Below are 55,622 nucleotides of genomic sequence, written 5' to 3'. Positions count from 1 at the left end.
TCGCGGTTGCAAGCCGACAGGTCGAAGAGGCTGAAGCCGTCAGGGCAGGGGTCTCCGGCGTTGGCGGTGAAGGTGCAGGAGGCGAAGGGGCCCGTGTCCGGCCACGTGTCGCCGTTCTCCTCGAGCGGGACGTAATGGCCATCCCACTCGTCGCCCGTGCTGGCATCGGGTGTGGACGCATCCGGAGTGGAGCCCGACGGCGAGGAGGTGCAGCCGATGAGGGTGAGGGCGCTGGCGAGCAGCCAGGTCCAGGGGGGACGATTCCAGGTCATGAACGAGCGACTCCCGTGGAAAGGAGCGCGCATCCTCGAAAGGGAATGTTCCCAGTCAAACCACGGACTTCATCCGGCAAGTGTCAACTCGCGAGGGCGAGAAGCCGGAGGCGAAACCTTTCGTCCGGCTTCACCGGGCTGCGTCGGGACGGAAGCGCCGCTCGATGCGCGAGCGCAGCAGCTCGAGGACTTCCTTGTCGGACGTGCCGGCCTCGGGGTCCAGCACCAGCTTGATGGCGCCCCTGCCGATGAGCACTTCGGGCTCGAGCGTCTTGCCGGCCTGGACGAGCCGCAGGTGCGCGGGGTTCAGCTCCACGCCGTAGGGCTGGAGGTACAGGTCCACGAAGCGCTGGAGGAGCTGGGCGGCGGTGAGGGCCTCGCGCTCCTCGGGGAGGAACTGGAAGCCCACGGTGGTGCCCGCGAGCCGCAGGCCCTGCTCGACCACGGTGCGCAGCCGCAGCGCGTGGGGCAGCAGGGCCTCCTGGCCCTCGGAGCGGCTGTAGAGCCAGTAGCTCTTCTGCACGTGGGCGCACAGCGGGCACAGCATCCCGTTGAGCTCGTCGAGCCCGCGGGTGCGCAGCAGGTGCTGGAGCAGCACCTCCTCGCCGCAGCGCTTGCACTGCTCCTGGGGGCCAATGACGGCGAGCACGGAGCGGCCCCGCTCGGCCACGTCCTCACGTTGGAGCGCCAGCGGCACGGCGGCGAGCAGCTCGGCGTCGCGCAGTTGGAGGCCGAAGCGGACCTCCTTCTTCATGACGCGCATGCCGAGCTCCAGGTGGCGCGGCAGCCGGGTGAGGGCCTGATCGAAGGAGGGCGCCTCCGGCATGTCGAGCTCGCGCAGCAGCTCGTAGCGCTCGGCCCAGGCCTCGCTGGAGTCGAGCCCCGGAGGTGGGCGGCCGGCGGCCTCGGCGAAGAAGGCCATGAGGGTGAGGGCGACCTGCCAGGGCTCCTGGGTGACGGTGTCCTCGAGGCGGCGGGCGAGCTCGCGCGCGGCGGGCGTGGCGCGTTGGCGCTCGAGGCGGAGCACGCCCTGGCGCACCAGGGGGCTCTCCAGCACGGGATCGAAGGCGCGGAGTTTGCGGCCCTTGCCGCTCTCGGCGAGCGTGGACATGCGCTTGTTCCTCAGAGAAGTGAGAGTGCGCGCGGCGCGCTCGAGCTGGCGCATGCGGGCGCGCGCGTCCTGGGCGAGTCCGTGCAGCTCCTCCTCCATCTCCGCGCGCGTCTCGGCGAGGTAGTCACGGCCCTCGGCCTCGCGGCGGCGGGCCTCCTCGTAGAGGCGGGCGGTGGCGGTGGAGCGCAGGCTCTCGCGTTGCTGGCGCAGGGAGTTCGCGGCGGTGGTGAGGATGCGGATGCGGCGCTCGAGGTGTGCGAGGCGCTCGTCATCCGTGAGCGAGTCCGCGGCGGTGTCGCCCGCGCCCACCTTGGCGGCGATGAGCTCCAGCGTGGTGCGATCGCCCGCCTCGTAGGCCACGTTGACGCGGGCCATGAGGGCATCGAGCCGCGTGCGCTCCTCGTCCGACTGCGCGAGGTCCGGGTGGAGCAGGCGCGCCAGCCGACGGTGGAGCCGCTTGAGGGCCACGGCCTCGTCCTCGCGCTCGGCGAGGAGTTCCTCTTCGGAGGGCTCCTCATCCTCGGAGGGCTCGTCGTCCGCGAAGTCGTCCGCGTCCTCGTCGTCGAAGGGGTCCTCCCTGTCCTCGGTGGCGTGGGCCCGGCGCTCGGAGATGGGAGGCTGCGAGGTGCGCTCGGACTTCTGCGGCGAGGTGGGATCGGACGACGGAGGGAGGACGGGCTGCTCGAGGCGGCGGGTGAGGGCGGAGGCGGCGTCCTGGAGGTTGCGGAGCCGGCGCAGGAGCCGCTCGGAGCGGCTCACCTCCTCGGAAGGGGCGGCGAGGGCGTCCTCATAGGCGCGGGCGAAGCGCTCCAGCGCGAGGCTGAGCGAGTCGAGCTCCGTGTCGAGCGCGTCGATCTCCGCGAGGAGCTGCTTGAGGCGCAGCTCGGCGCGACGCAGCGGAGACTCCTCGGGAGGAGGCGCGACGCGGAGCAGGGCCGACTCGGGAGCGAGCGGAGCTGTCGACGAGGAGGACATGCGAGGTGGCGGGGGTTCCCCCAGCAGGGTACCCGATGCCGGGGTGATCGCTCGTAAATCTCCCGAGCGCAAGTGTGTGCCCGCCTGCCTCGCGGACGAGCTTTTCCTCCAAACCCGAGAGCGGTTCCGCCGCGCTCAAGCCCCCGTCATTCCCGGCAGTCCGTGGACGAGTGTGGAGATCAGCGTGGTGGTGAGCGGCTCCGCGGGCGTGCCCTGGAACCCCGAGCATGCGAGCTTCAAGCTCACGATGCCGTGCACCCCGGCCCATACCACTTCGGAGAGCTGTCTTGAGTCGGCGTCCTTCGCGAGCTTGCCTCGGGCCTTGAGCTCCTCGAACGGGCGCACCAGTTGCTCGAAGGCCCGCATGCCCAGGTCTTCATGGCCCTCGCCGAACAGCGCGCTGTTGAGCTTCGGGTCCTCCATGAAGACGAGCCGGTACGTCTCCGGGTGCTCCAGGCCGAAGCGCACATAGGCCTGGGCGAGCGCGTTCAACCGCTCCAGCGGCTCCTCGATGCGGGCCGTGGGCGCGAAGTACTCGAGCAGCTGCTGGAACCCTCGCACGCTCAGCTCCCGCGCGATGTCCTCTCGGCTCTCGAAGTGCAGGTAGAGCGTCGCCGGCGCGTACTCGATGGCGTCCGCGATCTTCCTCATGGACAGCGCGCCGAAGCCCTCGCGCACCACGATGTCTCGCGCCGCGCTCAGGATCTTCTCGCGCAGCTCCGCCCGCTGCCGCTCCTTCCTCTCAGCACTCCCCATACGCGCAGAGTAGGTCTTGACACGCAGAGCGGCAATCATTAAATGAACGGCGTTCACTGAACGGTGTTCATAAAGTTCCCGGTGTTCGGGACGAGGAGCGGAAGATGAGCGAGCAAGGCAAGGTGGCGTTGTTTGGCGCGTCGGGTGTCATCGGTCAGAGCGTGGTGCAGGCGCTGAGGGCCCAGGGGCGGGAGTACCGGGTGGTGGGCCGCTCGATGTCGTCGCTGAAGAGGGAGTTCGGCTCGGACCCCAAGGCGGAGCTGGTGACGTGGAACCCGGAGGATCCGGCCTCCGTGCGCGCGGCGGCGCGGGGCGTCCACACCCTCATCTACCTGGTGGGCCTGCCCTACACGGAGTTCCGCATGCACCCCGTGCTGACGCGCCGCACGCTGGAGGGGGCCATCGCGGAGGGCGTGAAGCGTCTGGTGCAGATTGGAACGCTGTACTCATTCGGCCGCCCGCAGGCGGAGCGGGTGACGGAGGACCATCCGCGCGAGCCCCACACCTTCAAGGGGAAGATGCGCAAGCAGCAGGAGGACCTGTTGCTCGAGGCGGGTGCGTCGGGCGCCATCCAGACCACCATCCTCCGGCTGCCGGACTTCTACGGGCCGAACGTGGAGCGCAGCTTCCTCCACGGCGCCTTCCGCGCGGCGCTCGATGGCAAGCGCGCCCAGCTCATCGGGCCCATCGACAGGCCCCACGAGTTCGTCTTCGTGCCGGACGTGGGGCCGGTGGTGACGGCGCTCATGGACGAGCCTCGAGCCTACGGGCGGACCTGGAACCTTGGCGGCGCGGGCGTCACCACGCAGCGGGAGATGGCCGAGCGCATCTTCGCCGAGGTCGGCCGGCGTCCGAAGCTGATGGTGGCCAACCGCCCCATGCTGCGCATGCTGGGCCTGTTCGACTCCTTCCTGCGCGAGCTGTTCGAGATGCACTACCTGCTCACCGAGCCGTTGATCGTGGATGACTCGGCGCTGCGGAACCTCTTGGGTGAGGTGAAGAAGACGCCCTACGCGGAGGGCATCCGGCTCTCCCTGGCGGCGATGCGCGAGCAGGATGCGGCCGCGCGTCGGAGCCCCGCCCCGGCGTCTCCCGCGCACACTCCGGCCTGATGTCTGACCAGGGTCACGTGCATGCCCGTGTCGCTCGGCCTATGCTCTCCCTCCACCCGGCATCCGGAGGAGTCCCATGGCAGGGAGAGACCCCAACCGTCGCATCTACGGCACGCAACCCCTGCGCCGCGTGGGCAGTGGCCAGGACCAGCTCGACAAGGAGGCCCTCGAAGGCCCTCTGGAGTCCCCCACCTCCTCCGTGCGCGAGCAGCGCCAGTTGAACGCGCCGCTCAACCCCGAGCGCAAGAGCTTCGCCGCTGCTCTCGAGCGGCTCGCGACTCCGAAGAAGAAGTAGCGCCTCAGGTCCCATCTGGCCGCTTGTCGGGGTAGGCCGCCCAATAGCTCTCCGGGAGCGGATTGGTGCCGAGGTCGCTGCGCACGCCGTCGCCATCGGGAATCGCTCCGACGCCGCCGTAGGCGACTTCCTCCTGGGCATCGTGCTCGCAGTGCTTGTGGAACGCGTCGCACTGTTTGCGGAACGCCTCGTCGTTCTCGTCGTCGGGACGCTGATGCGAGCCCTGCTGCTCGCGCGTGGGCTGGCCCTCGGGTTCTTCCTTTTCGTGCCTCACATCCGTGGGGCGTCCGAACATGTCCTCGGCGGGCTGCGGTGGGGGACGTGTGTCCTTGTTCGCCATGATGGAATACCTCCGAGCAATAACGGTCATGGCGCGACCGCTCGGCGGCAACCTAGGTCCGATGTCAGGCTGGAGAGCAGGCAGTCAAGGAGACGCCTGGGTGGTCGGCGTGGGCCGCGGGCTGGGCCAGAAGCGCGTCTTGAGCGCTTTGTCGGCCGAAGCCAGGCGCTTGCGCTGCTTCAAATCGTAGACGCGCGCGGACTCATCGCTGGAGACGAGCAGGACCTCATCGCGCAGGTAGAGCTGGAAGCAGGCGTCGGCGGACAACGCGAGGCGCTCGGGCTCAGCGAGCTTCGTGCCCTCGTACCAGCGCAGGGGCATGCAGGAGGTGGGCACCTCGGCGTACATCTTCCAGGAGAAGAGCGGGCCGCTCGCGGTGGGCGTGACACCCCACTCGCCGTTGTCGCCGGAGCGCTTAGTGGGGACGGCGTTGCCGAGCGCGGCCAGGTCCACGCTGCCGCGCTCCACCTCGCGTGTCACGGGCAGGGCGTCCGGGCCCAGGAGCGTGGTGATGGGGCCGAGCGTCCGAGTCGCGTCGAGCGCGTGACTGCCGGCGCCCTCGCCCTCGTAGGCCGTCTCCTTGGACTCGAGGAGCCGCCAGCCTTCGCCATCATGGAGGAAGGCGCGGGCCACGGCGGGCTGCGTGGGCTCCTGGGGCATGCCGGGGGACACGAGGGCGATGGGGTGGCCCTCGGCGTTGAAGCCCAGGTCCGTGGTGTTCCCAGGGCGGGGCAGCGCGAGCTCGATGCCCTGACCGGAGGCGAAGTCCACGACCCACGCGCGCTCGGGCGCCTCGGCGTGGGGCGAGAGCAGGACGGCGCCCTTGCCTCCATCATGGCTCCACGCGAGCTCCGCGCGCTCGCACGCACCGTCGAAGGTGAAGAGCTCCGCGCGGGTTCCCTCGAGCCCCAGCCGCACCCACCGGCAGCGCTCGGGCGGCACGGGCTCGAGGAGGGAGAGGCTGAGGCCCGTGAAGCGGATGTAGCCCGGAGTGGAAGCCACCGCGGACTCGGGCGCTGGAGCGGGAGTCGGCGGGGTTTCGGTCGGGTGGGATTTGCACGCGCTCAGGAGGAACGCGGCGCAAAGAAGGCTCGGCGGACCGAGTCGTCGCATGGGTGCTCCGGGTTGGGAAGCGACCCGGAACCTTGGCAGACCGGAGCCGTGCGGGGAACCCCTTGACGCTCAGGGCGTCGCGGCGGGGGTGGGCGCGGGAGCGGCTGAAGTAGGAGCGGGTACGGGTGCAGGCTCCTCTTCCACGGGGGCAATACCGGCTTCCGGACGCAGGAAGGCGAGCAGCACGAGCGCGGGAGCGGCGAGCGCCACGGTGAAGCAGAAGTAGGCGGGCCAGCCGAAGCGCTCGATGAAGAAGCCCGCGCCGGAGGACAGGAAGCGCCCGCCCAGGTTGGAGAGCGCGGAGAGCAGGGCGAACTGGGTGGCGCTGAAGCGCTTGTTGCACAGCGCCATGGTGTAGGCGCCCATGGCGGTGGTGGCCATGCCGCCGCACAGGTTGTCCACGGAGATGGCCGTGGCGAGCACCCAGTAGTTCTTCCCCACCATGGAGAGCACCAGGTAGGTCAGGTTGGTGAGCGCCTGGAGCGCGCCGAAGACGTAGAGGCTGCGGCGCATGCCCAGCGACACCATCAGCGCGCCGCCGATGAGCCCACCGGCGATGGAGGCGATGAGCGAGGGCACCTTGCTGATCCACCCGATCTCCGTGTTGGTGAAGCCCAGCTCGACGAAGAAGGGGCCGACGATGGGAGGACCGGCGAAGGCCTCGCCCAGCTTGTAGAGCACGAGGAAGAGGAGGACGGCGACGGCGCCCTGGCGGCGGAAGTAGTCGACGAAGGGGTTGACCACGGCGTCGCGCAGGTTGCGCGGAGCGCGGCCCTCGGGCTCGGGGGCGAGCAGGGTGGCCACCATGCCCACGAGCATGAGCGAGGCCATGATGAGGTACGTGCGCTTCCATCCGAAGGAGTCCGAGAAGGTGAGGGCCAGGGGGCTCGCGGCGAGGATGCCCAGGCGGTAGCCGGTGACGAAGGTGGCGACGCCGAAGCCGCGCTCGCTGGCGGAGAGGATGTCCGTGCGCCAGGCATCGGAGACGACGTCCTGACTGGCGGCGAGGAAGGCCACGAGCGTGGCGATGCCGGCCATGGTGAGCGGGGACTGCTTGGGGTCCACGAAGGCCATGGCGGCGATGGCGGCCATGAGGCCCAGCTGCGACACGAGCAACCATCCGCGGCGCCGGCCCAGGAAGGGCAAGGCGAAGCGGTCCATCAGCGGGGCCCAGATGAACTTGAGCGAGTAGGGCAGGCCCACCAGCCCGAAGGCGGTGATGGTCTTGATGTTGAGCCCCTCGTTCTTCATCCAGATGGTGAGCGTCCCACCCACGAGGAGCAGGGGCAGACCCGAGGAGAATCCGAGCGTGATGAGCAGCCAGACGCGAGGACTTTTGAGGACCTGGAGGAGCGAGGGCTTGGAAGACATGGGCAGGGGCACAGAATACAGGTCCGCTCGGGGAATCCATCCGGTACGTCGAGGGCGCAAGCCGCGCAGTGTCCGCCCGGCTGCTGTGCGAGCCCGCGGGTGTCCGCTATCTCGCTAGGGACATGACGGGGTCCTGGCCTATCTTGCGCCGCCGTTTCAACCCCCCCTACCCCGAGGTACACCATGAAGCTCTACGAGCACCCGTTCTCCACGGCCGCGTTCAAGGTCCGCGCAGTCATCCACGAGCTCGGCCTGCCCGTCACCCTCGTCACCCTCGACATGATGAAGGGCGAGCAGAAGTCTCCCGAGTTCCTCGCCAAGAACCCCAACGGCAAGGTGCCCACGCTCGAGGACGACGGCTTCTTTCTCTGGGAGTCCAACGCCATCCTCTGTTACCTGGCCGCGAAGAAGCCCGAGAGCGGACTGCTGCCCGCCGATCCCAAGGGCATGGCTCAGGTCCAGCAGTGGCTGCAGTGGCACGCCACCACCTTCGCTCCTTCCACCAGTGAGGTGATGTTCGAGACGATCTACGCGAAGATGATGGGCCGCACGAAGGACGAGGCGAAGTACGCCGCCGGCCTGGAGAAGGTCCGCCGTGATCTCGGCGTGTTGGAGAAGGTGCTCGCCGGCAAGGAGTTCCTCTGCGGCAAGCTCACCCTCGCGGACTTCTCCCTCGTCTCCCAGCTGCACATGCGCGCGCCCATGGGCGTGGACCTCGAGGCCTTCCCCCACGTGAAGGCCTGGGTCGCTCGCATGGAGTCGCGCGAGAGCGTCCGTAAGTCCCTGCCCCCGATGTAGTCCCAGGGGCGGGCCGCGCTTCTAGTTGCGGCGACGGTTGTCGCGACGGTCCTCACGCTTCTCGTGACGGTCCTCGTGCAGCTCCTGCTTCGTCTGCCGCACCTCATCCCGGGCCACCTGCACGAGCTGCGCGATGAGGTTGCGCTGGCGCTGCAGGTCCCACGAGTTGCGGCTGCCCATGACCTGGTGCAGCTCCCGGGCGATGGCCGCCCGCGTCTTCAACGTGGCCGCCTCGACGGCCGCGTCCCGCTGGTCATCGCGCCGGTCGCGGCGGTCGTCCATCCCCGGACGACCCCAGTCGCCCCGGCGCTCCTCGTTGCTGCTGCGCCGCACCTCGCGCTTGTCGTCCCTCAGCTCGCCCCGGCTCTCCGCGAACTCCTGCCGCAGCAGCTCGCGCAGCTTCGCTTCCACCATGGACATCTCGCGCTCGTCCTTCCGCGACCACGCCCGGTCGAAGCGCGTCAGCGTGTCCTCCAGCTCGGCCACATCACGCTTGTCGTCGCGGAGCTCGCCCTTGTCCTGACGGACCTCCTGGCGGTTCTGCGCCTGCTCGGACGGCCTGCCCCACTGCGCGTTGGCCGCGCCAGCGGAGAGAAGGACGGTGGCGATGAAGGCGGAAGAGAAGCGGTTCATGGTGTTCATCCTCTGGGGTATCGAAGGTCGGTTGGGTTTATTCGAGCCTGGGTCCTAGTAGCGGCGACGGTGGTCGCGACGGTCCTCGCGCTGCTCGCGACGGTCCTCGCGCAGCTCCTGCTTCGTTTGCCGCACCTCGTCCCGGGCCACCTGGATGAGCTGCACGATGAGGTTGCGCTGGCGCTGCAGGTCCCAGTGGTCGCGGCTGCCCATCACATAGTGCAGCTCCCGGGCGATGGCCGCCCGCGTTCTCAACGTGGCCGCCTCGACGTGCGCATCCCGCTGGTCGTCACGCCGGTCGCGGCGGTCGTCCATCCCCGGACGGCCCCAGCCACCCCGGCGCTCCTCGTGGCTGCTGCGCCGCACCTCGCGCTTGTCGTCCCTCAGCTCGCTCCGGCTCTCCGCGAACTCCTGCCGCAGCAGCTCGCGCAGCTTCGCTTCCGCCATGGACATCTCACGCTCGTCCTGCCGCGACCACGCCCGGTCAAAGCGCGCCAGCGTGTCCTCCAGCTCAGCCACATCGCGCCTGTCGTCGCGGAGCTCGCGCTTGTCCTGGCGAACTTCCTGGCGGTTCTGCGCCTGCTCGTGGGGCCGGCCCCACTGTGCATGGGCCGCGCCGGCGGAGAGAAGGACGGTGGCGATGAAGGCGGAAGAGAAGCGGTTCATGGTGTTCATCCTCTGGGGTATCGAAGGTCGGTTGTCGCTAACACTGCTTCTGACGGGGAGTGCCGGGATTTATTCGAGTCCCGACGGACACCAGGGGGCTCGCTCTGGCATTCACCCCGGGTATGCTTTCATTCCACCGGGCTGCGTGCTGGGGGCCAGTCGACTAGGGTGGTCATCTCATGGCGGAGTGTCTCCTCAACATCGACCTGGGCGAGCTGCCAGACGAGGACGAGCGGCTCTACACGTACGCGCAGGTGGCGAACATCGCCTGTGGCGGACACGCGGGTGACGAGCACTCCATGCTCCGAGCGCTCGAGGCGTGCGCGCGCCACGGGACGCGGGCCGGGGCTCACCCCTCCTTCGAGGACCGGGCGAACTTCGGACGCCAGGAGGTGCAGGTGGCCCCGGAGGTGCTGCGCGGCCAGGTCGCCGCTCAGTGCGCTCGGTTGATGACGCTGGCCACCGACGTGGGCGTGCCCGTGCGTTACGCCAAGCCTCACGGCGCGCTCTACCACGCGGCCAACCGCGAGCCCGCGCTCGCTCGGGCGGTGGTGGACGGTGTCGTGGAGTCGCTGGGCACGGGCATCACCTTCATTGGCCCAGGCTCGGGGGCGCTGCGTGAGGCGGCTCGAGCGATGGGGCTGGCCTACGCGCGTGAGGGCTTCGCGGACCGGGGCACGCGGCCGGATGGCTCGCTCATTCCGCGAGGGCAGCCGGGCGCGGTGCTGACGGACCCGTCGGTGGCGCGGGAGAATGCGCTGCGGCTGGCCCTGGGCGGGACGGTGGACACGCTGTGCGTGCACGGGGACTCGCCGGGCGCGGTGGAGCTGGCGCGAGAGGTCCGCGCGGTGCTGGATGTGCTGTCGCTGCGCACCGAGCCCCTGGGTGAGGGCGCGCTACGGCTCGTGCTGCCGGAGCGGTTGGAGCGGCGCGGGGTCCTGGAGTCCCTGAAGGCCGAGCCCGGCGTGGTGGACGTGGTGGTGGGCGAGGAGCACGCCTGCGTGTACTTCGACCCGGCGGCGCCTCCGGAGGATCCCCGGCGCGTGTTGGGCCGGTTGGTCGTGGCGTCGACGCCTTTGACGGAGCCACCGTTCGTCGTTGTGCGCGTGCGCTACGACGGGCCGGACCTGCCTCGGGTAGCCGAGCGCGTGGGGCTCGCGGAGGACGACGTGGCGCTGCTGCACGCCTCGCGCGAGTACACGGTGCGCACCGTGGGCTTCCTTCCCGGCTTCGCCTATTTGGGCGAGGTGGATTCGCGCATCGCCGTGCCCCGGCTGTCCACGCCGAGGCCGCGTGTGCCGGCGCTCTCGGTGGGGATCGCCGGACGCCGCACGGGCATCTATCCGGTCGCTTCTCCGGGTGGGTGGAACCTCATCGCCACCGCTGTGGATTTCACCGCCTTCCGTCCCGACTCCGGCGCGGTGCTGGGGCTCGGGACCCGGGTGCTCTTCGAGCGGGTGGACTGAATGGACGCGAGGTTGGAGGTGCTCGAGGTGGGCGGGCCGGTGCTGGTGCAGGACGGGGGCCGCGCAGGAAGCATGCACCATGGCGTGCCCCCCGGAGGTGCGCTGGTGCCGGAGTGGCTGGCTGCGGCCAACCGCGCGGTGGGCAATGCGTGGAACGCGGCGGCGCTCGAGTGTTACGGGCGGTTGGAGCTGGGGCTGAGTGGGCGGGACGCCTGGGTGTCAGTGGATGGGCAGTCCTTCCGGGTGGAGGCCGGGGGGCACTTCTCCGTTCCAGCGCCGGAGCAGGGGGTGGTGCGCTACGTGGCCGTGGAGGGAGGGCTCGACGTGCCCGAGCTGCTCGGCGGGCGGGGCACGCTGCCGGTGGCGCGGTTGGGTGGATTCGAGGGCCGAGCGTTGAAGCGTGGAGATCTGCTGCCGCTTGGGACCGGAGGCGGTACGCGGGTAGAGGCAGGCGTGGCGCTGTCACTGGACGCCGAGGTGCGTGTGGTGCTGGGCCCGGACCTGGGGCGCTTCGGCGCGGATGCGATGGAGCTGTTGTTGGAGAGCACCTTCACGGTGTCGCCCACGAGTGACCGGATGGGCATGCGGCTGCGCGGGCCGACGTTGCCCCAGGCCGACGAGGGCTCAGGGCTGTCCGGGCCCATGGTGCGCGGCGCCATCCAGGTGCCGTCCTCGGGAGAGGCCATCGTGCTCGGGCCGGACCATCCCACGCTGGGGGGCTACCCGGTGCTGGCGGTGGTCATTCGTGCGGACTGGGGGAGCCTGGCGGCGCGTCGGCCGGGGGCCTCCGTGCGCTTCCGTGCGGTAGGTGTGGACGAGGCGCGAGACCTCTGGAAACAGCATTCTCAGGAGTGGGCATGAAGCGTGTTCTGATGCGCATGGGCCTCGTGCTCGTGGCGCTGGTGGGCGTCTTGGTCGTGGTGGGGCTCTTCCTGCCGAGGCAGTGGCACGTGGAGCGCTCGGTGGTCATCAACGCTCCGCCCGAGCACATCCATCCGTTCGTGGATGACTTCAAGGCCTGGCGGTTGTGGGCCGTGTGGGACGAGATAGACCCCGAGGCGAAGCACGAATACAGCCCGAAGACCGCGGGCGTGGGCGCGTGGTGGTCGTGGAACGGCCCGACGCTCAGGCACGGGAAGATGCTCATCACCCGGAGCGACGTGAGCTCGGGTGTCTGGATTGAGGAACTGGACGAGGCGGGCCAGAAGGTCGACGGGCACCTCACCACGCTCACGTGGACGCAGGAGGGCGGCGGGACGAAGGTGACCTGGATGAACGAGGGCCTGTTGCGCCCGGTCATCGGGGGCTACTTCGTGTGGACGATGGACAGCCTGGCGGACATCTACTTCCAGGAGGCCCTGAAGCGGCTGAAGACCCTGGTGGAGAAGCGTCGAGCGGCGGAGTTGGAGGCCGCGCAGCCGGTGCATGGGGGTGTCGCGGCGCCCGCGGGGCCGTGAGCCCTTCGTGAGAGGGAAACGCATCGGCCCACGAGCGAGACGCCCGTGGGCCGATGTCTTTCTTGGGGTGTCGTTCCGGAGAGGCCGGGGTGACGCGGACTAGCGCAGGGACTTGTTGTCCTCGTCGGTGTCCGTCATGTCGCTTTCCGGCGAGGGCTGGTTGGCCGGAGCGCCCGGGTTGAGCGGCTCGTCACTCGTCTCGCCGCCGAGGCTGTTGGTGCGGTCCATGGGCTCTGGCTCGAGGCCGGTGCCGCCGGTGCCGGGCTCCATGGGCGTCGTGGGCGTCGTGCCCTCGTGAACGCCGGGCTCCATCTCACGCGTGCCCTCCGGGGGCAGCGGCTGGGTGTCCTGCGGCACGCTGTTCGGGTCGTCCAGACCCGTGCCGCCGGTGCCGGCATCCGGGGTCATGGTGGTCGTATCCGTGCCGGTGCCGGTGCCGGTGTTCGCAGCGCCCTTATCCGTCTTGCACGCGGTCCCGAACGCCACCGCTCCCGTGAGGAGACCCGCCAGCAGAAGCTTCGTCTTCGTCATGTGGTGTTCCCTCCCTTTTCGCGTTTCGCTTGCGGTCGGGAAGCTGAGGCCTACCTCCGCTTCGTGCAGCGGGCGCTTGCCCGGCAGGCTGCTGAGCGGGACAGTGTCGCGTCATGACGATACCGGACATTCGACTGGTTCCCGCCCTGCCCGAGCACGTGGACGTATGGCTGGCCATGCGCGAGGAGCCGGTCTCGCGCCGCATGATGCCGTTGGAGCCGGCGACGCGTGAGTCGTTGCTCAAGCGCATCCTGGAGTCGACGAGCGACTTGTCGGACCCGAAGGCCACGAGCTTCCGCTGGATGGTGGAGCTCGAGGGGCGAATCATCGGCACGGTGGCGGCCCGGGAGCTGTCGCGCTTCCACGGGCGCGTGGAGATTGGCTACATGCTCTCGACCGCGTACCACGGCCGGGGAATCGGCACGCGGGCGGTGACGCAGGTGCTGGAGCGCCTCTTCGAGTGGCCGTTCCTGCACCGGGTGTGGCTCACCACCGCGGCGGACAACCTCGCGTCACAGGGATTGGCGAGGAAGCTCGGCTTCACGCTGGAGGGGGTCATGCGTGAGCACTACCTCATCGAGGGACAGCGCAAGGACCAGCAGGTGTGGGGCCTCTTGCGCTCCCAGTGGGAAGCACGTGCGCGCCTCAGCGCTCGCGTGGCAGACGCACCGTGAAGGTGGTGCCCTCGCGCGGCTCCGAACGCACCTCCACCGCGCCGCCGTGCGCCCGCACGATGTGGTCCACGATGAAGAGCCCCAGCCCGATGCTACGGCCGCTGGTGCCGGGCCGAGCCCCTCGCTCGAGCGGCTCGAACAGCCGCGGCAGCAGTCCCGGCGGGATGGGGTCTCCTTCGTTGTGGACCCGCAGGTGCACGGCCTCGCCTTCCCCCTGCACCTCGAGGTGCACGGCGGTGTCCGGCGGGCTGTAGCTGAGCGCGTTGTTCACCAGGTTGGTGATGACCTGGGCGAGGCGGTCCGGGTCCCAGTTCCCCCGGGTGTCGCCCGAGGACGTGAGCTGCACCTGCCGGGCCGGGTTTGCGGAGGAAATCTCCTCGAGCACCGTGCGTGCCAGCCCGTGCAGTTCCAGGGGTTGGGGGTTCACCGGGAGCCCTCCTCCCACACGGGCCTGGGTGAAGTCGAGCAGGTCTCGGATGAGCCGGCGGGCGCGCTGGGTGGCCTGGTTCATGCGCTCGAGCGCGGTGCGTTGGCGCGGCGTCAGCTCTCGGTCGGAGAGCAGCAGTTCGACGCCCAGGCCCATCGCGCTGATGGGGGTGCTCAGATCATGGCTGACGATGCCCACCAGGTGCCGCTCGAAGTTGGCGCGCCGCATGGCCTCCGCGTAGAGCCGCGCGTTGTCCAGCATGAGCGCGGCGCGGTGGGCGATCGACTCGATGAGCCCTCTGTCGATGGGGCCCTGTCTGCGCGGAGGCGGGCTCTCCTGCACGAAGGTCATGGCGCCGAAGGTCTCGCCCCGGGCTTTGAGGGGCACACACTCGGCCGAGTGCGTGCCCAGTTTCGTGAGTGCCCCCGCGGGCTGTATCCCGAGCGCCTCGGCGAACCAGGGGGCCTCGGCCGCATCCGGAATGAGCTCGACCTGCCCGGTATGCACGACATGGACGGGCCCGTGGGGCCTGGAGGGCTCGGTCGGCAGCGGCTGCACCACGCTCTGGAGCAGCGGCTGCCGGGCCTCGTCCGCGTGCGCCACGGCCACCGGGCGCAGGTGCGGCCCTTCAGCGAGGCTCACCATGCACCAGTCGGCGAGCTCCGGCGTCGCCAGTTGGACCATCTGCTGGGCGATGGTCTCCACGTCGAGCGAGCCCGCCAGCGCATCGCCCGCCTCGGCGAGCAGCATCTGCGCCTGTTCCGTACGCTTGCGCTCGGTGAGGTCGCGCGCGATGTTGGTGAAGCCCTTCAGCTGCCCGGTCTCGTCGCGGATGGGGTCGAGGATCAACGAGCCCCAGAAGGAGCTCCGATCCTTGCGCACGAGCCACCCCTCGTACTCCGCGCCATTCTTCTCGTGGGCGTGGGCGAGGATTCGCCTGGCCTCTCCCCGCTCCACGACCTCGCGCGGGAAGAACTGGTTGATGTGCAGGCCGACCGCCTCCTCCGCCGTGTAGCCCTTGAGCCGCTCGGCGCCCGGATTCCAGCCGGAGACGATGCCCTCAGTGGTGACCACGAAGAGGGCATAGTCCTGCACCGAGTCGACCATCATCCGGAAGCGCTCCTCGCTTTCACGCAGCGCCAGGTCCGCCCGCCGCCGCTCGCTGAGGTCGCGCGCCACCGCGGAGAAGCCCCGCGGCTGCCCGGCCGCACCCACCACCTCGCGCAGGGTGAGGCTGGCCCAGAACGTGCCCCCCTCCTTGCGTACGAGGCACCCCTCGTGCTCGGCCCGCCCCTCGCGCGTGGTGTCGCGCAGCAGGTGCTCGGCGGTACCGCGCGCCACCTCCTCGCGGGGAAAGAAGCGGGCGAGGGGTTGGCCGAGGATTTCCTCCTCGGCGTAGCCCATGAGCCGCTCGGCGCCCGGGTTCCAGCTGGAGACGCTCCCGTCCACCGAGAGGAGGAAGAGGGCGTAGTCGAGCACGCTGTCGAGCAGCAGCCGCACTTGCTCCTCGTCCTCGCGTGTGGCGCTGTCCTCGTGGGCCTGGGACTCGGCGCGCGCGCGGCGCTTCTGCCTCTCCTCGTCCCGCACGTACTGCGAGACAGCCTCAGCGGCGCCGGTGTCGATGCAGCGGGCGAGCAGGCGCGCGTGCGGCTCGGCCAGGTCCATTCCGGCCTGGGCGAGGAGCGTGACGATGACCTCGCGCAGCAGCGCGTACTCCCGGACGATGACCCCCACGTCCACCCCCAGGCGCAGCCGCTGCCGGCCGTGCGCCTGGGCCACCACGCTGTGGCCCGGCAGCTGGGAGCTGCCAGGCGAACCGTCCAGCTGCAGGAGCGCACCGGTGAGCTCTTCCAGGAAGCGGGGCAGGCTGTCGATGAGCTCCTCGCGTGTGTACCTGCGCGGCGCGACGAGCGCCGCCGTCCCGTGAAGCCACCGCTCGATGATGACCCCGTGTTGAGCGACGATGAACTCCGGCACGGTCATGGAGGGCTCCAGGTCGCGTCCGAGTCGACGGGCCATCCCTAGAGTGGAGACCCTCTTGAGTGTTGCCAAGGATCACACTGCGAGGCGGCGCTCGCCTCCTCGCAGGCTTCGAAGCTTAGCTCTTCGTGCCTCGGCGCGCGGCGTCGACGCTCCAGATGCCCGAGCCGTGCGCGGCGATGTAGAGGAACACGAAGCAGTAGAGCGCGGCGAGCTCGCCCTGGTTCACGATCGGGAGGATGTTGCCGTTGGGAGCCACGTGCCCCATGAAGTAGGCAACCGCCATGGTGCCGCTCGAGATGAAGGCCGCAGGGCCGGCGAACAGCCCGAGCAGGACGAGCACGCCGCCCACGAACTCAATTGTGCCCGCGCCGTAGACGATGAACGGCGGCGCTCCGGGGGGCACACCGCCGAACAGACCGAAGAGCTTCTGCATGCCGTGCAGCATGAACATGAACCCAGTCATAATGCGAAGCAGCGCGTAGATGCGTTCGGCGTGGGGCTTCAGGAATCCCATGAGATCCTCCAAGAGGGGACTACTTTGGTTCTGAGGTGTGATGCAGGAGTGCCTTCCACACGCCGCCTCGATGCTCCCAGACGGCGCTGAAGGCCAGGGTCTTCTCCATGCGTCCGGTGTCTTGGAAGTCGACCCGAGCGACATAGACGCCCGTGATGAGCGCGACGGTGCCGGCGACGAGCCGGACATCGAATCTCCGGAACTCCTCCGTGTAGTGGTTCACCTGCTGGATGAGCTCTAGATACTCACGTCTCCCGCGCTGCGCTCCGGTATAATCGGTGTAGCGCCAATCCGCATCGGCATGGCGCTCGAACCAGGCGTGGTCCTTGGCTCCTACTGCCGCGGTCCACGCGTGCATGAGTGACAGGAGTTCCTCCTTCGCCTGGTCGGCGGAGAGCTGCGACACGGTCTTCCTCTCTCCCGTTTTGGACCCCTTGCCAGGGGTGGAGTGCTGATAATTTTCGGTGTGATGGCCACTGCCTACCACCTCGAAGAGCACCGCGCAGCGCTGACCGGACACTGCTATCGCATGCTGGGCTCTGCCGCCGAAGCGGACGATGCTGTCCAGGAGACACTGGTACGCGCCTGGCGCAACCTGGATCGTTTCGAGGAGCGTGCGTCTCTTCGCACCTGGCTGTATCGCATCGCTACTCGCGTGTGCCTCGACTCGCTCGATGAGCGCTCGCGTCGCGTGCGTCCGATGGAGCTCGGTCCTGTGGGCTCGGTCGATGGGCCGCTCGACATGCTACCCGGCTCCCGCTGGATTGAGCCTATTCCCGACGCGCAGGCCCTGCCTTCGGACGCGGACCCCTCCGAGCTTCTGATTCTGCGCCAGAGCATCCGCCTCGCATTTGTGGCCGCGCTCCAGCACCTTCCCCCCAAGCAACGCGCGGTGCTGCTCCTGACCGAGGTCCTCGGCTGGTCCGCCGCCGAGGTCGCCGAAAGCCTTGAGACCTCGGTCGCCTCCGTGAACAGCGCCCTCCAGCGTGCTCGGGCGACGCTCGCCACCCGCGATCTCTCCCAGGCCCGCGCGCCATTGTCCGACGCGCAGTCCTCGCTGCTTGACCGGTATGTCTCCGCCTTCGAGCGCTACGACATGGACGCGTTCACCCAGTTGCTCCACCAGGATGCGACCCTCTCGATGCCTCCCTACGCGCTGTGGCTTCGGGGTCACGAGTCCATTCGCGCCTGGATGCTGGGGCGGGGCTCCGGTTGCAGGGGCTCCCGGCTCGTGCCGACCTCGGCCTGTGGCTCGCCCGCGTTCGGGCAGTACCGCCCGGGTGAAGCGGGGGGCCCTCACAAGCCGTGGGCGCTGATCATCCTCGAGATTTCGGGCGACCGCATTGCCGCGATGAACTCGTTCCTCGATACCGAGGTGTTGTTCCCGCGCTTCGGCCTTCCCTCGGAGCTCGCCTCCTAGGTTCTTTCCTCCAGGGCGGGTCTTCCCGCTCCACCCCATGAACGGGAGCGGGAAGACCCTCACCCCAGCCTACTTCTTGGCCTGCTCCATCACTTCACGGGCCACCTTCACCACGTTCTCCACCGTGAAGCCGAACTTCTGCAGCAGCGCCTTCAGCGGGGCCGACGCGCCGAAGCTGCGCATGCCAATCACGGCCCCGCGCAGCCCCACCCAGCGCTCCCAGCCGAACGTCGCGCCCTTCTCCACCGCCACGCGCGCCCTCACCGACGAGGGCAGCACCTGCTCCCGGTACGCCTCGTCCTGCCGCTCGAACAGCTCCCACGAGGGCATGCTCACCACGCGCGCCTTCACGCCCTCGCTCTTGAGCTGGTCGTACGCCTGCAGGCACAGATTCACCTCGCTGCCCGTGCCGATGAGGATGACGTCCGGCGTGCCCTCGCTGTCCGCCAGCACGTAGGCGCCCTTGGCCAGGCCCGAGGCCGGCGCGTACTTCGTCCGGTCCAGCGTGGGCACCGCCTGCCGCGTCAGCACCAGCACCACCGGATCGTGCCGCAGCGGGGCGATGACGCGCCAGGCCTCCGTCACCTCGTTGGCGTCCGCCGGGCGGATGACGATGACGCCCGGAATGGCGCGCAGGCTGGCCAGGTGCTCCACCGGCTGGTGCGTGGGGCCGTCCTCGCCCAGACCGATGGAGTCGTGGGTGAAGATGTGGATGGCCGGCAGCTCCATGATGGCCGACAGGCGGATGGCGGGCCTCTCGTAGTCGCTGAAGATGAGGAAGGTGGCGCTGTAGGGGCGCACCTTGCTCAGCGCCAGGCCGTTGACGATGGAGCCCATCGCGTGCTCGCGCACACCGAAGTGGATGTTGCGCCCCGAGTGGTCCCCCGGCTTCATCGCGCCGGAGAAGCTCAGGTACGTCTTCGTGGACGGGTTCAGGTCCGCCGAGCCGCCCACCAGCCACGGGTAGTTCTTGGCCAGCGCGGTGAGCACCTTGCCGCTCGTCTCGCGGGTGGCCGCGCCCTTGGCGTCCGCCGGGAAGGTGGGCAGCTCCTTGTCCCAGCCCTCCGGCAGCTCGCGCCGCTGCATCCGCTGCAGCTGGTCCGCCAGCTCCGGGTACTGCTTCTTGTACTCGGAGAACTTCGCCTCCCACTCGGTGCGCAGCTTCTTGCCGCGCTCGCCCATCCGCTCGGTGAAGCGCTCGCGCACGCCGTCGGGCACGAGGAACTTCGCGTCCTCGGGCCAGCCGTACTTGCGCTTGGCGCCCTTGATTTCCTCCTCACCCAGGGGCTCGCCATGGGCGCTCGCGGTGCCCTGCTTCTTGGGGGCGCCCCAGCCAATCTCGCTGTGCACGATGATGAGGGTGGGCAGGCCCCGGTCCTGCTTGAAGGTGCGGAAGGCCTGGGAGAGCGCATCCAGGTCGTTGGCGTCGGCCACGTGCAGCACGCGCCAGCCGTAGGCCTCGAAGCGCTTGCCCACGTCCTCGGTGAAGGCCAGGCTCGTGCTGCCGTCGATGCTGATGTGGTTGCTGTCGTAGACCCAGCACAGGTTGGGCAGCTTGAGGTGGCCGGCGATGGAGGCGGCCTCGCTGGCCACGCCCTCCATCAGGTCTCCGTCACCGCAGATGGCCCAGACGTCGTAGTCGAACAGCTCGAAGCCGGGGCGGTTGAAGTAGCCAGCGAGCCAGCGGCTGGCCATGGCCATGCCCACGGAGTTGGAGACGCCCTGGCCCAGGGGGCCGGTGGTGGTCTCCACGCCGCTCGTCCACCGGTACTCGGGGTGGCCGGGGGTGGAGCTGTCCAACTGGCGGAACTTCTTGATGTCCTCCAGGGACACGGCCAGCTGGTCCTCGACGCTGTACTCCGAGGTGACGCGGCGCACGCCGGTCAGGTGGAGCAGCGAGTAAATCAGCATGGAGGCGTGCCCGTTGGAGAGCACGAACCGGTCACGGTTGGGCCAGATGGGGAGTGTGGGGTCGTAGCGCAGCTCCTGCTGCCAGAGCTGGTAGGCCACCGGCGCCAGAGCCATGGGCGCGCCGGGGTGGCCCGAGTGGGCCTGTTCCACCGCATCCATGGCCAGGGTGCGGATGGTGTTGATGCAAAGCCAATCAGTGGGATCGTGGATCATGTTCTAGGAGTCCTTGTGCCCTCTGACCGTGCACCATGCCCCAAGCCGGGCGGGAGCGCCGCAGCATTCCGCATGGGGTGCGAGGAGGTGGACGGAGGGGTGGGGGCGTGGGCGGGTCGACAATGCGGGTTGCAGTGGGACTGGCGGGAGGGGCCACTGGGTGGCATATGGTGCGCGCATGTCGATCGAGAAACCGTTGCGGGAGATGGTCCAGGCAGAGCTCCGAGGCCGGTTGGGGCCGATGCACAAGGCCATCACGCGCATGGATGAGCGGCTGGACATCATCGAAGAGCTGGTGGACATCGTTCAGCGCCTGGCGCCGCTGGCCACGCGGATGCAGTCGCTGCAGCTGGCGTTGCCGGGGCTGAACGTACCGGTGGCGGGGCGGGGCGGCAGGAGTGCTGCGCCCGTGCCGGCGCCCCGAGGCAGGCAGGCGACGTTCGAGGAGCTGTTGCCGGCGCCGAGAGGCCGTCCGGGACGTCCTCCCTCAGTGGTGTCCGAGGATGAGCGCCGGTGTGCCGTCATTGGGTGCAAGAGGCCGGCGCGCTCGAAGGGCTACTGTTCGGCGCATTACCAGAAGCTGCGGTTGTTGGTGAAGACGGATCGTCGGCCGACGGCCTGGGTAGACGACGCGAAGCCGCAGTCGGTGCCGGAGGTGGTGTTGCCGAGGGGCCGTGCGGCCTCGAAGGCCCTGCAGGAGGCAGCACCTCCGAAGCCGGAGCCGGTGGTGCCGCCGAAGCCCAAGGTGTGGGTGAGAAAGAAGGGCGGCGAGCGAATCGAGCTGAGCTGAGTCCCCCCTCCTCCCTCTCCCTCTGGGAGAGGGTCGGGGTGAGGGTATGCCCTCTCCGTGTTCAAGCCCGTGCAGCCCGCCCGCCCCGCGGGCGGGTTGGCCGGAGCACCCCTGCCCCGCGGAGTCGTTGACACCTCGTGCCTGGAATGATTTCCGGCGGGCATGAGCGATCAGGGTTATCCGGTGACGGTGGCAGTGCGGCGTCCGGACGGGCGCGTGGAGCAGGTGCGGGTGGGGACGGCGTTCCGCAACGGGGACGGTTTCACGTTGAAGCTGGGAGAGATGAGCATCGGCTCGGCGCCGGACGCGGCGGCCGCGGCGCCGAGGCGGTCGTACGGCGGAGGCGGTGGAGGGGGCGGAGGTGGAGGTGGTGGCGGGGAGGTGACGGTGTTCCCCAACTATGGGCGCAGCAAGGGCGGCCCCATCCATGGGGCGAGCATGCAGGACCTCGAGTACTACGCGAATGGCGCGAGGCGCTCGCTGAACGATCCAAGCAAGTCGCGCTGGCATGACCGGGAGCGCGCGCTGCTGGCGTCCATCGAGGCGGAGATTGCGCGGCAGAGGGGCGGCGGTGACGCCGGTGGGGGCGAAGAGCCGCCTCCGCACGGGGACGACGACTTCAGCGGCGGCAACGACGACGACGGCTCCATCCCGTTCTGAGGTGGGCGGCTCAGGCGACCGCGGCGGAGCGAGGCACCTGGGCCAGGGGCAGCAGGACGGTGAACGTCGTGCCCTGGCCCGGAGTGCTGCGCACCTCGACGTGGCCGTGGTGCGCCTCCACGATGCGGCGCACGATGGCGAGCCCCAGGCCGGTGCCGGCGGCCTTGGTGGTGTAGAAGGGCTCGAACATGCGGGCCATCACATCCGGGACAATCCCCGAGCCGGTGTCGGTGATGGAGACGCGGGCCTGGGGGGTGCTACCGCGAGCCTCACCACGGCCCAGCTCCACCTGGAGCGAGCCGCCGTGGGGCATGGCCTGCAAGGCGTTGGTGAAGAGGTTGCTCAGCGCCAGGTGGAGCAGCTGCGCGTCCAGCGGGGCCTCGGGCAGGTTCGGGTCCAGCGCGCGCGTCACCTGCACGCTCCTCCTCGCGTCCGGTTCCGCGCGCAGCGAGGACTCCAGCGCGCCCTCCACCACCGAGCCGAGTGACTGGGTGAGGAGGCGGGGCTCCAGAGGCCGAGCGAAGTCCAGCAGCCCGTTGACGAGGTGATCCAACCGGGTGACCTCTTCACCCATGACGCCGAGCAGCTCCCAGGCAGTGCTGTTCTTCTCGGGAGTGGCCAGGCGAGTGAGGGCGGCCACCGAGTTGGCGATGACACCCAGGGGGTTGCGCACCTCGTGGGCGACGCTGGCGGACAGCTCGCCGAGCGCGGCCATGCGCTCGCGGCGCACCAACTCCTGCTGGGTGGCGGCGAGCTCCTCCAGGGACTGGCGCAGCTCGCGGTTGAGGTGGATGGCCTTCTCCTGCGCATGCCGACGCTCGCCGAGGGCGGCGGCCAGCATCAGCCCCGAGACACACACCGCGGCGAGGAAGGACTGGAGGAAGACGAGGCTGGTGGTGGGGGCGGTGGTGCCCTCGGGCCCGAGGACGAAGGGGCCTCTGCCCGCCAGCGTATGGGAGACGGACACCACGGCCAGCGTGAGCATGGCCGCCGCGGTGCCCCGGGCCTCGAAGCGCAGCGCCGCCCAGAGGATGAAGGGGAGGGCCACGTAGCTGACGGGGTGGTAGACGCTGGTCGCGGCGGGGGCCCAGCGGAAGACGAGGTGCACGGTGGCGGCGAGCGTCACCATGAGCGCCACGAGCTCCCACCGTCGCGTGCGACTCCACCCCTCGAGCCCGCGCGTGGTCCAGGTGAGCAGCAGGGGGGCCAGCAGCAGGACGCCCATGGCGTCGCCCACCCAGAAGATGCGCAACTGCCTCCACCACTCCGTCCAGGCGAACCTGCCCACGGAGGCGAGCATCGTGACGCTCGGAGTGGCGCTGAGGAGGGTGCTCAGCATGGCGGAGAGGACCAGCAGCGCGAGGACGTCCCGCACCCGCTCCAGCGACGGACGGAAGCCGGCGTAGCGGCGCAGCAGGAAGGCGCCGACGAACGCTTCCAGGGTGTTGCTCGCGGAGATGAAGAAGTAGGTCGGCGGCGGAAGCCGTCCCGGCAGACAGGCGAAGGGCTCCAGGAGGAAGAGCGTCAGGGCGAGCGCGGGCCAGTAGCGCAGGCGCGACAGCAGAAGGGTGGCGACGGCCACGCCGCTGGCGGGCCACATGGCGGAGATGAGCTCGCCCTGGCGGACGAGGTTCGAGCCCAGCCAGGCGCTCGCGCCATACAGGAGCGCGAACAACCCCAGTCGTCCGAGTGGATGCCAGCGTTGGAGGATGTGCTTGGGTTCAGGCACGCGCTCTGGAGCGTCACGCTGTCATGAAGCGGGGGGGCGCGCAAAGACCCCCCGGCTGCTGGGACGGACAGCAGCTGTCGATGATATGACATCAGCCCATGCCTCACTTGCGAACGGATGCGCGGTGGCACGCGCAGGGCACGAGTCCCGGAGCGGCCCTGGCCCTGGCTGTTGTCCTGATGGTGGTGCCGTTGACGTCGCGAGCGGCGCCGGAGTCCGCTCGGCTGCTGCCCGAGCAGCCTGTGGCGGGGATGCTGTCGGACAACCCGATGAGGTGGATGGCGTTGGAGCTGGCGACGGGAGCAGGCGCGGCGGTGGTGGCGGTGCCGGCGACGCTGGCGCTGAGTGCATGGGTGGGCTCGCTGTCGTCGAACCTGGTGATGGCGGCGGCTCCGGCGATGGTGTTGTTGCTGGCATTGCCGCCGTTGGCGGTGGCGGGGGCGCAGTGGCTGATGGGCAACCGGCTGCACCCGGGCAGCGCGCGCTTCCAACCTGCGGTATGGGTGGCGCTCGGGGCGCACGTGTTGGCGGTGACGGGGGCGGTGCTGCTCGGCGCGACTGTGGATGACCTGGGGGACGCGGCGCTCTTCACGCTGGTGGAGGCGTTGGTGTTGCCTGCGGCGGTGACGCTGACGATGCGTGCGACGGCGCCGGTGCCGCCGCCCACCCTGTCGCGAGTCCCCGAGAAGCCGCGGGCGCTGGTGGAGGCCACGACCTCAAGGGCATTGGTGGTCCCCCTGCTGCGCTGTGCCTTCTGACCGAGCTCCCATGAGTCGATCTCGCGCAATGACTCCGTTGTTCCTTGCTGGGGCGCTGGCGTTCGCGCAGCCGGCCCGGGCCCAGTCTGAGTGCCCCACCCACTCCACCTGGCCGACGGAGGACTGGCCCGACGCGAGAGCGGAGGTGGCGGCCGTCAGGGCCGAGCAGCTCAAGGCATTAGAGGACTATGCCTTCACGCTCCAGGGAAAGGACGAGGAGCGCAAGGGCGTCCGTACAGACGGGCTGCTCCTCATCCACAAGGGCCGGTTGGTGTACGAGCGCTACGGGCGTGGCTTCGACGCGAGCAAGCGGCACCTGGCCTGGTCGATGTCGAAGAGCTTCACCAGTGCGCTCGTGGGCATCGCGATGGAGAAGGGCGCGGTGAAGCTGAACGACTCCATCTGTGCGCACGTGAAGGCAAAGCGGCAGGAGAACTGCGCCATCACGGTGCGCAACCTGTTGGAGTTCGCCTCGGGGCTGGACTGGAGGGAGGACTACGAGAACGGCGGCACGTACCAGGACTCCTCGGTGCTGGCGATGCTGTACGGCGAGGGCCGTCGGGACATGGTGTCCTTCATCACCGCGCATCAGCGGAGCGACGAGCCGGGCACCTCGTGGAGGTACTCGTCGGGGGATGCCACGCTGCTCGCGGGGGTGTTGGACGCGGCGCTGAAGCCCTCGGAGGGAAGGGACTGGCCCTTCACGCTGCTGCTCGACGTGCTGGGGATGAAGAGCGCCACCTGGGAGCGGGATGGCAAGGGCGTGGTGGTGGGCTCCTCGTACCTGCACGCGACGCCGCGCGACCTGGCGAAGTTCGGCTACTTCTACCTCAACGATGGATGCTGGGAGAACCAGCGGGTGCTGCCCGAGGGCTGGGTGACAGACTCCACGAAGGTGTCCGAGCCCATCCGTCGGAAGTCCTACGAGCGCGGCGCGGATGATGTGCAGGGCTGGCAGTGGTGGCTCAACCGTCCCATCCCTGGGGTGCAGGCCGAGCTCCCCTGGCCGCACGTGCCCGAGGGGACGTATGCGGCGCGTGGGCACTGGGGCCAGTCCATCACCATCATCCCGTCGAAGGAGCTCATCGTGGTGCGCACGGCGGATGACCGGGACGGCTCCTTTTCGCTGGATAAGTTGCTGTCGTTGTCCCTGGCGGTGGTGGAGGACCTGCCATGAGCCCGAGCCGAACCTTCCTGGTGCTCGCATGCGCCGCGACCCTCTCCTGCGACAGGGGGGACACGGTGCAGCGTCCCTACGACAACAATGACTTGCAACTGGTCACCTCATACACGGCGAAGGACTTCTGCTCCTGCCTGTTTGTGATGCAGATGAGTGAGGAGTACTGCCGGCGCTGGACGGCGGCGAGCCCGGCGGTGGCGACGGTGACGGTGGACTACAAGGAGCGCAGAGTCCAAACGGCGGCGGCGCTGCTATGGGGAGAGAAGGCGCGATTCGTCAGCGAGCGAGACGGCTGCATTCTCGAGGACTGATGTGGAAATCCCCTCTCCCCCTGGGAGAGGGCGAGGGTGAGGGTATGTCCTTCCCGAGTTGCCCAAGGGAGAAACTGGGGACCATAGGCGAGCCACAGCCCCGAGCTGCGTAACCACTCCGCTCAAGGGAGGAAGGGAACGCGCCCGAGTCGGACACAGGGAGTGCGGCGAGCGAGCTTCCCGTCACCGTCACAGGCCTGGGGTTCAAATCCCAGGAGCCGCAGCTCTGCGAGGACCTGGGCTTCGGCGTCCACATTAGGACCGTCCACCAGTTGCCGGATGACGGCGAGCGTGCGTTGAGAAACGCCCTCGGAGGAGAACGCCGCATAAAGGCGCGCCTCGTCGTAGTGCCCCCGAGGACCGACCTCCCGGAGCAGCCGTCCCCACAGGGCGAAGATGTCCGTCCCCGGGCGCGCTTGCCGTGCGGAGGCCTCTGCCATGGCGGAGATGATCAATCCACACCGGTAATAATTCGTGTACTTGCCAGGCCGGGAGGACGCGCGAAGGGGAGCGCCCTCGAGCTTGAGGAGGCACTCGGACACGGCATCCGAGAGACGGGTCCGGACATACTCCACGGGGACGGTGCCCAGCTCGGCGAGCGCACGCAGGGAGAAGGCCTCGGCGCCGCCCTCGTGCATCCAGTCTCCGCCGGGGACTTCGTGGACGGCGAGCTCCCCATTCCAGAGGTGAGCGGCCTCGTGGGCCACGAGCTCGGACACGCGGGGAATCACCTCCGGGTCCGCGTCTGCCAGCCGGTTGGCGCCGAGCCGGATGTCGAGCTGGACGAGCCCTGGCAGAGTTCCCCCGCTCATGTTGATGCTACCGGGGTTGGGAGACGGGCCGAAGCTGATGAACAGGGCGGGCTCGAAGGTGAGCGGGCTGCCGGTGCGCGCGGTGTACAGCGCGAAGAGGCGCGGGAGCAGGCTCTCGATGTGCTCGCGAAGCGGTCGAGGCATTCCCGGGTCCACCACGGCCGTCACCCCGTCCTGGACCGCCGAGCCCGCGCCGAAATAGGCATAGGTGCCCTGAGGAGAACCCTCCCAGCGCACCTCGTGCTCGCTGCTCTGCCCGGCCACGACGACCCGCTCTCCTGGGCGGGGAGTCAGGAAGACGTGGAGGGGCGGAGGCTCGGCCTCACCGAACGTCAGCCCCAGCACGCCCGTGTAGAGCAGGACGGCGCCATCCGAGTACGGGATGAACACCTGGTAGTCCTTCTCAGGCTTCTCCACGTAGGTGGACACCTCCAGCCGCAGGGAACGGAAGGACGAACCGTCTGGCGCCGAGAGGACATCCTCATCGCCCTGGCGCTCGATGGAGGCTCCAGCGGGCTCCAGCACCCGCCAGTGGGACTGGCGGGACCCATGCCCTGGGCGGGTGAAGCGAACGGAGTGTGAGGGGGTGGGGAGCTCGTAGGTGAGGCTCCAGGTATCGGCCCCGCTGGCGGCGCGCTGGACCCGCACGGTGATGGCGGACGCCTGCGCTGGAGCGGGAGGCCGTGTGGCGTCACGGCGAGCGGAACAAGCACCTAGGAACAGCAATGCCATCCAGATGGCGAGCCCTTTGTGTCTCATGACCGCACCTGGTGCAGGGCCCGTGCCTCCTGCGGCGCACTCGGAGCACCTGGGGGCCCGAGCACGGTCCACCTGTCTCTCCTGACGCGGCTCCGCGCGGAGCGTCTGACACAATGACAAGGCCGGGACGCCGACAAGCCAGAGTCGCCGGGGGGGCGGCCGGGGCCCTCACGAGTCCCGGGTGAGCAGTCCGTGACGCCGCACCCGGCGGCCGAGCGTCACCGGATCCATCTCGAGCGCCGCGGCTGCGCGCCGCACCACGCCTCCATGGCGCTCGAGTGCCTCGCGGATGATCTCCTTCTCCATCTGCTCCAGCCGCTCGCGAAGCGAGCCCGAGCCGGAAGCCGAGCCCGTCATCCGCGCCTGATGCCGCAAGCCGTCCACGCTGCCGACGAGCGCGGGAGGCAGGTGCCGCCGCGTCACCAGCTCGTCATCCCCGCACAGCAGCACGGCGCGCTCCATGCAGTTGCGCAGCTCGCGCACGTTACCGGGCCACCTCGCCGCGAGCAGGAGCTGCTCGGCCTCCGCTGACAGCCCCTGGGCCGAGCGTCGGAGGGTGCGGTTGAAGTGGGCGAGGAAGTAGCGCGCCAGGTCGAGGACATCCTCGGGGCGCTCGCGCAGCGGGGGCAGGTCGATGGTGAAGCTGTTGAGCCGGTAGAAGAGGTCGCTGCGGAAGCGCCCGGCGCGGACCTCCTCGGAGAGGTCGCGGTTGCTGGCGGCGATGATGCGCACGTCCACGCGCCGTATCTGCGTGCCGCCCACGGGCCGCACGTCCCCGCTCTCCAGCACGCGCAGCAGCTTGGACTGGAGGTTGGGGGTGGTGTTTTCAATCTCGTCCAGGAAGATGGTGCCGCCGTCGGCGAGCAGGAAGAGGCCGGGGTGGTCCGCCACGGCGCCGGTGAAGGCGCCCTTCACGTGGCCGAAGAGCTCGCTCTCCAGGAGCGTCTCGGTGAGGGCGCCGCAGTCCTGCACCACGAGGGGTTGGTGGCTGCGCCCGCTCAGCCGGTGGATGACGCGGGCGAGCACCTCCTTGCCGGTGCCCGTCTCGCCCTGCAGCAGCACGGCCACGCGGTGGGGGGCGGCCACGCGGACCATCTCCAGCACCTGCCGCATGACGGGGCTGCGGAAGCCGGGCTCGTCGGCCACGTTGGCGCCAGGCGACAGCCGCGGGGCCTCGCGCGCCCGCTCTCGCAGCAGGTTGCGCTCCAGCTCCAGCGCCGCGCGTCGCTGCTCGGTGCGCAGGCCCAGCTCCCGGCTGGCCTGGAGCACCGCCTGGCGCAGCGCCACCGGCTCGAAGGGCGGGGTGAGCGCTCGGAAGATCTTCCCCTGGTTGAACAGCTCCACCAACCGCGAGGGCACGGCCGGAGCGCAATAAAGGATGCGGGGCGACAAATCACTGGCAGGTCCTGCTCCGGAGGGGTCCGCCTCCGCGCGCCGTGAGGCCAGCCGCTCCACCAAGGCGATGGCTCGCGCCTCGTCCCGCCCGCACACGAGCAGCGCGCTGATGTCCCCGCGCCCCAGCAGCGTGTCCACGTCCTCGGCGGACTTCACGAAGCGCAGCCGCACGTGGCTCTCCAGCGCCTCGCGCAGGCCCCGGAGCTCCGACTCCTCCGCGTGCACCACCGCCACATACAGCTGATGATCCAACAGGTAGCGCTTGAGGGTGACCCCATCCGAGCCCTCGAAGGACTGGAAGCTCACACCCAGCGCTGTCGTGACCGCGCCCTCGTCGCGCTCAGCCGGGTCGTGCCTCCAGCGCACCACGCCCCGCACGCGGATGCGCGCGCGCGAGTCCGGCAGCGTGAAAGCCATCTCCAGCTCCTCGCCCTCGCGTGGCCCCTCCCTGGGCCCGTTGGGGGTGGCGATGAGCCCGATGCCCGACTCACTGATGTTGACGGCCCAGCACCCGTGAAGAGCAGGCTGGGTGACCACTTGGACATACAGGGGCTTGCGTTCACTACGCGGCAGGGAGGGGATTTCACTCGGGGCCGTCATCTCTGATGCACTTCCGCGTCAACTGTGAAGTCTGGTTGGAATTACAGAGAAATCAGGAGAATGCATTTTCGTCCAGGGGAGGCAGTAGAGGGGAAGGGGGGTTGCCGGGCTGCGGGGCGACGAGGCTCGTGATGAGGCTCGTGGTGAGACGCTCTGTCCAACGCATGTCAGTGTACGCGTGCTCACGATAGGGTTCCCTCGCGAGCGAGTGCAGTGTGAGGGAGCACGCACTCTGAGTCTTAGACGTGTGTCTGCGAGAAAACGAGACGGCGCGGTGCTCGGAGTGCAGGCCATGCTTAGGGTGCACGGGTTCATTGCTTCTCAGTGCGGGTGGAAGGAAAGAACGGAGCCATGAGCACGAACAGCTGTGGGGTCCGAGCGAACCAGGGTGCGCAGGATTTGCGCGAGGACCTGGCGAGGCGGTTGGAGCGGACGCAGCCAACGGACACCGTGCGGGGCTTGTTCTGCCTTGGGACGCTGGAGGCGGTGCGGGCGCTAGGAGGGGAGGACGGGGTGCGTCTCTGCGTCGAGGCAGGGGGCGAGCCGCGCTTTGTGGAATTCTTCAACTACCCAGTCAGCACCTTCCTGAAGGTGACCGACGCAGCGGCGCAGGTGTTGGCGCCGCGGTGTGGTGGCTGGGAGGAGGCGCTGCGGCACCTCGGGCGGCGGGCCACGGCGGACATGCTGAAGTCCGCGACGGGCAAGGCGCTGCTGCTGCTCTCAAAGGGAGAGGCGCGGCGGTTGGTGGGCAACCTACCCTCGGCATACCGCGCGGTGGTGAATCACGGGGAGCGCACGGTGGTGTGGGAGGGGCCTACGCAGTGTCGAATTCTCATGCGGCGCGACTTCATGCCCTGCGCCTTCCACGAGGGCGTGTTGTCGGCGGCGCTTGAGGCCATGAAGGCGCGCGAGATTGAAGTGCGCGGCTCGCGGGTGGACGTGGTCGACGGCGAGTACGTCCTCTCCTGGGCGTGACGTGCAGGATTTGCGCTTGGGGGTGGAGAGGGACTGCGCAGGGATTGCGCTCGCGCTTTCCGAGAGGGTGTTGACCACCCGACGGCGCTAGGGGCGGAGGGTCGTGTGCTTGGGACAAAGTGTGGAACCGCGGACGGAATGGGCGTGAAACTGTCCTGGCGGCATGGGTGATGCAGTTTGGGCGTCGGGATGGCGGTGACGCGATGACACTGCATCTCCTCTCAGACACTAGGAGTCGACCCATGGAAAGTCTGGCGGTGCGGTCGATGGAACCTCCGAGTAATTGGGAGCAGGACCTGGTGTGGCGGATGTCTCGAGCCAGGCCCCGGCACACGGTGCGTGGTTTGAACTTCACGGGGGCGCTGGAGGCCGTGCGCTCGCTGCAGGGAGAGAAGGCGGTGCAGCGCTGCCTGGAGGTGGGGGGCGAGGAGAAGTTCCTCGACTTCTTCAGCTATCCCGCGCACTCGCTGCTGAGGATGTACTCCTTTGCGGCGGAGCTGCTGGCGCCCACACTTGGAGGAGGGGATGCGGTGCTGAGGGAGCTGGGGCGGCGGGCGACGCTGGACTTCCTGGCCTCTCCGGTGGGGCGTGCGGCGAAGGTGTTGGCGCAAGGCAACCCGCGGCGGATGGTGGAGTCCGCACCGGAAATCTACCGGCAGACCATGGGCTTTGGGTCCCTGTCGGTGGAGTGGACGGGGCCCCGCAGTGGCTGCGTGGTGCGTCGGGGGGACTTCTTGCCCGCCGAGTGCCACGAGGCCTCGTTTGAGCAGCTGCTGCGCTCCATGGGGGTGCGGCAGGCGAAGGTGCGGCGGGCATGGGTGGACGGGTTGGAGGGAGGGCTCGCGTTCTCCTGGGAGTAGGGCCGGGTCACATCAAATAGGAGGACTCAGAGGCCATCTCCTGCGCGGAGCCGTTGCCCTGCTGCTGGACGTCGCGCTCCTTACGAGGACGCGCCTTCGGCTTGGGGATGCTGCGCTTGCCGGCGCGCGTGGCGGGCATGGGAGACAGACCCTCGGCCTTGCGGCGAGCGGCGCGTATCGCGTCCTTGCCCATGTCGAGCACGGCCGACACGGCGCCAGCCACGAGGTTGCCGGGCGGCGTATCCGGCGCGCGGGGATGGGGTCGAGTGGGCGAGGCCCTCTTCGCGAGCGTCAGCGCCTCGGCCATGGCCCGGAGCTCCTGGGGACTAAAGGCCTTGCGCACCTGAGGAAAGAGCCCGTTCTCTTCCTCTTTGACGTGGGTGCGGACGTTCTCCATGAGCACCTTCACCTTGGCGTCAAAGCGCTCGGCCTCGGGTGGAAGGTCCTCCAGCTCCTTGAGCAACCACTTGACCACGTGGTGCTCCTCGAGCGCCTCGAGCACATCCTCCTCGAGCGCCTCGGCCCTAGCGCGGACGGAGGGGTAGAGGACCTGCTCCTCGATGACGGCGTGAATGGCGAGCTCGCGCACCATTTGATCCACGAGCTTGCGCTTGAGCTTCCGCGCGTTGCGGCCTGCCTGCTCGAACTTGCGGAAGAGCGTCTCCACGGTCTTGTGGTCTGCCTTCAAGAGCGCAATGGCATCCATTGAGCGCCCTCCTTTCTGTTGTTCGAAAGGGTGGAGACGCCGTGCGCTTTATGCCCGAGCGAAGGGGGCTACAAACCGAGGCGGGCCGGAGTCCAAACGAGCAAGCACACCCTCCCTCCCTCCCTCCCTCTCCCTCTGGGAGAGGGTCGGGGTGAGGGTATGCGAGCCCTGACCTGAACCCCGCTAGCCCGCGGACCCCCCGCGCTCCCGCATGTACTTCTCAAGAGACGCACGAGCCTGAGCCCGCACCTTGTTACGCAGAAAGGGAGACCACCCCAGGAACAGTCCCACAGGCCCAAGGGACTGCCGGGACCAGGCCCAGAAGTCGAAGTGGTCGGTGTGGCGGAGAATCTTGCCGTCCTTGAACTCGAACTCGGCGTCGATGCGGTTGAGGACCTTCCGACCGGTGGCGCTGAAGGTGTAGTGGGCGTCCCAGTGAGCGCGGCCGGTGCGGTCATCGGCCTGGACGTCGCGGAAGGAGATGTCGAGGTCCTTGCCGCGCTCGAGCAGCATGCGCCACATGGAGGTGACCTGGGCGTGGCGGAGGCCGACGAAGGCGGCGTCGGAGAACTCGGCGTCGGGGTGGTAGAAGGAGGCCATGGCCTCGGCGTCTCGGCGCTGGAAGGCCGAGTAGAAGTCGGTGATGAGCTGGGCGTGGGGGTGCATGGGGAGGGTGTAGCAGCCACACGGGGAGTCTGGGCGAAAACAAGAAGGTGACGACTGGGGAGTCACACGGAGGCGTACCCGGTGTAGAAGGGGCGCTTCACGCGCGACAACGCAGGGAGAAGAGACACCGTATGGCTCGCGACATCGTCATCTGGCCGAACAAGGTCCTCAGCACGCCGACGAAGCCGGTGACGGACTTCGGGGAGAACCTCACGAAGCTGCTGGAGGAGATGTTCGACGCGATGAAGGAGGCGGAGGGGATTGGAATCGCGGCGAACCAGGTAGGAGTGCCGTTGAGGTGCTCGTGGGTGGGGAGGGAGGACGGGACGTTCTTCGAGATCATCAACCCACAGATTCTGGAGAAGTCGGGGCCGGTGACGCTGGAAGAGGGCTGCCTGTCGGTGCCGGAGCAGTACGAGAGGACGCCGCGGTTCCACAAGGTGAAGGTGAAGTACCAGGACCGAGCGGGCGAGTGGCACGAGCTGGAGGTAGAGGGGCGGTTGGCGCACGTGCTGCAGCACGAGATTGACCACCTGGACGGGCACGTCTTCGTGGACCACCTGTCCAACCTGAAGCGCAGCCTCATTCTGGAGAAGATGAAGAAGCTCCAGAAGGCCATGAAGCGCCACAAGGACAAGGACAAGGAGTAACCCAGACGGCGGTGCAGCGCTCTACGGTGCACATCGTGCGCAAGGGTACACCAAGGTGGGAGAGGTGGCCCTGGCGCGCGAGGGGTTGGGCGTGATGGAGTCTTTGCCCCCCTGTTGCCTGGAGCCGTGCACATGGAAACTTCCATCCTGCTTGCGATCACGGGAGTGGCCGCGACCTGTGGGGTGCTGCTGAAGAGCTACCGCCGGGTGGGGCCAGGGGAGGCGCTGGTGATAGCGCGTGGGGGTGGGCGCGCGCGGGTGCGCTTTGGGAGCGCGGTGGTGTTGCCGGTGGTGGAGAGGGCAGAGGTGTTGGATCTCTCCGTGCGCAAGGTGGTGGTGGAGAGGAGGGGGAGGCAGGGCTTGTCGTGCCAGGACGGAATCCGGGTGGACGTCAGGGCGACGCTGCTGGTGAAGGTGGAGCGGGAGGAGGAGGGGGTGCTGCGGGTGGCGAGGGAGGTGGGGTGCGCGAGGGCGAACAAGCCGGAGGCGGTGCAGGCGCTGTTGGAGGAGCGCTTGGCCAGTGCGTTGGCGGACTCGGCGAGCACGTTCAACTTTGACGAGCTGCTAGCGGACCGAAGCCTGTTCATCGACCACGTGATGATGGAGCTAGGCAGCGAGCTCTTCGGCTTCAAGCTGGAGCGGCTGTCCTTGGGGAGGCTGGAGCAGACGCCGCTGGACCAATTAGATCCAACGAACGTGCAGGATGCGAGGGGAATCCTGAAGCTCACAGGGCGAGCAACGCGCCTGGCGCTGGAGACAAGCGGAGAGAAAGACAACACCACCCCCTCTCCCTCCGGGAGAGGGACGGGGTGAGGGTATCAAGGCTCTCGGGTTGCCAGTAAGAGTGTAATCAAGACACTCGAGTTGCCTCTCGAGTTGCCTCACTCACCCGCGGAACCGAGAGCAGTCGATCTCGTACTTAGTGACCTTGTAATTCACGATGCGCTCGGTGGTGCGAAGGAGGCGAGCGGCCTTGGCGCGATTGCCGCGGGTGCTCTTGAGGGCATCGAGGATCAAATCCTTCTCGAACTGCTCAACGGCGTCGGTGAGGGAGGTATTGGTCAGGGTCTCCGAGGCCTCAGCGGTCTGAAGAGTGGGAGGCAGGTGGTGGCCGTGGATGGCATTGCCATCGCAGACGAGGACGGAGCGCTCGATGATGTTCTCGAGCTCGCGGACATTGCCGGGCCAGTGGTAGCTGACGAGCATGTCGATGGCGGGGGTGGAGATGCGGCGGATGTTCTTGCCGTGTTCGCGCGAGTACTTGGCGACGAAGTGGTCGGCGAGCAGGAGCAGGTCTGACTTCCGTTCGCGCAGGGGAGGGATGAAGAGGGTGAAGACGTTGAGGCGGTAGTAGAGGTCCTCGCGGAAGGTCTTCTCGGCGATAGCGGTCTCGAGGTCCTTGTTGGTGGCGGCGATGAGGCGCACGTTGGCCTTGAGGGTTTCGGTGCCGCCGACGCGCTCGAACTCACGCTCCTGGAGGACGCGCAGGAGCTTGACCTGGGTGGAGAGGTTGATTTCACCAATCTCATCCAGGAAGAGGGTGCCGCCCTCGGCGAGCTCGAAGCGCCCGCGCTTGCGAGCCTGAGCGCCGGTGAAGGCGCCCTTCTCATAGCCGAAGAGCTCGGACTCGATGAGGGTCTCCGGGAGGGCGGCGCAGTTGACCTTGATGAAGGGCTTCTTGGCGCGGGTGGAGTTGTAGTGGATGGCGTTGGCGATGAGCTCCTTGCCGGTGCCGGACTCGCCGCGGATGAGGACGGTGGTGGTGGTGCGAGCGACCTGGTGGATCTGCTCGTACACCTGCCGCATGGGGCCCGAGGTGCCGATGATGTTGGAGAAGTCGTAGCGCTCGCGCAGCTCCTGGCGGAGGGTGGTGTTCTCCTCGAGGAGCTTCTTGCGCTCGTCTTCGAGGAGCCGGTGGGCGGAGAGGGCCTGGCCGATCATGGCGGCGACGACGCTGAAGAGGCGGGTCTCCTCGGCGTAGTCTCGCTCCTTGCGAAAGAGCAGGTCCACGCCGAGGGCGCCCACGGTCTTGCGGTGGACGAGGATGGGGACGCAGATGAAGGTGAGCTCCTGTCCGCTGTTGCGCCGGCCGAGGAAGGCGCGGTGGAGGAAGAGGGGCTCGCGGCTGACCTCGGGGACGACGATGGGCTTGCCGCTCTGGACGACGCGGCCGGTGATGCCCTCGCCGAGCTTGTAGCGGACGTTGCGACCCTCGGCGTTCAAACCAATGGAGGCCTCGATGTAGAGATCCTTGGAATCTGAGTCCATGAGGTTGACGGCGCCGCGGACGACACCGTGGTAGCGCTCGAGTCGCTCCAGGACGCGGTGGAGGGCGGCTCTCAAATCTTGAGCGCCGGCGAGGGCCTGGCTGACCTCCAGGAGGCTCGCCAGGGTGGGGTGCTTGCCTGACTGCTCGTCCAACCGCTTCGCCATGGAAAGGTGCTCTCCCTAGAAACCGAGCCCGTCCAGAGGGGGGCCCGAAGAGGTTCCTACATTTTTGTCGGTTCCTCGCGGAACTCCTACGAAATTGTAGCGCGAACTGTCGGCCCCCGAGGGAGCACAGGGCGAGGAGGCGTTCAGGAAGGGGCTCGGAGAAGGGCACTCGACGTCGGATTCAGGTCAAACGAAGGGGGCGCGGAGGGCCTCACGGCAGCGCGAGGAGCCGGAGAGCTGCCGTCGTTTCCCTCGGGGGGAGAGTCCATGTCCTACAAAAATGTAGGAACCTCGCGCGTCTCCTACAAAATTGTCGGAGTCACAAACCCCCTTTCGAGAGGGAGCGAGCAAAGGGGGCGAAGTAGGTCCCAAGCTATTTCGGGGGTTTCCGTCGAGCCCCCCTCCGTTTGAGCCCGTTGGCACCGCATCTGCAAAAGGGTCTCTGCGTCAGGCCCGAGGCGGGCCACCGAGACAATGGCCCGAGAGGGCTCCCGACAGCTTGGAGGACACGGAGAATGAGCGGCAAGGTGATGGCGGAGTACATCTGGATCGACGGGCAGCGTCCAACGGCGAAGCTGCGTTCCAAGATGAAGGTGTTGGATGGGGAGGTCCGCAGCGTCTCCGAGCTTCCGGACTGGAGCTTTGATGGCTCGAGCACCTACCAGGCGGAGGGCAAGAAGAGCGACCTGATGCTTCGGCCGGTGCGCTACATCCCGAACCCGCTGCGGCCTGGGACGAAGGACATCCTGGTGCTGTGCGAGGTGATGAATCCGGATGGAAGCCCGCACTGGAGCAACACGCGGGCGCCGCTGCGTGTGGTGGCGGAGAAGTGCGCCTCGGAGGAGGCGTGGTTCGGCATGGAGCAGGAGTACACGCTCTTCGAGGGCAACCGTCCGCTGGGCTGGCCGGACAAGGGGTTCCCGGCGCCGCAGGGTGGCTACTACTGTGGCGTGGGCAGCGACGAGGTGTTTGGGCGCAAGCTGGTGGAGTCGCACGCGGAGGCGTGTCTGCGCGCGGGCATCAAGCTGTGCGGCACGAATGCCGAGGTGATGCCCGCGCAGTGGGAGTTCCAGATTGGTCCCCTCTCGCCGCTGGAGATGGCGGACGAGCTGTGGCTGGCGCGTTGGCTGCTGTACCGGATGGGCGAGGAGTACGGCATCAGCGCCACGCTGCACCCGAAGCCGGTGAAGGGTGACTGGAACGGCACGGGCTGCCACACGAACTTCAGCACGAAGGCGATGCGCGAGCCGGGCGGCATCAAGGTCATCGAAGCGGCGTGCGAGAAGCTGCGTGGCAAGCACGAGGCTCACATTCAGGTTTACGGTGCGCACAACACGGAGCGTCTGACGGGTCTGCACGAGACGGCGCCGATCAACGTGTTCCGCTGGGGCGTCAGTGACCGTGGCTCGTCCATCCGCATCCCGCTGGGCACGGCGAATGATGGTCGCGGCTACTTCGAGGACCGCCGTCCGGCGGCCAACTGCGACCCGTACGAGGTTTGCCGCATCATGCTTGAGACGGTCTGCGGCTGAGACCGTCGTAGAGAACTCCTTGGGGTAAGGAGGCGTAGGCCCGTCGGGCGGGAGGTGTCGGGCCTCCCGTCCGTCGGGCCTCGCGTTTTTTTGGAGTGGAGCGGGCTTGGTGGACTCAGGGGGCCGCCAGCGCAGGCAGCGCGCAAGTGTGCGGCGCGCCGGGCCCGTTCCGCTTGCTGGTCACCAGGGTGAGCTCAGCTCCCCGTATAGGCGATGCGGTAGATGACGCCATTTGCGTCGTCGGTGACGAGCAGCGAACCATCCGCGGCCATGGCGGTACCGACGAGCCGGCCGAAGTGGGCCTGGCCGTTGTCGAGCAGCCAGCCGGAGACGAAGTCCTCGAAGCCGAGCGGGCGGCCCTGCGGATCGAAGCGGACGCGGACGACTTTGTAGCCAGTGGGCGGGTTGCGATTCCACGAGCCGCGCAGGGCGAGGAAGGCGTCGTTGCGGAACTCCGAGGGGAAGAGGGAGCCGGTGTAGAAGGTGAGCGTCATGGGCGCCGAGTGGCCCTGGTACTCGAGGGTGGAGGGCTGCGTGCGAGCGCAGTACTCAGGACGGGACAGGTCGCCCGGGGGCTCGGCGGAGATGAAGGCATCGATCTCCTGTTTGCCGGCGCAGAAGGGCCAGCCGTAGTCGCTGCCCTCCTGGATGAGGTTGAGCTCCTCGGGAGGGAAGTCATCGCCGCGGGAGTCGGAGCCGTGGTCCATGCCCCAGAGTTGTCCGGTGGTGGGGTGCCACGCGAAGCCGATGGTGTTGCGCAGGCCGCGGGCGAAGACGGAGCGGGAGCCCGTGGACGGCTCGACCCGTAGCAGGGTGGCGTGCTCGGGGTTGGATTCCGGGCAGGCATTGCAGGTACTGCCGATGGAGACGTAGAGCTTGCCATCAGGGCCGAAGGCGAGGGTGCGGTTGTTGTGCTGGCCGCCGTCGGGCAGGTTTCCGATGAGCTCACGGGGCTCGCCGAGCGAACCATCGGAGCGGATGTCGGCCACGTAGAGCTGTTTGACGGTGACGAGGTAGAGCTGATCGCCGCGCAGCGCGAGCCCGTGCACGCCGTTGTCCTTCTCTCCGAGTCCGGTGAGCACGGGGGTGGTTTGGTCGGCGCGCCCATCGCCGTTGGAATCGCGGAGGAGGGTGACGCGGCCGGCCTCGCGCTCGGTGACGTAGACGGAGCCATCGGGGCGGACGGCGAGGACGCGCGGGTTGGTGAGCCCCTGGGCGAAGACGTTGACGCTGAAGCCAGGGCGAACGGAGAGCTGACTCAGGAGCGCGTCACTGAAGGCGCGCTTGGCGGGGCGGACGAGGTTGTTCTCGGCGGTGACAGCACGCACCTGGGCTTGAGTGGGAGGGACCTGCGGAGTGGGAACGCGAGCCTCGGGTCCGGAAGCCGGTGGAGTGTCGCGCACCGAGGATGGCGGGTTGCCGGACGAGCAGGAGAGCGGCAGGAACAGGAGGGAGAGGGGCGCGAACCGGCGGAGGGGGAGGAGAGGAAGTCTCATGCGCATGGGAGGCGACGCTAGGGACGGGTCCCGAGAGTGGAAGTCGCCTGGGGTGGCATGTGATGGCTGCTGAGCACTCATGCGGACGAGCGCTCGAGGGGTGCTCGTCCTGTTCTTCGGTACCACCTTCTGGGTGTCGGCAATTGGATACCAAGGAGGGACACCATGGGTGAGTGGACGGACAAGCTGAAGGGGCGGGTGAAGGAGACGGTGGGCACGGCCACGGGTGACCGCGAGCTGGAGGCCGAGGGAAAGAAAGACACGCTCAAGGGAGAGGTGAAGGGAAAGATCGAGGACGTGAAGCGTGTCATCAAGGACGCGGATGACGAGGTGAAGGGGCGGCGGGAGCCGTAGCGGCGGAGAGAGTCGGGACAGCACACGGGCTGCGGGGAGTGTGTCCCCGTGGCCCGTTTGTCATGGAGAGCCCGAGGCACCACCTTCCGGTTGGACGCGTACGTCCCAGGGAGGTTCGGCATGGATGCCAGGCTGGAGCAGCTCCTCGCACCGCATCACGATCGAGTGCGCCGCCACGGGCCGGAGAAGGCCAACGAAGAAATCCTGAGGGAGACGCGCGAGCGACTCGCCCGGTACGCGGACCGGCCGTTGGACGAGGTGGAGCAGCGACTGGAGGAACTGGAGCGCGAGTGGGACCTCGAGCGTTCGTTGCAGGTGAGCGCGGCGGTGGGGTCGCTGGTTGGGCTGGCGTTGGGTGCGACGGGGAACCGGAAGTGGCTGCTGGTGCCGGGGGTGGTGGCGGGTCTGCTGCTTCAGTATGGGCTGACGGGGTGGTGTCCGCCGGTCTGGGTGTTGCGTCTGCTGAGGTACAGGACGCGGGGAGAGATCGAAGCAGAGCGGCTCGCGCTGAGGGTTCGGCGAGGCGATTTCCGGGGGATGGACGAGGCGCACTCGGCGAGTTCGGAGGGGCCGGGATGGGGCTGATAGCGCGTGTAGCCAGGCGGCGAGGAGTACCCAACCTACGGAGCCCAACCGTCTCCAGGAGTGCCACCTGCACGTCGCACAGGGATTCGCGCTCGAGTGAGGAGTTTGGGGATGAGACGAGGTGCTGCCTCCGTGGAGGGGAGCCTCTTGCGGTGGCGGTGCTGATGGAAGGGGTGTGGGGTGCTTTGGCAATGGGCTCACTCTGACCCTCAACCTGACTGGGGAGCGATTTCCATCTTGCTTAGAGGTCGGCCGAGCGAGTTGTGGGGGCAGCCTTCCTAGCTGCGGTGTTTTCGTGGTGGCGGATGCCGGTGCTCACATGGCGAATGTGAGTGGCAAGGGAAGTAGAGCTTGAGACGCTTCATCCTCTAGAGAGTCGGTATCCATAGTGCCGCTGGGCTGTTCACCACCTGGTTGCCTCAGCAGCGGAGCTCTTGGATAGAGGTTGGTACGCCGCTGACCGGCTGGGTGCATCGGGAACGCCTCAAAGGCTGCCGTGTGAATTGACATAGAGTAAGCCCGGTTTCACCTCTAGACAGACCAGGCAATTGACCAACGAAGAAGTAGAGGTGGGGGAGGCGAAAATCGTCTGCGCGGGAAGGAGAGTATTTTCCCGGAGGGTTCTCCCCAATGAGACCCGATGTTGCGTTGCTCCTCGGATCAGCCATCACGCTTGAGGGTTTGACGAGACAGCAGCAAAGCGTTAGGTACCGGTTCCCTTCGCTCGACCGGCTGGCGCAACGGCGCCGCACCCGAGAGAGCAAGGGGCGGAGTGGTGGGTTGCTCGAGCCACTTCAGTTCAGAGGAGCGAAACCGTACTGGCGGTGGGGCTCCTCGGACATTCGGAAAGACGGAATACGGAGTCGGAAGTGCGGGGTTGACTCCAAACGCGGCGGTGGTAGAAGCCGCGCCCCCTCGACCCGGCGAAGTCGCAACGGCGGCGAAGAACCCGGGCGAGCGGAAAGACGGAATACAGAGTCAGCGGTACGGAGTTGACTCTCAACGCGGCGGTGGTAGAAGCCGCCTCCCCTCGACCCGGCGAAGTCGCAACGGCGACGGAGAACCCGGGCGAGCGGAAAGACGGAATACAGAGTCAGCGGTACAGAGTTGACTCTCAACGCGGCGGTGGTAGAAGCCGCGCCCCTCAATTGAGCGGACGTCACAGCGGTGACGAAGCACAGCGGAGGGGAGCAAAAGAGAGTCGGCGAAGGCGGTTGACTCCTTTGGGGTGAGGCGATAGAAGCCGCGCCCCCTCGGACGGGAAGGCAAAGTCGCAACGGCGACGGAGGCCTCCGACCGAAGCAGTGAAAGACGAAATAGAAAGTCGGCGAGCGAAGTTGACTCCCCACGCGGCGGTGGTAGAAGCCGCCTCCCCTCGAAGCGGCGGGTGTCGCGAAAGCGACACAGTCGAAGCGAGGCGGAAGAGAGAGTCGGCGAAGCGAGTTGACATGAGACGCGGAAACGAAGTAGATTCCGCGCCCCTCCTCGAAAGAAGAAACAAAGCGCTCCGGCGCGATGTTGACTCCTCACGAGGCGAAGCGGTGAAACGGAGCGGCAACGGCCGCTTGACAGAAAAGCCGCTTCGAAATAAAGAAGGCAGCCCCGAGGTTGAATGGGGTGCCGCTGAGAAGTGAAAGCAGCGTAGCAGAAAGTCGCGGCGGCAACAAGCGGCTCGGTCTTTGAAAACCAAATAGCAAGCCCAAGAAGAAGACGATTGCGGAAACCGCAGTCAATTCTAAACGGCACCTCCAGCGAGTCGGCGTGAGTCGATTCCGAGGTGCCCTGAACAGCGAAGTCGGGTGTCCCTTAGCCGGGCCCTGACGGATGCCGGTTCAAAACCTTCAATTTCAATTGGAGAGTTTGATCCTGGCTCAGAACGAACGCTGGCGGCGTGCCTAACACATGCAAGTCGAGCGCGAATGGAGCAATCCTAGTAGAGCGGCGCACGGGTGCGTAACACGTGGATAATCTGCCTGGGTGTCTGGGATAACCAGTCGAAAGATTGGCTAATACCGGATAAGCCCCCGGGAGCTTCGGCTCCTGAGGGAAAAGGTGGCCTCTGTATACAAGCTATCACACCTAGATGAGTCCGCGGCCCATCAGCTAGTTGGCGGGGTAATGGCCCACCAAGGCGACGACGGGTAGCTGGTCTGAGAGGACGATCAGCCACACTGGAACTGAGACACGGTCCAGACTCCTACGGGAGGCAGCAGTGGGGAATTTTGCGCAATGGGCGAAAGCCTGACGCAGCAACGCCGCGTGTGTGATGAAGGTCTTCGGATTGTAAAGCACTTTCGACCGGGACGAAAACCCTCAGCCTAACACGCTGGGGCTTGACGGTACCGGGAGAAGAAGCACCGGCTAACTCTGTGCCAGCAGCCGCGGTAATACAGAGGGTGCAAGCGTTGTTCGGAATTATTGGGCGTAAAGCGCGTGTAGGCGGCTTTGCAAGTCGGGTGTGAAAGCCCTCAGCTCAACTGAGGAAGTGCGCCCGAAACTGCAGAGCTTGAGTGCCGGAGAGGGTGGCGGAATTCCCCAAGTAGAGGTGAAATTCGTAGATATGGGGAGGAACACCGGTGGCGAAGGCGGCCACCTGGACGGTAACTGACGCTGAGACGCGAAAGCGTGGGGAGCAAACAGGATTAGATACCCTGGTAGTCCACGCCGTAAACGATGAGAACTAGGTGTCGTGGGTGTTGACCCCCGCGGTGCCGTAGCTAACGCATTAAGTTCTCCGCCTGGGAAGTACGGTCGCAAGACTAAAACTCAAAGGAATTGACGGGGGCCCGCACAAGCGGTGGAGCATGTGGTTTAATTCGACGCAACGCGCAGAACCTTACCTGGTCTTGACATCCTCGGAATCCTTCAGAGATGAGGGAGTGCCCGCAAGGGAACCGAGAGACAGGTGCTGCATGGCTGTCGTCAGCTCGTGTCGTGAGATGTTGGGTTAAGTCCCGCAACGAGCGCAACCCTCGCCTTTAGTTGCCACGCAAGTGGATCTCTAGAGGGACTGCCGGTGTTAAACCGGAGGAAGGTGGGGATGACGTCAAGTCCTCATGGCCTTTATGACCAGGGCTACACACGTGCTACAATGGCCGGTACAACGCGTCGCCAACCCGCGAGGGGGAGCTAATCGCATAAAACCGGTCTCAGTTCAGATTGGAGTCTGCAACTCGACTCCATGAAGGCGGAATCGCTAGTAATCGCGGATCAGCACGCCGCGGTGAATACGTTCCCGGGCCTTGTACACACCGCCCGTCACACCATGGGAGTCGATTGCTCCAGAAGTCATCTCACCAAGAGGTGCCCAAGGAGTGGTCGGTAACTGGGGTGAAGTCGTAACAAGGTAGCCGTAGGGGAACCTGCGGCTGGATCACCTCCTTTCTAAGGAGACCGGGTGCACGGTGAGCGCTTCGGCGCCACAGGGTGCACCAGCAACGAAAGTTGCCGAGGTCGACCAGGTCAACGTTTCGCAATCGTCTAGGGCTTGCTGTTTGGTTTTGAGGGGCTGAGCCAGTCGTGGCTCGGTTCTTTGAGAATGAAGGTAGCTGTACGGGTAACTCACCAACTGGGCCTATAGCTCAGCTGGCTAGAGCGCACGCCTGATAAGCGTGAGGTCGGTGGTTCAAGTCCACCTAGGCCCACTCCGTTCCCCACTGGGGAAGCAGAGTGGCGACGACGGCCGGCAGGGGAAGGCAGGTGAGACACCACGACGCATTTTCCGGGGCTGTAGCTCAGCTGGGAGAGCGCTAGCTTTGCAAGCTAGATGTCGTCGGTTCGATCCCGATCAGCTCCACAAGTTTCTGACGCAAGTCAGAGCGTTCTTTGACAAGTGCATACGAAGGGTAGAATTCAATTTCTGCTGAGAGAAGTTCGACTCACTGGCGGAAGGCGAGTCTGAGCCGAGAGGCCAGGCGCGCTGGAAGCGGTGAGCTCAAGCAATGCATTCTTCCGGGTTCCGCAGCGAAGAGCTGGGGCCTGGACCTTGGTCTCGAGTTTTGAAAATCCCGCCGGGAGGCGGGCTTGCGAGGGATTAAGGTAAGTAAGCTACTAAGGGCGTGCGGTGGATGCCTAGGTGCCAAGAGGCGAAGAAGGACGTGGGTGGCTGCGAAAAGCTCCGGGGAGTTGCCAACCGAACGTTGAGCCGGAGATGTCCGAATGGGGAAACCCAGCGTGGTGAAAGCCGCGTTACCTCGGCCTGAATACATAGGGCCGAAGGAGCGAACCAGGGGAAGTGAAACATCTCAGTACCCTGAGGAAAAGAAAACAATGAGTGATTCCCGAAGTAGTGGCGAGCGAAACGGGAACAGCCTAAACCGGTGTCACGCAAGTGGCACCGGGGTTGCGGGTCCGCGGTAGGACCTTTGCTGGTTAGCGGAAGCACCTGGAAAGGTGCACCAAAGAGCGTGACAGTCGCGTACGCGAAAACCGGTGGAGGCCGAGCGGGGTACCCAAGTAGGGCGGGACACGTGCAATCCTGCCTGAATCTGCCGGGACCATCCGGTAAGGCTAAATACTCCTTGGCGACCGATAGTGGACAAGTACCGCGAGGGAAAGGTGAAAAGAACCCCAGTGAGGGGAGTCAAAAGAACCTGAAACCGCATGTCTACAAGCAGTCCGAGCACTACGTCGCAAGACAGTGCGAGGGCGTACCTTTTGCATCATGATTCGGCGACTTAATGTACGTAGCGAGGCTAAGCCGATAGGTGGAGCCGGAGCGAAAGCGAGTCCGAAACGGGCGACTACAGTTGCGTGCATTATAACCCGAAGCGGGGTGATCTACACATGGCCAGGTTGAAGTGAGGGTAACACCTCATGGAGGACCGAACTCATGAAAGTTGAAAATTTCTGGGATGAGCTGTGTGTAGGGGTGAAAGGCCAATCAAACTCCGTGATAGCTGGTTCTCCCCGAAAGATATTTAGGTATCGTCTCGAGGAATTCAATACCGGAGGTAGAGCACTGGAACGGCTAGGGGTCTCACCAGATTACCAAACCGTACCAAACTCCGAATGCCGGTAATTGTTATCTCGGGAAGCAGTCAGTGGGTGATAACGTCCATTGGCAAGAGGGGAATAACCCAGACCGACAGCTAAGGCCCCCAAGTCTAGTCTAAGTGAACACTAGAAAGGATGTGGCAGGTCATTGACAACCAGGAGGTTGGCTTAGAAGCAGCCATCCTTTAAAGAAAGCGTAATAGCTCACTGGTCGAGACAGGCCGCGCCGAAAATGTAACGGGGCTCAAGACTAGCGCCGAAGCTTCGGATTGCATGCGTCAGGCGCATGCAGTGGTAGGGGAGCGTTGCAACTACAGCGAAGGTAGACCGCAAGGGCTGCTGGAGTGGTTGCGAGTGCTGATGCCGAAATGAGTAGCGATAAAGGGGGTGAGAAACCCCCTCGCCGTAAACCCAAGGTTTCCTGGGTCAAGTTAATCTTCCCAGGGTTAGCCGGGACCTAAGCCGAGGCCGAAAGGCGTAGGTGATGGCAAGCAGGTTAATATTCCTGCGCCATCTTGTAGACGTTGAACCGAGGAAGGACGGAGAAAGCTAGACGAGCTGGCCGGTGGTTGTGCCAGTCCAAAGGCGTAGGGGTGTCGCGTACGATGAAAAGGCGCGGCAGCTATCCCCGAGACCCCATGGCACCCCTCACGGGGTAAGTCGTTGATGCTCGGCTTCCAAGAAAAGTTCCGCGGGAGTCTACAGGGTGTCCGTACCGCAAACCGACACAGGTGGGTGAGGAGAAAATCCTAAGGCGCTTGAGAGAACTCTCCTCCAAGGAACTAGGCAAATTTCCACCGTAACTTCGGAAGAAGGTGGGCCTCTGGTAGGTGAAGGCGTACAGCTGGAGCCGAGAGAGGTTGCAGAGAAATGGCGGTAGCGACTGTTTACCAAAAACACAGGACTCTGCGAAGGCACGAAGCCGACGTATAGGGTCTGACTCCTGCCCGGTGCTGGAAGGTTAAGGGGATTCGTCAGCCGCAAGGCGAAGCGATGATCCGAAGCCCCAGTAAACGGCGGCCGTAACTATAACGGTCCTAAGGTAGCGAAATTCCTTGTCGGGTAAGTTCCGACCTGCACGAATGGAGTAACGACTTCCGCACTGTCTCGGAGAGGGACTCAGCGAAATTGAAATAGCTGTGCCGATGCAGTTTACCCGCAGCAAGACGGAAAGACCCCGTGAACCTTTACTACAACTTGACAGTGACACTAGGGTTCGACTGTGTAGGATAGGTGGGAGCCTTTGAAGCCGGGCCGCTAGGTTCGGTGGAGGCAACGGTGAAATACCACCCTGTCGGATTCTGGTGTCTAACCATGCCCCCTCAACGGGAGCTGGGACACTGTCTGGTGGGTAGTTTGACTGGGGCGGTCGCCTCCCAAAATGTAACGGAGGCGCGCGATGGTTCCCTCAGCCCGATTGGAAACCGGGCGTCGAGTGCAATGGCATAAGGGAGCTTGACTGCGAGACAGACATGTCGAGCAGGTGCGAAAGCAGGTCATAGTGATCCGGTGGTCCTGAATGGAAGGGCCATCGCTCAACGGATAAAAGGTACTCCGGGGATAACAGGCTTATCTCCCCCAAGAGTTCACATCGACGGGGAGGTTTGGCACCTCGATGTCGGCTCATCGCATCCTGGGGCTGGAGCAGGTCCCAAGGGTTTGGCTGTTCGCCAATTAAAGCGGTACGCGAGCTGGGTTCAAAACGTCGTGAGACAGTTTGGTCCCTATCTGCTGTGGGCGTAGGATACTTGAGAGGCTCTGACCTTAGTACGAGAGGACCGGGTTGGAGACACCGCTGGTGTACCAGTTGTCTCGCCAGAGGCATCGCTGGGTAGCCATGTGTCGATTGGATAACCGCTGAAAGCATCTAAGCGGGAAACCGACCTCAAGAACAGGTATCCCGGGCGCAAGCCCCTGAAGACCCGTCGAAGACTACGACGTTGATAGGCCGGGTGTGTAAGCGCGGTAACGCGTTGAGCTAACCGGTACTAATTGGTCGTGCGGCTTACTTTACCTCAATCTCTCACAGGCTCCACCGAAACGGGGGAGTAAGGGATTCGAGGCCAAGGTCGAGGCCCCTGAGCGCGCTCCGAAAGCGAGTGGCGCCGGGCTCGGAAGAAGGCACCAGCTTCTGTCAGCAGGAAATTGAAAACTACCCTTTGTATGCACGCGTCACATGTTTTCCGGTGGCAATGTCGGAGGGGTCCCACCCGTTCCCATCCCGAACACGGAAGTTAAGCCCTCCAGAGCCGATGGTACTCCGCGGGAAACCGCGCGGGAGAGTAGGTCGCTGCCGGATTTTTTTTGAAGGCCCCGAGTCCTCACACCCATGTGTGGACTCGGGGCCTTCGCCTTTGCGGGCTACTCTAAGTCTCGGCTTCGTGGGGCTGGGCGTCCAGGGGTCCGTCCGGCTTTCGACGTGAGGGGATGGGCTTGAAACGGGTGGGGCGCGGCGACGGGCTCAACCGGAGAAACCGTTGTGATCAGATCGAGAGCCGGAGCAGGGCGAGCTCAGGATGTATCGGTCGGGCGCAGGTACTTCCGGCGACGGGCTGCAACTGATTCCTGGCCGGCGAAGAGGCGGCAGGCGGGAGGCTGCTATGGCACCTGTTTCGTCAGCCAGGCGTTGAATTGCTCCAGCACCCGATCTTCTTCTGGCGCCAGACTTGATGCGCGCTCGTGCGGACAAGGCCTACGGCCAGCGCTTCGTGCTCCACCCGGTATGATTCGCGGATAGCGTCCATGGACTCTTGGGCCTTGGACGCAACGGGGACGGGGAGCGCCTTGAAGCGTCTGCCCGCTGCGGCTCGGGTTGAGGGCCCTGGCCAGACTGTGCAGCGGCTACCAGGTGCGCCAGCAATGCTCGTACTTTGGCTCTTGTCGCACAGGCGCACGGACCCGGGCGTCGTCACAATGCCCTCGTCGCACGCACACGCGAGCGTTTCATGTGTACCTGGTGCTTCAGACGTGCCGGTACGTCCTCATAGATGTTACCGCGCAGCGTAGATGGGAGAGATCGGCCCGGAAAAGGACCGACTGGATGATGGGAGGAGCCGTAGGGGCGTGGAGTGGCCCATCACCCAACAGGTTCGGGTCAAGCCATGACGGGTGAGGTAGTGCGCAAGCCCGAGGAGGGCGGGGCCCGCGCGGCAGGGAGTGCCGCCCCTCCACCCACTTCGAGGTGGACAGCTCCATCACCTGCGCCTTCGTCGTCCTCCAGGCACGCCTGCTGGCGCAGCTTCGCGTGCTGCAAGCGCGTGCTCAGCTTCTTGTTCTCCCGATACATCCATTCCGCGTCCGCCAACAGGCCCACCAGGTCCGTCGCCGACGCGTCCTTGTCGGGGGCCTTCTCCATCCACTCGCGCAGGTAGTTGGCCATGCCGTGCAGCTTCATCGCGCTCAGCATCTCCAGCGTCTGGTCCACCAGCATTTCTCTTCTCCTTGGGTCTTCTCGTCGGCCGCAGCGCGCCCTGTTGTCAGGGCGCGCGCAGGCCCTCGCCGATGCGGGTGAGACCCGTGTCCGGCACCGGCCAGCAGTGTCCGCGCACAGCCGCGCGGGCACGTCTCTCAGTGGTAGTAGTCGGCCCCGCGCACGTTCTGGTGCTCGGGCAACGGGCCTTTCACCTCGCGCGCCTCGTCGGCGTCCTCGAGGCGGTGCTGGAGGATGGCGGCCACGGACTTGTAGCTGATGGCGCGGTGACGCAGCGCCCGTGCACACGCCTTCTCCACGCGCTGCGGGCCGTACTTCTCCTTGTCAGCCAGACGGATGATGCCCAGCGCCGAGCGGAAACCCTGCTGCGGGTGGGGCCGACGCTGCATCAGCTCCTCCACCAGTTGCGCGCACGTGGGCCCCACGCTCTGCGCCCACTGCACCACGCGAGAGGGCGTCCACTCGGCGTGCTGCCGGTGCGAGGCCGGCATGTGCCCAGCCTGCGTGGTGAAGCGTCCGCGCTGCTGACTGCGCACGTGGCTGGCGACACGCCGGCCCGCGAGGAAGACTTCGACGCACGCTTCCGTGTGACGCAGCTCCACCTCCTCGCCTACCAGCCCGTAGGGCATGCTGTACCAGTGTCCCTCCAGCTCCACGTGGTAGTCGATGTTGACGCGCGCCTTCTTCCAGAAGGCCAGCTCGTACGGGCGGCTCGGCAGCGGCTCTCTCCACCTCCTCGAAGAGCTCCCGCCGCGACTTGCCCAGCTTTCGCATGGGCCTGTCGTTGAGCTTCTCCAGCAGCGGCTTCACCGCCTCGCTCACCTTGGAGAGCGAGGTGTAGTGGTGGTGGCGCAGTTCCGCCAGAATCCACCGCTCGGCCAACAGCACGCCCACTTCTACCTTCGCCTTGTCCCTCGGCCGCCGCGGGCGCGCCGGAAGAATCGCGAAGCCGTAGTGTCGCGCCAGGTCCGCGTACGTCGGATGGGTGTCCGGCTCGTAGCGGTGCGCTCGCGTGACTCCCGCCTTGAGGTTGTCCGGCACCACCAACTCCGTCACACCGCCGAAGTACGCGAACGCGCGCACGTGGCAGCCCACCCACGTGGCCATGTCCTCGTTGAAGACGGGCTCCGCGTACGTGAGATTGCTGGCCCCCAGCACCGCCACGAAGAGCTTCGCCACGCGCACCTCTCCCGTGACGGCGTCCACCACCTGCACCCCGTCACCGCTGAAGTCCACGAAGCTTTTCTCCCCAGTACGGTGCTCCTGCCTCATGGTGACGCTCGCGCCTTGCAGCCACCGGCCGTAGCGCTCGCAGAAGCGGCTGTACTGGTACCCGCCCGGGTGCGTCTCCAGGTACTCCTGCCACAGCAACTGCTTCGTCACTCCCTTCTTCTTGAGCTCCGCGTGGATGTGCGCCCAGTCCGGCTCCGGTCGCTCCGCCGCGGCCTTGCTGTCACCGGGGAACAGCAGCGCTGTGAGCGCCGCGTCGTCATCCAACTCCGGCGGTAGCGGCCACGGCAGCTTCGCTACCCGTGCTCGCCCCAAGTAGTCGCACACCGTGCCGTTGCCGACATTCAGGCTCGCCGCTATCGCCCGCGTCGACAACCTGGCCTCGAACCTCAACCGGAACAACTCTCGCAGCTTGCGCATGGACAGCCTCTCTGCCGCCATCTCCACCTCCTGAAAGGGAGGCCGGAGAGGCCCGTTGCTGCCCAGCACCGTTGACGCTCCGCCCGGCTCCTCAGCAGTCCCTCGCGCCCCCGTCAAGGAGGTGCTCGGTATGCCCGGAACAGGTGCTCACCTTGCCCGGAATGCCCGCTCGGCATCCCCGGAATCGGTGCTCACCTTGCTCCGGAACGGGTGCTCACCTTGGCCCGGAATTGGTGCTCGAGATCGCCCGGTGCACGCAGCCAGTGCCTTGCGCATCGGCTCAGCGTAGGCCCTCCGCTATTATGTCGGGGACTTTTGGTCACCTACTTAGCGCTCTCTCAACAGACTCGAACAAGAGGAGTAGACGGCGCTGCGCCCGCAGCCTTCGCGTCCACTGCCACGTGTTACCGCGCAGCTTGGATGGGGGAGATCGGCCCGGAAACGGACCGACTGGATGATGGGAGAAGGCGTAGGGGCGTGGAGTGGCCCATCACCCAGGAGGTTCGGGTCAAGTCATGACGGGTGAGGTAGTGCGCGAGCCCCAGGAGGGCGGGGCCCGCGCGGCAGGGAATGCCGCTCCGAGGCCCTGCCTGGGCGCGGAGAAAAAGAGGCCCGTGACCGTGTAGCAGCACGGCACGGGCCAGGGCTCCGCGCAGACAGTGGAGAAAGAGAAGCGGAGCAGCCAAGGAATCATCCGAGTCGCGCTGTCAGTCAAGACCTGGAAGCAGGGGCCACCGGACGTGGAGGCGGTGAGGCCTGGGAGGTGCCCCGGGTGCGGCGCGGCGAGCCGGCCGGTGGGAGGCAGGGTGGTGCTGCAGGGGCACGGCAAGAGAAGCCGGCAGGTGCTGGGGCCCGAGGAGCCGGGAGGTACGCCCAGGCAGGTGGAGGTGCAGGTGCGGCGCTACCGCTGCCAGGAGTGCGGGGCCACGTGCACGGTGGCGCCGTGGGAGGTGTGGACGCGGCGGCTGTACTCGCTGGCGGCGATAGTGTGGGCCTTGGCGTTGTGGGGCGTGGTGGGGCTTGGGCTGGCAGCGGTGCGTGAGCGCGTCAGCCCCTGGGTGCACGTGGGAGCCACTTCGGCCCGGCGCTGGCGCACGCCGCTTGAGTGGGTGGAGGCGGTGGAGGAGCGCAGGCTGCTGTCACGGGTGCGTCCCTGGCCAGCCGGGTGGGAAGCGCGCCGGGCGGCGGCGCACGTGGCCAGCACGGTGGCGGGCCATGCACCGCCGAGCGCGCCCTCGCCGCCCCTGGCGGTGCAGGCTTTCCGAGGAGCCGTGCACGCAGCGTGAGGGGGTGGCGGGGTGGGGCAAAGGCCCCAGGCAGCCCCCACCCGAGAGGTTGCCTCCCCGCGCCGGCTGGCGGCGGGCACGGTGGGAGTGCGCCCGCGGCGTGTGGCCACTTGGGGCCGGCGACTGGCGGGCGCGGGAGAAACCCACGTATGGAAGGCCTCACCCCCAAGTCCCACGCCGAAGCGGTGGCGGTGTTCCGCCACGGAGTGCTGGGCGCCCTCACCCAGGCACAATTGGAGAAGGGGCAGTTGCGCGCGGCGCTGCTGTCCCTCAGCCAGCAGCGCTTCCGCTCCCCTGGCGCCTAGGCCACGCGCAGCTTCTCGGTGCCTACCCTGGAGCGCTGGTACTACGCCTACAAGCGCCAGGGCCTGCCAGGGCTTTTGCCCACCGCGCGCGGCGACAAGGGCCGCGCCCTGGCCCTCACCCCCGAGCAGCGTCAGTTGCTGCTGGACATCCGCAAGGAGCACCCCTCGGCCTCGGTGCCCCTCATGCTGCGCACCCTGGAGGCGGACGGACGACTGGAGACGGGCGCGGTGTCGGCGGCCACCGTGCGCCGGCTGCTGCGCGAGGCCGGGCATACCCGCCAGGCCCTGCGCGACTCCTCTTCCAGCCATACCCGCCTGCGCTGGCAAGCCGAGGCTCCCATGGCCCTGTGGCATGGCGACGTGTGCCACGGCCCCTCCCTCACGCTGGAGGGCAAGACACTCCCTCTTCGTCTCCACGCCCTGCTGGACGACGCCAGCCGTTACGTGGTGGCCCTGGAGGCCCACCACTCCGAGCGCGAGGTGGACATGCTGGGCTTGCTGGTGCGCGCGCTGCGCCGCCACGGAAAACCCGACGCCCTCTACCTCGACAATGGCAGTACCTACCGCGGCGATACCCTGGCCACCGCCTGCGCCCGTCTGGGCACCACCCTGTTGCACGCACGCCCCTACGACCCGCAGGCCCGCGGCAAGATGGAGCGTTTCTGGCGCACGCTGCGCGAGGGCTGCCTGGACTTCCTGGGCAGCCTCTCCAGCCTCCACGACGTGAATGTGCGCTTGTGGGCCTTCCTCGACGAGCACTACCACCGCGCTCCCCACTCCTCGCTGCTGGGGCGCTCGCCCCTGACTGTCTTCCAACGCCATACGCCCACGCCCGACGGCTTCGACGAGCAGCGATTGCGCGAGGCCCTCACCCTGCGCATTCGCCGCCGCGTGCGCCGTGACACCACCGTGAGCCTCGGGGGCGAGGATTATGAAATGGACGCCGGCCACCTGGTGGGCCGCGTGGTGACGCTCTGCCGCTGCCTGGTGGACGCGCAGGAGGCGCCCTGGGTGGAGCACGAGGGCCAGCGCATTGCCTTGCACCCGGTGGACCCGGTGCGCAATTCCCGGCGCGAGCGACCCTGGCGCCGCCCTCACCTGGAGGAGACTGTCCCCAGCCACCCGGCCTTCGACCCGCCGCGCGCCCTGCTGGACAAGGCCGTGGGCCGTCCTCCCGCCCATGCCGCCGACGAGGACGGAGGTGCGGCATGACGCCCCCCTACCTCTCCCACTTCGGCCTCTCCCTGGCCCCTTTCTCCAAGGAGATTGCCGATGCCGACCTCTGGCTGCCCTCCTCCAAGAGCGCGCTGGTGGAGGAGCTGTGCGAGGCCCTTCGCCAGCGCCAGAGCGTGGTACTCACCGGCGAGCCGGGCGTAGGAAAGACCTGCGTGCTGCGCGCGCTGCGCCAAAGGCTGCCCCACAGTGGCTTCCGCCTCACCTACTGCCACAATGCCACCCTGGGCCGGCGCGACTTCTACCGCCAGCTGTGCCTGGCGCTGGGACTCAAGCCCTCGGCCACCGCGGCGGCCGTCTTCTACGCCGTGGCCACCCACGTGGAGCAGCTGGGCCAGGAGCGCACCCACCCCGTGTTTCTCCTGGACGAGTCCCACCTGCTGCACCAGGACGTGCTCGACCACCTGCACATACTCCTCAACTACCAGTGGGACTCCCAGGCCCTGCTCAGCCTGGTGCTGGTGGGCTTGCCGGAGCTGGAGGGGCGGCTGGCCCGCCGACACAACCGCAGCCTCTACTCGCGACTGCACACCCGGCTGAATCTCTCCTCCCTCTCGCCCGAGGACACCGCCGAATACCTGCGCGTGCGTCTGGCCCAGGCCGGGTGCGAGCGCGAGCTGTTTGCCTCCGACGCCGTGGCCATGCTGCACGAGGCGGCCAGTGGCGCCCTGCGCGACATGGACCGCCTGGCCACCGCCGCGCTGCGCGAGGCCGCTCGCAAGAAGAAGAAACTGGTGGAGCGCGACACCCTGGCGCGTGTCCTCGACACCGGCTCCCAGGAGGACTGACATGGACGACCACTTGGAACTCGTCCTGTGCGCCCCGGAGCTCGCCGTGCTCTCGGCTCTGGAGGCCACGCTCTCCGCCTCCGCTGCGGCCCTCACCGCCGCCCACGCGGAGCTGGAGGCCGAGGACTTCGCGGCCTCTCCTCATCCACCCTCCGCCCAGGCGTGTCTGGCCGCGGCTCTCCTCACCCAGGTGGAGGCGCTCCAGCACTCCCTGAGCCGCTACCGCACCCTCGTCGTCATGCAGGAGGAGTGGGCGCGTGTCGCGCCTGCCTCCGAGCTCGCATCCAGCTGATCCTCACTCCGGTCGGCCCTCGCTGGACGTGCGCGCCCACTGCTCACGTCCAGTGAGGGCTCCATCAACGAGTGTGACGCGCGCCCGTGCGTCCTCGTTGATGCCCATCAACCAGCCGGTCCAAATCTCCATCAACAAGCGTGCGCGGTAACAGCCACGTCGGCAGCAGAGGCTCAATCAATGGTAGCCAATGACGCGTTCGTTGATGTGGACACGGTGCGATACAAGCGTGCCGCACCGGCTGGTGCGCGAAGGCCCCGAGGCGCAGGTGCGCGAGCAACCGGTGCGCATCTTCCACGCGGCCACGCTGGTGACCACCGACGTACGTGGCAAGGAGCCATATGCCTAGCGTCAATTACTTTTTCCCCTTGGCGACAATTACACTTCCCCATCGGGTTGATGCCCGGACTGCAGCCACCAGCCGACGCGGACTCCAACTCTGTGGGGCCGGCACATTCGGTCGCCTCCAGCGCATACGAAAGACCGATGAAACTCGACACCTGCGCGCACAGGGCAACTCCCTCTCAACCTCCGCGAGTTTGCGTCTCACGTCAGCGGCGCGCAGAGCCTCGTAGCCACGCTTGCATGTGCAGGTCATCGCGCGCAGTCGGCGTAGTGGCATCTGGCTGTCCATCACCAGTTCCTCCCGCAGTTACATACGTACCAACCACTCCAGTGGCAAGATGAAGCCATATTTCTGCAGTGCGATGCGGACGGCGACTTCCACCGAGTAGAGCCCCCTCTCGAGGAAATGCGGCAGGAATGGAGCGCTGATGGACACGCACCTGCTGGTGGGTTCTTGGCCGGAGCTCACGCTGCCGACCAACACGAGTGAGTGGCGACACCTCCGCCGCAGTGCCAGTTGCGCATTGAGCAGAGCAGAATTGAGTGGGCTCCAATTGTAACCGCGCTTAGGCTACCTCGTCCTGGGCTCGGGCATTCTCCTGCACCAACAATTCCAAGCGCTGGTGCAGTTGCTCCTTCTCCGCATTGAACAGCGCGGCCATCTGCTTGGCCGTCTCCAAATGCGGCGTACGCCCAAGACGCGGCGGCGCACCGGGGCCGAGCAGCAGTGCGCAGTAGATCCGTGGAATGGAGCGGCAGAGAGGGCATCGCTGTCGTCGTCAAGGCGCTGTTGGCCCATGAGGGAGAGTCGGGCCAATGTGCGCACCAAACGACGCGTGGAGGATAAGAGACGACGGCAGGTGCAACGCAGCGAAGGTTGCCACGGGGCGGGGCTGCAGATGCAGGTGGACTTCGGCGAGAAGAAGGTGTTCCAGGGCGGGCAGAGGGTGAAGGAGCTTCTACCTGTGGCGTGCTGAGATTCTCGCACCGGCTGTTCGTGCGAGCCGTTCTTAATCAGCGCGGAGACGACTAGCGCTAGGGCATGCATGGTCGCAGCCTTCGTGATCTTCGGAGGCGTGCTGCTAGAGGTGCTCGGGGACAGTGCCCGGCCACTCGTTGACGAGCACGACAGACAAGCTGGCACCGTGCGCATCCACCCAGCCTAGGTGGATGCGCTCGAGTACTCGCGGGGTGTAGGGGGGAGCGGAACTTCCGGTCCTGCAGCACGTCTGCCTGTGCTCCCTTCTTGTGCTAACTTGGCTGCTCTGCTGGCAATGGGCTGAGCCCCCCTTTTCCCCGTTGAACTGGGAAGAAGCAGGGGGTGAATGCGAGGACCCAATAATGGGGCGCGTGTCCGCACTTGCCCGTTGTCTCTGGTTCCTCGAGCTGTTCCACCTGGCCAATAAGGACGCCGGAAGGGATTGAACGCCCAGGAGGGCGACGCAGGTGACATCCTTCCTGGCGAGGGCGCTCGCTGTACTAAGCAGAGCGCGCCTCAACGGGAAGAATGGGTCGACCAGGGCAGTTGACTTCAAACGCGGCGGTGGTAGAAGCCGCGCCCCCTCGACCCGGCGAAGTCGCAACGGCGGCGGAGAACCCGGACGAGCGGAAAGACGGAATACGGAGTCGGCGGTACGGAGTTGACTCTCAACGCGGCGGTGGTAGAAGCCGCGCCCCTTCGATGAGGCGCCAGTCACAGCGGTGACGACGCTCAGCGAAGGGGAGCAAGAGAGTCAACGAAGGCAGTTGACTCCCCTGGGGTGAGGCGATAGAAGCCGCGCCCCTCTCGAACGGGAAGCGAGGTCGCAACGGCGACGAAGCGCTCCGGACGAGCTCAGTGAAAGGCGAAATACAAAGTCAGCGAGCGAAGTTGACTTCCGGCGCGGCGGTGGTAGAAGCCGCCACCCCTCGAAACGGCGGGTGTCGCGCAGGCGACACAGTCGAAGCGAGGCGGAAGAGAGAGTCGGCGAAGCGAGTTGACACGAGACGCGGAAACGAAGTAGGTTCCG

At 67.0% G+C, this 55,622-nt stretch carries 47 protein-coding genes, 2 tRNA genes, 3 rRNA genes and 1 pseudogene (1 of these 53 cut by a window edge); 31 read left to right on the top strand and 22 right to left on the bottom strand.

Going from position 1 to position 55,622, the window contains the following annotated elements; translation table 11 throughout:
- The 3 genes from F0U60_RS52130 to F0U60_RS52120 all read right to left on the bottom strand — a co-directional run.
- Positions 1-272, bottom strand: partial view of an LVIVD repeat-containing protein gene (locus F0U60_RS52130; RefSeq protein ID WP_395811998.1) — the beginning only. The gene continues 1,330 nt to the left of window position 1, outside the view; only the first 272 of its 1,602 coding nucleotides appear in the window; it begins with the start codon at positions 270-272; its stop codon lies off the left edge, out of view.
- 130 nt (positions 273-402) lie between these two features.
- A complete protein-coding gene (locus tag F0U60_RS52125) occupies positions 403-2,358 on the bottom strand; it encodes a molecular chaperone DnaJ (RefSeq protein ID WP_395811997.1) in 1,956 nt (651 codons plus the stop codon).
- A gap of 135 nt (positions 2,359-2,493) precedes the next feature.
- The gene (locus F0U60_RS52120; protein ID WP_395811996.1) at positions 2,494-3,114 is read right to left on the bottom strand and encodes a TetR/AcrR family transcriptional regulator; all 621 of its coding nucleotides are present in this window, start codon (positions 3,112-3,114) and stop codon (positions 2,494-2,496) included.
- 104 nt (positions 3,115-3,218) lie between these two features.
- Between F0U60_RS52120 and F0U60_RS52115 the strand changes: the two genes are divergently transcribed.
- Entirely contained in the window at positions 3,219-4,226 is a 1,008-nt protein-coding gene (locus F0U60_RS52115) for an NAD-dependent epimerase/dehydratase family protein (protein ID WP_395811995.1), read from the top strand.
- Between the two features lie 76 nt (positions 4,227-4,302).
- Positions 4,303-4,521 (top strand): hypothetical protein, encoded by a 219-nt coding sequence (locus F0U60_RS52110; RefSeq protein ID WP_395811994.1) that lies wholly within the window; start codon positions 4,303-4,305, stop codon positions 4,519-4,521.
- Positions 4,522-4,525: 4 nt separating this feature from the next.
- Here the strand turns inward: F0U60_RS52110 and F0U60_RS52105 are convergent, their stop codons facing one another.
- From F0U60_RS52105 to F0U60_RS52095, 3 genes are all read right to left on the bottom strand, one after another.
- Positions 4,526-4,861 carry a hypothetical protein gene (locus F0U60_RS52105; protein ID WP_395811993.1) on the bottom strand — a complete coding sequence of 112 codons (336 nt, stop codon included), beginning with the start codon at positions 4,859-4,861 and terminating at the stop codon, positions 4,526-4,528.
- Between the two features lie 84 nt (positions 4,862-4,945).
- A complete protein-coding gene (locus tag F0U60_RS52100) occupies positions 4,946-5,974 on the bottom strand; it encodes a hypothetical protein (protein ID WP_395811992.1) in 1,029 nt (342 codons plus the stop codon).
- Positions 5,975-6,043: 69 nt separating this feature from the next.
- Positions 6,044-7,345, bottom strand: coding sequence for an AmpG family muropeptide MFS transporter (locus F0U60_RS52095; RefSeq protein WP_395811991.1), 1,302 nt, complete (start codon positions 7,343-7,345; stop codon positions 6,044-6,046).
- Positions 7,346-7,528: 183 nt separating this feature from the next.
- Between F0U60_RS52095 and F0U60_RS52090 the strand changes: the two genes are divergently transcribed.
- Complete coding sequence (locus F0U60_RS52090) at positions 7,529-8,143, top strand: glutathione S-transferase family protein (RefSeq protein ID WP_395811990.1); 615 nt, start codon at positions 7,529-7,531, stop codon at positions 8,141-8,143.
- Between the two features lie 21 nt (positions 8,144-8,164).
- Here the strand turns inward: F0U60_RS52090 and F0U60_RS52085 are convergent, their stop codons facing one another.
- Positions 8,165-8,776: a hypothetical protein gene (locus tag F0U60_RS52085; RefSeq protein ID WP_395811989.1), complete on the bottom strand. Its 612-nt coding sequence runs from the start codon at positions 8,774-8,776 to the stop codon at positions 8,165-8,167.
- A 54-nt stretch (positions 8,777-8,830) separates the two neighbouring features.
- A complete protein-coding gene (locus F0U60_RS52080) occupies positions 8,831-9,442 on the bottom strand; it encodes a hypothetical protein (protein ID WP_395811988.1) in 612 nt (203 codons plus the stop codon).
- 179 nt (positions 9,443-9,621) lie between these two features.
- Here F0U60_RS52080 and F0U60_RS52075 point away from each other — a divergent pair, with 179 nt between their 5' ends.
- Genes F0U60_RS52075 through F0U60_RS52065 form a run of 3 tightly spaced genes read left to right on the top strand, consistent with a single transcriptional unit; the run spans position 9,622 to position 12,365 of the window.
- On the top strand, positions 9,622-10,908 hold the full coding sequence (locus F0U60_RS52075; protein WP_395811987.1) for a LamB/YcsF family protein: 1,287 nt from the start codon (positions 9,622-9,624) through the stop codon (positions 10,906-10,908).
- On the top strand, positions 10,909-11,769 hold the full coding sequence (locus tag F0U60_RS52070; protein ID WP_395811986.1) for a biotin-dependent carboxyltransferase family protein: 861 nt from the start codon (positions 10,909-10,911) through the stop codon (positions 11,767-11,769).
- Positions 11,766-12,365: an SRPBCC family protein gene (locus tag F0U60_RS52065; RefSeq protein WP_395811985.1), complete on the top strand. Its 600-nt coding sequence runs from the start codon at positions 11,766-11,768 to the stop codon at positions 12,363-12,365. The genes F0U60_RS52070 and F0U60_RS52065 overlap by 4 nt, the downstream gene beginning before the upstream one ends.
- Before the next feature lie 99 nt (positions 12,366-12,464).
- Here the strand turns inward: F0U60_RS52065 and F0U60_RS52060 are convergent, their stop codons facing one another.
- On the bottom strand, positions 12,465-12,896 hold the full coding sequence (locus F0U60_RS52060; protein WP_395811984.1) for a hypothetical protein: 432 nt from the start codon (positions 12,894-12,896) through the stop codon (positions 12,465-12,467).
- A 113-nt stretch (positions 12,897-13,009) separates the two neighbouring features.
- Between F0U60_RS52060 and F0U60_RS52055 the strand changes: the two genes are divergently transcribed.
- Positions 13,010-13,570: a GNAT family N-acetyltransferase gene (locus F0U60_RS52055; protein ID WP_395811983.1), complete on the top strand. Its 561-nt coding sequence runs from the start codon at positions 13,010-13,012 to the stop codon at positions 13,568-13,570.
- Here the strand turns inward: F0U60_RS52055 and F0U60_RS52050 are convergent.
- From F0U60_RS52050 to F0U60_RS52040, 3 genes are all read right to left on the bottom strand, one after another.
- Positions 13,542-16,016 (bottom strand): PAS domain S-box protein, encoded by a 2,475-nt coding sequence (locus F0U60_RS52050; RefSeq protein ID WP_395811982.1) that lies wholly within the window; start codon positions 16,014-16,016, stop codon positions 13,542-13,544. The genes F0U60_RS52055 and F0U60_RS52050 overlap by 29 nt on opposite strands.
- 79 nt (positions 16,017-16,095) lie before the next feature.
- Positions 16,096-16,494 carry a DoxX family protein gene (locus F0U60_RS52045; protein WP_395811981.1) on the bottom strand — a complete coding sequence of 133 codons (399 nt, stop codon included), beginning with the start codon at positions 16,492-16,494 and terminating at the stop codon, positions 16,096-16,098.
- A gap of 19 nt (positions 16,495-16,513) precedes the next feature.
- Entirely contained in the window at positions 16,514-16,900 is a 387-nt protein-coding gene (locus F0U60_RS52040) for a nuclear transport factor 2 family protein (protein ID WP_395811980.1), read from the bottom strand.
- Positions 16,901-16,963: 63 nt separating this feature from the next.
- Here F0U60_RS52040 and F0U60_RS52035 point away from each other — a divergent pair, with 63 nt between their 5' ends.
- Positions 16,964-17,914 (top strand): sigma-70 family RNA polymerase sigma factor, encoded by a 951-nt coding sequence (locus tag F0U60_RS52035; RefSeq protein WP_395811979.1) that lies wholly within the window; start codon positions 16,964-16,966, stop codon positions 17,912-17,914.
- Between the two features lie 69 nt (positions 17,915-17,983).
- Here F0U60_RS52035 and tkt read toward each other — a convergent pair whose 3' ends face one another.
- Positions 17,984-20,038: a transketolase gene (tkt, locus tag F0U60_RS52030; RefSeq protein ID WP_395811978.1), complete on the bottom strand. Its 2,055-nt coding sequence runs from the start codon at positions 20,036-20,038 to the stop codon at positions 17,984-17,986.
- 178 nt (positions 20,039-20,216) lie between these two features.
- Here tkt and F0U60_RS52025 point away from each other — a divergent pair, with 178 nt between their 5' ends.
- On the top strand, positions 20,217-20,828 hold the full coding sequence (locus F0U60_RS52025; RefSeq protein ID WP_395811977.1) for a hypothetical protein: 612 nt from the start codon (positions 20,217-20,219) through the stop codon (positions 20,826-20,828).
- A gap of 162 nt (positions 20,829-20,990) precedes the next feature.
- Positions 20,991-21,488, top strand: a complete 498-nt coding sequence (locus F0U60_RS52020; protein WP_395811976.1) for a hypothetical protein — start codon at positions 20,991-20,993, stop codon at positions 21,486-21,488.
- 10 nt (positions 21,489-21,498) lie between these two features.
- Here the strand turns inward: F0U60_RS52020 and F0U60_RS52015 are convergent, their stop codons facing one another.
- Positions 21,499-23,217: an MASE1 domain-containing protein gene (locus tag F0U60_RS52015; protein WP_395811975.1), complete on the bottom strand. Its 1,719-nt coding sequence runs from the start codon at positions 23,215-23,217 to the stop codon at positions 21,499-21,501.
- Between the two features lie 98 nt (positions 23,218-23,315).
- Between F0U60_RS52015 and F0U60_RS52010 the strand changes: the two genes are divergently transcribed.
- From F0U60_RS52010 to F0U60_RS52000, 3 genes are read left to right on the top strand one after another with little or no spacing between them, the layout of a single operon-like run.
- A complete protein-coding gene (locus F0U60_RS52010; protein WP_395811974.1) occupies positions 23,316-23,975 on the top strand; it encodes a hypothetical protein in 660 nt (219 codons plus the stop codon).
- Between the two features lie 28 nt (positions 23,976-24,003).
- On the top strand, positions 24,004-25,152 hold the full coding sequence (locus tag F0U60_RS52005; protein ID WP_395811973.1) for a serine hydrolase domain-containing protein: 1,149 nt from the start codon (positions 24,004-24,006) through the stop codon (positions 25,150-25,152).
- A complete protein-coding gene (locus F0U60_RS52000) occupies positions 25,149-25,466 on the top strand; it encodes a hypothetical protein (protein WP_395811972.1) in 318 nt (105 codons plus the stop codon). Before F0U60_RS52005 ends, F0U60_RS52000 begins: the two co-directional genes overlap by 4 nt.
- A 122-nt stretch (positions 25,467-25,588) precedes the next feature.
- Here the strand turns inward: F0U60_RS52000 and F0U60_RS51995 are convergent, their stop codons facing one another.
- Both F0U60_RS51995 and F0U60_RS51990 read right to left on the bottom strand, forming a co-directional pair.
- A complete protein-coding gene (locus F0U60_RS51995) occupies positions 25,589-27,037 on the bottom strand; it encodes a hypothetical protein (protein WP_395811971.1) in 1,449 nt (482 codons plus the stop codon).
- A 168-nt stretch (positions 27,038-27,205) separates the two neighbouring features.
- Complete coding sequence (locus tag F0U60_RS51990) at positions 27,206-29,032, bottom strand: sigma 54-interacting transcriptional regulator (RefSeq protein ID WP_395811970.1); 1,827 nt, start codon at positions 29,030-29,032, stop codon at positions 27,206-27,208.
- A gap of 351 nt (positions 29,033-29,383) precedes the next feature.
- Here F0U60_RS51990 and F0U60_RS51985 point away from each other — a divergent pair, with 351 nt between their 5' ends.
- Both F0U60_RS51985 and F0U60_RS51980 read left to right on the top strand, forming a co-directional pair.
- Positions 29,384-30,007 (top strand): DUF2378 family protein, encoded by a 624-nt coding sequence (locus F0U60_RS51985; protein ID WP_395811969.1) that lies wholly within the window; start codon positions 29,384-29,386, stop codon positions 30,005-30,007.
- Positions 30,008-30,249: 242 nt separating this feature from the next.
- On the top strand, positions 30,250-30,867 hold the full coding sequence (locus F0U60_RS51980; protein ID WP_395811968.1) for a TIGR02265 family protein: 618 nt from the start codon (positions 30,250-30,252) through the stop codon (positions 30,865-30,867).
- Between the two features lie 7 nt (positions 30,868-30,874).
- On the opposite strand, the gene F0U60_RS51975 is transcribed toward F0U60_RS51980, so the two are convergent.
- Both F0U60_RS51975 and F0U60_RS51970 read right to left on the bottom strand, forming a co-directional pair.
- The gene (locus tag F0U60_RS51975) at positions 30,875-31,573 is read right to left on the bottom strand and encodes a hemerythrin domain-containing protein (protein ID WP_395811967.1); all 699 of its coding nucleotides are present in this window, start codon (positions 31,571-31,573) and stop codon (positions 30,875-30,877) included.
- A 183-nt stretch (positions 31,574-31,756) separates the two neighbouring features.
- Positions 31,757-32,239, bottom strand: coding sequence for a nuclear transport factor 2 family protein (locus tag F0U60_RS51970; RefSeq protein ID WP_395811966.1), 483 nt, complete (start codon positions 32,237-32,239; stop codon positions 31,757-31,759).
- Between the two features lie 131 nt (positions 32,240-32,370).
- Between F0U60_RS51970 and def the strand changes: the two genes are divergently transcribed.
- Both def and F0U60_RS51960 read left to right on the top strand, forming a co-directional pair.
- Positions 32,371-32,889: a peptide deformylase gene (def, locus tag F0U60_RS51965; protein WP_395811965.1), complete on the top strand. Its 519-nt coding sequence runs from the start codon at positions 32,371-32,373 to the stop codon at positions 32,887-32,889.
- 132 nt (positions 32,890-33,021) lie between these two features.
- Entirely contained in the window at positions 33,022-33,702 is a 681-nt protein-coding gene (locus tag F0U60_RS51960) for an SPFH domain-containing protein (RefSeq protein ID WP_395811964.1), read from the top strand.
- Between the two features lie 72 nt (positions 33,703-33,774).
- Here F0U60_RS51960 and F0U60_RS51955 read toward each other — a convergent pair whose 3' ends face one another.
- A complete protein-coding gene (locus F0U60_RS51955) occupies positions 33,775-35,322 on the bottom strand; it encodes a sigma-54 interaction domain-containing protein (protein WP_395811963.1) in 1,548 nt (515 codons plus the stop codon).
- A 515-nt stretch (positions 35,323-35,837) separates the two neighbouring features.
- Here F0U60_RS51955 and glnII point away from each other — a divergent pair.
- The gene (glnII, locus tag F0U60_RS51950; RefSeq protein ID WP_395811962.1) at positions 35,838-36,854 is read left to right on the top strand and encodes a glutamine synthetase GlnII; all 1,017 of its coding nucleotides are present in this window, start codon (positions 35,838-35,840) and stop codon (positions 36,852-36,854) included.
- Positions 36,855-37,048: 194 nt separating this feature from the next.
- Here glnII and F0U60_RS51945 read toward each other — a convergent pair whose 3' ends face one another.
- Positions 37,049-38,350, bottom strand: a complete 1,302-nt coding sequence (locus tag F0U60_RS51945) for a PQQ-dependent sugar dehydrogenase (RefSeq protein ID WP_395811961.1) — start codon at positions 38,348-38,350, stop codon at positions 37,049-37,051.
- A 165-nt stretch (positions 38,351-38,515) separates the two neighbouring features.
- Here F0U60_RS51945 and F0U60_RS51940 point away from each other — a divergent pair, with 165 nt between their 5' ends.
- The 7 genes from F0U60_RS51940 (at position 38,516) to rrf (ending at position 46,583) form a co-directional block, all read left to right on the top strand.
- Positions 38,516-38,704, top strand: coding sequence for a CsbD family protein (locus tag F0U60_RS51940; RefSeq protein ID WP_395811960.1), 189 nt, complete (start codon positions 38,516-38,518; stop codon positions 38,702-38,704).
- 120 nt (positions 38,705-38,824) lie between these two features.
- On the top strand, positions 38,825-39,289 hold the full coding sequence (locus F0U60_RS51935; RefSeq protein ID WP_395811959.1) for a DUF2892 domain-containing protein: 465 nt from the start codon (positions 38,825-38,827) through the stop codon (positions 39,287-39,289).
- Positions 39,290-41,137: 1,848 nt separating this feature from the next.
- Positions 41,138-42,673, top strand: a 16S ribosomal RNA gene (locus F0U60_RS51930).
- 186 nt (positions 42,674-42,859) lie between these two features.
- Positions 42,860-42,933, top strand: a tRNA-Ile gene (locus F0U60_RS51925).
- A gap of 79 nt (positions 42,934-43,012) precedes the next feature.
- A tRNA-Ala gene (locus F0U60_RS51920) sits at positions 43,013-43,085 on the top strand.
- 244 nt (positions 43,086-43,329) lie between these two features.
- Positions 43,330-46,297: ribosomal RNA gene (locus F0U60_RS51915) — 23S ribosomal RNA — on the top strand.
- 169 nt (positions 46,298-46,466) lie between these two features.
- Positions 46,467-46,583 (top strand): 5S ribosomal RNA (rrf, locus tag F0U60_RS51910).
- Together the 16S, 23S and 5S rRNA genes with 2 tRNA genes alongside form the textbook arrangement of a ribosomal RNA operon.
- 795 nt (positions 46,584-47,378) lie before the next feature.
- Here rrf and F0U60_RS51905 read toward each other — a convergent pair.
- Together F0U60_RS51905 and istA are read right to left on the bottom strand one after the other, a co-directional pair.
- Positions 47,379-47,714: an ATP-binding protein gene (locus F0U60_RS51905; RefSeq protein ID WP_395811958.1), complete on the bottom strand. Its 336-nt coding sequence runs from the start codon at positions 47,712-47,714 to the stop codon at positions 47,379-47,381.
- A 137-nt stretch (positions 47,715-47,851) separates the two neighbouring features.
- A pseudogene (istA, locus tag F0U60_RS51900) lies at positions 47,852-49,364 on the bottom strand (IS21 family transposase).
- An 809-nt stretch (positions 49,365-50,173) separates the two neighbouring features.
- On the opposite strand from istA, the gene F0U60_RS51895 reads away from it, so the two are divergent.
- The 6 genes from F0U60_RS51895 to F0U60_RS51870 all read left to right on the top strand — a co-directional run bounded on the left by F0U60_RS51895 (position 50,174) and on the right by F0U60_RS51870 (position 53,617).
- Positions 50,174-50,650: a hypothetical protein gene (locus F0U60_RS51895; protein WP_395811957.1), complete on the top strand. Its 477-nt coding sequence runs from the start codon at positions 50,174-50,176 to the stop codon at positions 50,648-50,650.
- Positions 50,651-50,799: 149 nt separating this feature from the next.
- Positions 50,800-50,955, top strand: coding sequence for a hypothetical protein (locus F0U60_RS51890; RefSeq protein ID WP_395811956.1), 156 nt, complete (start codon positions 50,800-50,802; stop codon positions 50,953-50,955).
- An 18-nt stretch (positions 50,956-50,973) separates the two neighbouring features.
- Positions 50,974-52,167: a DDE-type integrase/transposase/recombinase gene (locus F0U60_RS51885; RefSeq protein WP_395811955.1), complete on the top strand. Its 1,194-nt coding sequence runs from the start codon at positions 50,974-50,976 to the stop codon at positions 52,165-52,167.
- Positions 52,164-52,976, top strand: coding sequence for an ExeA family protein (locus F0U60_RS51880; protein WP_395811954.1), 813 nt, complete (start codon positions 52,164-52,166; stop codon positions 52,974-52,976). Before F0U60_RS51885 ends, F0U60_RS51880 begins: the two co-directional genes overlap by 4 nt.
- Position 52,977: 1 nt before the next feature.
- A complete protein-coding gene (locus tag F0U60_RS51875) occupies positions 52,978-53,268 on the top strand; it encodes a hypothetical protein (RefSeq protein ID WP_395811953.1) in 291 nt (96 codons plus the stop codon).
- Positions 53,269-53,458: 190 nt separating this feature from the next.
- Positions 53,459-53,617 (top strand): hypothetical protein, encoded by a 159-nt coding sequence (locus F0U60_RS51870; protein ID WP_395811952.1) that lies wholly within the window; start codon positions 53,459-53,461, stop codon positions 53,615-53,617.
- Positions 53,618-55,622: the final 2,005 nt, after the last annotated feature.

This window comes from Archangium minus (genome assembly GCF_044360475.1).
Taxonomy (GTDB): domain Bacteria; phylum Myxococcota; class Myxococcia; order Myxococcales; family Myxococcaceae; genus Archangium; species Archangium minus.
The sequence above is the reverse complement of the archived record's forward strand: the minus strand, read 5'-3'. Positions and strand labels throughout refer to the sequence as shown.

What these genes read in the sequence shown, in the direction of transcription:
- F0U60_RS52125 (WP_395811997.1), bottom strand. Translation starts at nt 2,358, where the DNA reads ATGTCCTCCTCGTCGACAGCTCCGCTCGCTCCCGAGTCGGCCCTGCTC.
- F0U60_RS52120 (WP_395811996.1), bottom strand. Translation starts at nt 3,114, where the DNA reads ATGGGGAGTGCTGAGAGGAAGGAGCGGCAGCGGGCGGAGCTGCGCGAG.
- F0U60_RS52115 (WP_395811995.1), top strand. Translation starts at nt 3,219, where the DNA reads ATGAGCGAGCAAGGCAAGGTGGCGTTGTTTGGCGCGTCGGGTGTCATC.
- F0U60_RS52110 (WP_395811994.1), top strand. Translation starts at nt 4,303, where the DNA reads ATGGCAGGGAGAGACCCCAACCGTCGCATCTACGGCACGCAACCCCTG.
- F0U60_RS52105 (WP_395811993.1), bottom strand. Translation starts at nt 4,861, where the DNA reads ATGGCGAACAAGGACACACGTCCCCCACCGCAGCCCGCCGAGGACATG.
- F0U60_RS52100 (WP_395811992.1), bottom strand. Translation starts at nt 5,974, where the DNA reads ATGCGACGACTCGGTCCGCCGAGCCTTCTTTGCGCCGCGTTCCTCCTG.
- F0U60_RS52095 (WP_395811991.1), bottom strand. Translation starts at nt 7,345, where the DNA reads ATGTCTTCCAAGCCCTCGCTCCTCCAGGTCCTCAAAAGTCCTCGCGTC.
- F0U60_RS52090 (WP_395811990.1), top strand. Translation starts at nt 7,529, where the DNA reads ATGAAGCTCTACGAGCACCCGTTCTCCACGGCCGCGTTCAAGGTCCGC.
- F0U60_RS52085 (WP_395811989.1), bottom strand. Translation starts at nt 8,776, where the DNA reads ATGAACCGCTTCTCTTCCGCCTTCATCGCCACCGTCCTTCTCTCCGCT.
- F0U60_RS52080 (WP_395811988.1), bottom strand. Translation starts at nt 9,442, where the DNA reads ATGAACCGCTTCTCTTCCGCCTTCATCGCCACCGTCCTTCTCTCCGCC.
- F0U60_RS52075 (WP_395811987.1), top strand. Translation starts at nt 9,622, where the DNA reads ATGGCGGAGTGTCTCCTCAACATCGACCTGGGCGAGCTGCCAGACGAG.
- F0U60_RS52070 (WP_395811986.1), top strand. Translation starts at nt 10,909, where the DNA reads ATGGACGCGAGGTTGGAGGTGCTCGAGGTGGGCGGGCCGGTGCTGGTG.
- F0U60_RS52065 (WP_395811985.1), top strand. Translation starts at nt 11,766, where the DNA reads ATGAAGCGTGTTCTGATGCGCATGGGCCTCGTGCTCGTGGCGCTGGTG.
- F0U60_RS52060 (WP_395811984.1), bottom strand. Translation starts at nt 12,896, where the DNA reads ATGACGAAGACGAAGCTTCTGCTGGCGGGTCTCCTCACGGGAGCGGTG.
- F0U60_RS52055 (WP_395811983.1), top strand. Translation starts at nt 13,010, where the DNA reads ATGACGATACCGGACATTCGACTGGTTCCCGCCCTGCCCGAGCACGTG.
- F0U60_RS52050 (WP_395811982.1), bottom strand. Translation starts at nt 16,016, where the DNA reads ATGGCCCGTCGACTCGGACGCGACCTGGAGCCCTCCATGACCGTGCCG.
- F0U60_RS52045 (WP_395811981.1), bottom strand. Translation starts at nt 16,494, where the DNA reads ATGGGATTCCTGAAGCCCCACGCCGAACGCATCTACGCGCTGCTTCGC.
- F0U60_RS52035 (WP_395811979.1), top strand. Translation starts at nt 16,964, where the DNA reads ATGGCCACTGCCTACCACCTCGAAGAGCACCGCGCAGCGCTGACCGGA.
- tkt (WP_395811978.1), bottom strand. Translation starts at nt 20,038, where the DNA reads ATGATCCACGATCCCACTGATTGGCTTTGCATCAACACCATCCGCACC.
- F0U60_RS52025 (WP_395811977.1), top strand. Translation starts at nt 20,217, where the DNA reads ATGTCGATCGAGAAACCGTTGCGGGAGATGGTCCAGGCAGAGCTCCGA.
- F0U60_RS52020 (WP_395811976.1), top strand. Translation starts at nt 20,991, where the DNA reads ATGAGCGATCAGGGTTATCCGGTGACGGTGGCAGTGCGGCGTCCGGAC.
- F0U60_RS52010 (WP_395811974.1), top strand. Translation starts at nt 23,316, where the DNA reads ATGCCTCACTTGCGAACGGATGCGCGGTGGCACGCGCAGGGCACGAGT.
- F0U60_RS52005 (WP_395811973.1), top strand. Translation starts at nt 24,004, where the DNA reads ATGACTCCGTTGTTCCTTGCTGGGGCGCTGGCGTTCGCGCAGCCGGCC.
- F0U60_RS52000 (WP_395811972.1), top strand. Translation starts at nt 25,149, where the DNA reads ATGAGCCCGAGCCGAACCTTCCTGGTGCTCGCATGCGCCGCGACCCTC.
- F0U60_RS51995 (WP_395811971.1), bottom strand. Translation starts at nt 27,037, where the DNA reads ATGAGACACAAAGGGCTCGCCATCTGGATGGCATTGCTGTTCCTAGGT.
- F0U60_RS51990 (WP_395811970.1), bottom strand. Translation starts at nt 29,032, where the DNA reads ATGACGGCCCCGAGTGAAATCCCCTCCCTGCCGCGTAGTGAACGCAAG.
- F0U60_RS51985 (WP_395811969.1), top strand. Translation starts at nt 29,384, where the DNA reads ATGAGCACGAACAGCTGTGGGGTCCGAGCGAACCAGGGTGCGCAGGAT.
- F0U60_RS51980 (WP_395811968.1), top strand. Translation starts at nt 30,250, where the DNA reads ATGGAAAGTCTGGCGGTGCGGTCGATGGAACCTCCGAGTAATTGGGAG.
- F0U60_RS51975 (WP_395811967.1), bottom strand. Translation starts at nt 31,573, where the DNA reads ATGGATGCCATTGCGCTCTTGAAGGCAGACCACAAGACCGTGGAGACG.
- F0U60_RS51970 (WP_395811966.1), bottom strand. Translation starts at nt 32,239, where the DNA reads ATGCACCCCCACGCCCAGCTCATCACCGACTTCTACTCGGCCTTCCAG.
- def (WP_395811965.1), top strand. Translation starts at nt 32,371, where the DNA reads ATGGCTCGCGACATCGTCATCTGGCCGAACAAGGTCCTCAGCACGCCG.
- F0U60_RS51960 (WP_395811964.1), top strand. Translation starts at nt 33,022, where the DNA reads ATGGAAACTTCCATCCTGCTTGCGATCACGGGAGTGGCCGCGACCTGT.
- F0U60_RS51955 (WP_395811963.1), bottom strand. Translation starts at nt 35,322, where the DNA reads ATGGCGAAGCGGTTGGACGAGCAGTCAGGCAAGCACCCCACCCTGGCG.
- glnII (WP_395811962.1), top strand. Translation starts at nt 35,838, where the DNA reads ATGAGCGGCAAGGTGATGGCGGAGTACATCTGGATCGACGGGCAGCGT.
- F0U60_RS51945 (WP_395811961.1), bottom strand. Translation starts at nt 38,350, where the DNA reads ATGAGACTTCCTCTCCTCCCCCTCCGCCGGTTCGCGCCCCTCTCCCTC.
- F0U60_RS51940 (WP_395811960.1), top strand. Translation starts at nt 38,516, where the DNA reads ATGGGTGAGTGGACGGACAAGCTGAAGGGGCGGGTGAAGGAGACGGTG.
- F0U60_RS51935 (WP_395811959.1), top strand. Translation starts at nt 38,825, where the DNA reads ATGGATGCCAGGCTGGAGCAGCTCCTCGCACCGCATCACGATCGAGTG.
- F0U60_RS51905 (WP_395811958.1), bottom strand. Translation starts at nt 47,714, where the DNA reads ATGCTGGTGGACCAGACGCTGGAGATGCTGAGCGCGATGAAGCTGCAC.
- F0U60_RS51890 (WP_395811956.1), top strand. Translation starts at nt 50,800, where the DNA reads ATGGAAGGCCTCACCCCCAAGTCCCACGCCGAAGCGGTGGCGGTGTTC.
- F0U60_RS51880 (WP_395811954.1), top strand. Translation starts at nt 52,164, where the DNA reads ATGACGCCCCCCTACCTCTCCCACTTCGGCCTCTCCCTGGCCCCTTTC.
- F0U60_RS51875 (WP_395811953.1), top strand. Translation starts at nt 52,978, where the DNA reads ATGGACGACCACTTGGAACTCGTCCTGTGCGCCCCGGAGCTCGCCGTG.
- F0U60_RS51870 (WP_395811952.1), top strand. Translation starts at nt 53,459, where the DNA reads ATGACGCGTTCGTTGATGTGGACACGGTGCGATACAAGCGTGCCGCAC.